Genomic DNA, 57,671 nt, shown 5'->3' with positions numbered 1-57,671 from the left:
ATTCCGGAAATTATGATGCTGGCAAAATAGCCACATCGCGCATATTGCTTTCCAGTTTCTCAACGGTGCCTATCTTCGAGGCAGCGCCAGTTTCGAGATTTACAGTGTAAATCGTGTTGTCACCGACAAGGTAAGCCATATTCTTACCTTCTGCCATTCCATGGATATCGAAAGCGTAAATCTCCGGACTTCCCTCGATTTCAAGCTTGCCGATTGTTTTCAGCGTTCCATCATTCGGCTTTGTCTGCTGCACGAGCGTTTTGTTGCCAGCATCGATATTGAACATGGCTGTCTTTTCAGGCTTACCGATTGAATTGGTGTAAGCAGCAGCCACAATTTTGCTTTCAGTGCCCTCGCCAGCATCACCCTTTTCATAGGCCAGCTTGCCATCGACCGTTACTTCACCAGTATCGGGGTGAACGCGATGATTTGTCGTGCCAGTCATGAAACGAAGCCGATCAGCCATTGGATTGAAATCAACAACGACAGCCTGCCCTCCAGCCATTGGCAACATCGTATTCATTTTGGCGATTTCTGTTGTCACTCCACTTTCGAGGTTGATTGCGACGATACGATGATCCCCCGTAACGCCGACAACAGTCTTATCGACAGGTCGAAAATCGATTCCAACCAGATTTTCAACACCATCAACTTCCAGTGTCTTCGTGATTTTGCCGTCATCTGTGTCAAACATCACAAGCGTCTTGTCACCGACCAGGCCAAGAGCAGGTGCGGCTATGCCATGAATAATCGAAACTCCAAGAATTGTGGATGTAGCCAGTGCCAGTTGAATGATACGCATCATTGTTCTCCTCTGTTTCGCTTTTCGAAGCTGCCGTTTAAGTCGTGGGTTTCAGCGCCTCTGATTATCAGACACATGGGAACGCCGGTTTGGATGCAGTGGAGAAAAATAAAATTTCCAATGCATCTGTTTGCGTGTTTCCTGCGTATATGAATTAGGGCTAATCTGTCGAACGGATGAGGAGATGCGTGGAATGGGTGGGCAAACGGATGAACTGGCAAAGGCGATTGCAGCCTGCGTGCGGCGTGATCGTTCAGGGCTCCGCGCTATATTTGATCAGGAATCAGGACGATTGCTGGCTGTTGCGCACCGCATTCTTCGCCGCCGCGAACTTGCCGAAGAGGTTTTGCAGGAAGCTCTCATTCGTATCTGGACTCATGCCCATCAATATGCGCCCGATCAGGGCTCTGCCAAAGGCTGGATTTATGCGATTGTGCGCAACCGTGCCTTGAATGCTCTGCGCGATGGTAAACGTGAGCAAACAGTTGATGATGTTGACGCTTTAAACGAAACTGAGCGTTCAAATGAAATTCTGACGGCGTGGCATCAGCTTGATCAAACAAGCCAGCTAAAGGAATGTCTCGACGCTCTCGACAAAGACAAGCGGGATGGAATCCTCATGGCATATGTCGGAGGTTACACGCATGGTGAAATCGCCGGCAGATTACAAACACCGTTGGGAACCGCAAAATCCTGGGTAAGACGAGGTCTGAGCGCATTGCGGGCATGTATGACATGATAAAATCATTCGATAATATCCCAGAAGTTGCCGACGAGTACGTGCTCGGTCTACTTAATCCAGACGAAGTCCTTCACGTCGAAGCCGAAATTATCCGCAATGAGGAGCTAAAACAGGCAATTGCCCGCAGTCGTGAACGATTTTTGGAGCTGGATACATCCATAACACCGATGACCGTTGATGAACGCGGCTGGGAAACTGTTCAAAATCAGCTTTCTGATGGTAGTATCCCTCTGATAACGCCTGCCAGAATTGCCAACGATAATAACTTTGTTGCTAATCGCTGGCGATTTGCTGCGCTCTCAGCATCTGCCGCATCTATCCTGCTTGCTGTCGGTCTCGGATGGTCGCTCACGAGAACAATTGAGCCGGTCGTCATTGCTGTTTTGCTGGATGATAATGGAGGCGTTCAGGCCATCGTTGAAGATTTTGGCAATGAAAATGCCCGCGTGCGGCTATTAAACAATGTCGAAATTCCATCAGGTAAAACCATTCAGGTCTGGACACTTCCGTCACAGGACATGGGTCCTGTCTCAATGGGTTTGCTTGAAGGTGCGCAATCCGCCGAGCTGAAGGCACCAGATCTACCGTTGCCGCGTGGCGAACAACTCTATGAACTCACGCTAGAGCCTGCTGGCGGTTCGCCCACAGGGCGGCCAACTGGACCGATTCTTTCCAAAGGATTCGCAAAAATCCCGCTATAAACGCAATCCAACTAACACTAACACGTCTCTCGCGAATTCGAATTCACGAGCATGTGTCTTCTTTTAAGGCATTTAAACTTTCGTCGAACCGGCTATCTCGTGCCATTCGGTTACATTGCTAAAATATGTTTGCAAAGGAACCCATCATAAAAGTTAAAGTCTTTTGTAGTCACCCGCACATCTGGTTCTCTGGAAAAAGATTTGAAATTCGGCAACCCGTTCAGTGTTCGGCAAATGCCAGAGTGAGGATTCGGTCTTCGGTCATCTCGCTTCGCTCAAGCATGCCGGCCAATCTGCCTTTCGAGAGGATAGCTACTCGATCACATAGCGCTAAGATTTCTGGTACTTCCGACGAGGCCATCAGCACAGTTAATCCATTCTCCGCAGCCTCAGAGATGATTGTGTAAATATCGGCTTTAGCGCCAACGTCAACGCCGTGGGTAGGCTCATCCAGAAGAAGAATACGTGGCTCCGTCAGAAGGGCTCGTGCGAAAATAACCTTCTGCTGGTTGCCACCCGACAATGTAGCAATAGGCTGTAGATCGTTCACCATACGAATACCCAGACTGCGCGTAAAGCCAGCCATTCGGGCCGCTTCGCCACGCCGGTCCGAAAATATGCTTCCTGCGAACCTGCGCATGCTCGATATTGCGGCGTTGGCACGAACGCTGTGTTGCGGGAGAATTCCGGCAGTCTTTCGGCCCTCCGGTACGAGAGCCACACCGCTTCTGACAGCGTCGCTCGAGCTTTTGGGCGAATACGTGGCCCCAGAAAGTTCGATCTTTCCGCTAACGAGAGGTTTGACGCCATGAATCAAATCAAGCAATTCGGTCCGGCCAGCTCCCACGAGTCCGAAAAGACCTACTATCTCTCCTTTGTGGACCGAAATATCAACATCTCGAACAAGGCTGCCATCGGACACTGAGTTCAAGGATATGGCGACGTGAGTTCGGTCAATCGCCCGTGGTCGATACGCATAAATCGCGGGCTTGCCCGTCATATCGGTAATAAGTTGTTCTCGTGTGGTCTTCTGCGGGATACGTTCGCTAACAATGGAGCCATTACGCAGGACAACAAGTCTGTCGCAAAGAGTCAGAGCCTCCTCAAGCCGATGCGTGATGAAAATTATGGCAGTGCCAGCTGCTCGTGCAGCGCGCACATACAAGACGAAACTCTCAACCTCATGCGGCGTAAGAGAAGACGTTGGTTCGTCAAGAATTAGAAGTCGAGGGTTTCGCGCGGCAGCTTTGGCAATTTCAACAAGCTGCTGTTCACCGGCACGCATTGATCCTGCATCCTTAGAGGGGTCGATGTGGCCAGCACCAATCCGTTCGAGAAGCGCTTGAGAAGCCGCTTTCATTGCTCGGAAGTCAACAAAGCCCCGCTTTTTTGGGAAGCGTCCAAGATGGAGGTTTTCCGCAACAGACAGGGCTCCAACCACCGATAGCTCCTGATGAACGAAGCTGATCCCCGCATCAATGCCATCGCTGACGGTCTTAAAATCAATAGCGTTTCCGGCTAGTTCGATGGATCCAGTGTCGGCGACGAGCCCTCCAGAGAGAATATGCATAAGAGTTGACTTGCCAGCGCCATTCTCACCCAGTAGCCCGACGACCTCACCAGGGTAGAGGTCAAGGTCCACCGAATGTAGGACTGGGTTCCCGGCAAAGGCCTTGGCGACCGCGCGTGCACGCACGAGCGGATCACCTTTCATGCCGGGATGAACGGATGCTGCAGGTGCGCCGATCATCGAATTGCTGCTCTCACTTCACATCTTCTGGTTTCAAGAGTTTTCCTTCAACAGGGATCACCTTAGAAGGAGGCTGAACTCCAGCGACAAGGTAGTTATAAAGCAACACGCTTGCATCGATAGCCTGCTGATACGGAGCCTGATCAAGAAGACCTACCATCTCGCCTGTCTTCAAGTAGGTAATGTTGTCGGGAGTGTGATCGAAGCCAATCACCCCAAGTTTACCGGTCAAACCAAGGTCCTTGACCGCTTTGGCTGCGCCGAACGGCCCGCCAGCCGTGACGTATACCATTGAAAGTTGAGGGTTCGAAGTGACCATGTTTTGTACGATTGAATAGGCTTCTTCAGCCTTGTCCTTGTTTTCGAACGGCCCAACGATCTTGATGTCAGGCGCATTAGCCTTAATGTAGTCGAGTGCACCATTCATTCGCTCGGTGTGCTGTGTGGCACCGAAGTAGCCAGTAATCACACCTAGCTCACCTTTGCCGCCCATCTTCTCTACAATGAATTCGCCAATCTGCTTTCCTGCGGCAGTTGCATTCTGTCCAATGAATGCGAGGCGTTGCGACGGCTTACTGCCCTCAGCCACGATGTTGAAAACGGGCACGCCCGACTCTGTTGCCTCGTCGATGATGCGGGACGTGCCGTCAAAGATCGGCACTACAACGATACCGTTGTATTCTTTTGCAAGCGCCCCTTCTATGCCCGCGACGACAGCCTCCGCAGAGAGCGTGTTGCCCAGGTCTACGAAATCAACTTTCGCATTATACTTGGAGAGATACTCGTTGGCGGCCTTGGCCCCTTGTGTGACGGGCGTCCAGAAAGGATTGTTCTGAAACGAAAGGAATGCGATCTTGATCGGACCCTTGTTATTTTCGACCGCCGCAACTGATCCACCATTCGGAGCATCCTGAGCATGGGCCGACATTGAGATTGATAGCACTGCAAGTGCCACGCCAGCGGCAGCTTTTATTGATTTCCAGTTCATTACATTCTCCTCCGTTGAACTGTGGAATTAATCGTCGTCGCTACCGCGCTGCAGGCCGTCCAGGCCAACCGCGAGGATGATTACCAGACCCTTAGTCACAACCTGCCAATAGGCCGAGATGCCGAGAAGCACGAATGCGTTGTTTAGGACCGCCATCAGAAGAGCACCGATGATGACGCCAATGATCGAGCCCCGGCCACCGCTAAGGGCTGTCCCTCCAAGAATAACCGCAGCGATGACATCGAGCTCGTAGCCAAGTCCGAGATTAGGGTCGGCGCTCGCAAGGTTACCTGATAGTATCAGCCCTCCCAGGCCGGCTAAGGTTCCGCAGAGCGTGAACACGAACAAGCGTGTGCGCTTCAAGTTGACACCGGCCAGGCGAGCAGCCTTGGGATTATCGCCGATTGCGTAAATTTCGCGGCCGATCACTGTACGCCCGGCAAAGATGTGGACGACAATGGCAAGCAGAATCATAAGAAGCAGTGATATTGGGACACCATACAGCCTTCCAGCGCCGATGAATTCTGCTAAACCTCCGACTTCGACAGGAATCCCGCCGGTCATGAGCAGTGCAATGCCCCTAGCTACAGAAAGTGTACCGAGGGTTGCTATAAACGGGTTAATTCGGAACTTCGTGTAAAGTAGCCCGTTCACCAACCCGCAAAGCAGTCCGGTCAGAATGCCAGAAATCAGGCCGATGCTTTCAACGCCAGTATCACGAGTGACCACGGCGGCAACGACTGCAGATAGGCCGATAACTGCCCCTACCGAAAGATCAATGCCCCGAGCAATGATCACGAGAGCTTGCCCGAGCGCAACGATAGCGACGACTGAAGCCTGTCGTCCTATGTTTAGGAGATTGCGCGGCGCGAGAAAGTAGTCGCTGGCAAAAGCTAGATAGACCGAAACTACGAGCAGCATCAGAAGAACTGATGCCTCGCGGTGCCTTCCAAGCTGTCTGATTAATGCTCCTCCCTGCATGCTATCACCGCCTCCGCAATAATAGTTGCCGCATTTTCTCAAGCGCAAACGGTGCAGCCTTGACGATTAAGCGATCGAGAACCCGGGTCCCAAACAAAATACCCACTGATGCCTCCCACAGTGTCTATAGTGGGCAAACAACTAATCATAAACTTGAGCAGTGTCTAGAGTGAGCGCTAACAAATTATGATGTGGATGATTTATTGACGGTACATAATGATACAAATAAGTAGTTTTAACATTCGTATTTATTGGATAAATTATTGAATTATCGCTTCAATATGTGAGATTTGGCAGGATTCATCAATTCGTCAATAACCGATGACAGTAACCTGTGATCTGGAGAGCCATTATCAAACACCTAGAAACGGTTTCTGATGACCTGGGTGATGATCTAATCTTTCTTAGTGTAGGTTAACCCAGTCGATCGACTTAAATAGTGGGGCAGTAAATTAGTGAAATCGAGCGGTCCGATTGTCGGGATCAGAACCCGTCGCTTTTGTCGAAACTATGCTGCCGGAGCGCTGGCAGGCGTCTGGCCCCCACAAAATGGGCCAGCGTCAACACCAACAGTGGCAAGTCGACCGAGCATGCACTAACAGTAAACACGGATCACCCGATGGGGCAGACCGCCCGGTCGAAGCTCTTGAAATAATCAAGGCGCCAATAAATTTTCTGGCTCAAACGCGACCTTCCACCGGTCAGCAAATGAATAACCCCATCTTGAGATAGGATTACAAAAAACGGCTCGCTCGCCAACGCTTGATTAGATGTGCGTCGATAACTGAGATTTTTTTGTAGCGTACATTTTCACTGAGTATTTGATGTTGTCGCGATTAGCTCCCAATGTGCTTGTAGTGCAAAGGTTTATTTTGTGAAAAATAGCGCTTCAATAAGATTTTTGTTGCAGAAAATCGATTTTTCCAGCAAGCTAAGTGAGCTTTTTGGGAGGAGCTATGACAAAGAATATAATTCTGGTGGATCCGTTACCGCGGACTCTGGACCTTATCATGCGTCCGGAAGTCAGGTCACGACTTGAGGCGCTGGGCGAGCTTGTGATCAGTGAAGACAAGCCGATGGATGTCGATACAATTGAGCGCTACTTGCCGGATACTGTGCTTCTGATAGGACAGACTGCCATGCCCAAAGAGCGGCTTGATCGTGCACCCAAGCTCAAAGGCATCTTCAATGTCGAAACGAATTTTCTGCCCAATATTGATTATCAGGCCTGCGTAGAGCGTGGCATATGGGTGCTGACACCTGCTTCAGCCTTTGCTGGTCCGGTTGCTGAATCAGCTCTCGCGATGGCGCTTGATCTGGCGCGCGGAATTACCATAGCCGACCGGGAAATGCGTGCTGGCATAGAGCAGTATGGTCTTGAGGGCAATGTTGATACCGTACGCTTTATGGGGGCAACGGTTGGGATTATCGGCTTTGGCGATCTTGGACGACAGTTTCGTGATCTCATTCGTCCTTTCCGCAACAAAACACTGGTTTATGATCCGTGGTTGCCGACTGAAATTATCGAGCGCGCAAATTGTACTCCGGCATCCCTTGACCAGGTCGTAAAGGAGAGCCAGTTCATTCTGGTTTTTGCAAGTGTGACCAGCGAAAATCAGGGGCTGATTGGTGCGCGCGAATTTGCAATGATGCAAAAGGGCGCAAAGTTTCTGCTAATGAGCCGGGCTGCGGTTGTGGATTTTCCGGCCATGCTGGAGGCAGTTAAATCGGGACGTATTCAGGCCGCGACCGATGTTTTCCCGGATGAACCTGTAGCATTCGGTGATCCGGTACGTTCTATCGAAGGGCTTCTGCTTTCCGCGCATCGTACGGGCGGAACGCGTGATGCATTTTACGAAATCGGTTCAATGACTGTCGCAGACGCTGAACTGATCATGAAAGGTTTGCCGCCACAATTGTGCCGCCGGGCTGATCCGGCAACGGCTGCGAAACTCCGGTCCAAGCCGGTGACGATATCATAACATAAAAACAAGTCTGCCAATATTTTCACGTTCTATGGAGGATAATGAACATGAAAGCCGGTAAAACTTTATTATTGTCAGCCGTTTTTGCGGTCGGTGCATTCATAAATGCATCTGCCGTGCAGGCAGCTGATTATGCTGTTATTCTGAAAACTCTGTCCAATCCATTCTGGCAATCGATGAAGCAGGGTGTTGAGGACAAAGCCAAGGAGCTGGGCGTCGAGGTGGATATTTTTGCCTCTCCGACCGAAGATGATACGCAGGCGCAGTTGCAGCTTTTCGAGGATGTGTTGAACCGCGATTATAAGGCAATTATGTTTGCCCCTATCTCTCCGGTTAATCTGGTCCAGCCAGCAGCTCAAGCCTATAAAAAGAACATTCCGCTGATCAATATTGATGAAAAGGTCGATCTTGCGGCTCTCAAGCAGGCGGGTGCCAATATTCAGGCTTTCATCACCACCGATAATAAGGCGGTTGGTGCAAATGGTGCTCATTTCATCATCGAAAAGCTTGGTGCTGATGGTGGTGAAGTCGCGATTATAGAAGGTAAGGCTGGCGTTGCATCGGGTGAAGATCGTAAAGCCGGTGCTACTGATGCTTTCAGCAAAGCATCCAATATCAAGCTGGTTGCAAGTCAGCCTGCCGATTGGGATCGCCTGAAGGCGCTTGATGTCGCAGCCAATATTCTGCAGTCCTCACCTAATCTGAAAGCTTTCTATTGTGCCAATGACACAATGGCGCTGGGCGTAGTGCAGGCCGTGCAGAATGCTGGCAAAACGGGAGAGGTGATTGTTGTGGGAACAGATGGTGCGCCGGAAGCGCGCGAATCTGTTCAGGCTGGACGTCTTGATGCGACGGTTGCACAGAACCCTGCCACAATCGGCGCAGATGCATTGGTTGCCGCTGTTGAAGCTGTCAAATCCGGCAAGCTGATTGCGCCGGATGCAGATGCACCTCAGGTCAATATTGAATCTGTGCTGGTGACCAAACAGTAAGAAAAATCGGGTGCGGTTAGAGCTTTTCCAGCAAAACGCGAAAAGTGAAAAGTTCTACCGTATCCTTTTCCTAACTCATCGTTGACCGGGGAGGGTTTCATGCCGAATTCTGGCCACGAATTGCCATATCCTCTTATTGAGATGCGCAATATTGCCAAATCGTTTGGTGGTATTCAGGCGTTGAAGGGCGTTGATCTCGATATTCATCCCGGTGAGGTGCATGTGCTGCTCGGCGAAAACGGCGCTGGCAAATCCACTCTCATGAAGGTTTTGTCGGGTGTGTTCGCGCCGACCAGCGGTGAAATCACCATTGATGGCCAAACACATACGCGTCTTACGCCGGGGCAAGCAGCTCAGTCTGGCATTTCGATTATCTATCAGGAACTCAGTATCATCGACGAGCTGTCAGCACTCGAAAATCTGTTTGTCGGTAATTTGCCGGTTAAACGCAGGCTTCTGTTGACGAGCATCGACTGGAAACTGATGCGTGCGCGTGCGCAAGCCATTCTTGCCCGGCTGAAGATCAATATCAATTTGGATCGTCCGGCTGGTGATCTGCCGATTGCCCATAAACAAATTCTCGAAATTGCCAAAGCTTTGATGGGGAATGTCAGAGTTCTGGTGATGGACGAGCCAACATCCTCACTGACCCGTGTTGAAATTCAGAGCCTTCTGCAACTGGTGAACCAGCTTCGTGAGGAAGGCATGGCGGTACTGTTCATCTCGCACAAGTTCGATGAAGTGCGCCAGATTGGTGACCGCTTTACGGTGCTTAAAGATGGTAGCTCCAATGGCACGGGTATGATCGCAGATTATACAAATGATGAGCTGGTTCAGATGATGGTTGGCCGTGCGCTGATACATAATTACACAAATCCGGCGCTGGATGATGCGTCGCCGGTTGTTCTGAAAGTCAGCAACGTTACTTCCGCCTCCAATGATCGCGTTCGGGACGTGAGTTTTGAAGTGCGTCATGGCGAAGTGTTTGGCTTTGCCGGTCTGATAGGTTCAGGCCGCACGGAACTGATGGAGTGCCTGTTTGGTGCAGATAAACGTGCTTCTGGTAAAATTGAACTCAATGGCCGCGATGTTACGCCCCGGTCCCCGTCTCAGGCTCTGAAAAATGGAATGGCTTTCATTACTGAGAACCGCAGAAAAACGGGTTTCTTTCAGAATTTTTCCATACTTGAAAACATAGTCCTTTCCAAGCGCGTGAAAGATGCTCCTCTGGATGGCATGGGTGCCGTTGTCAGCAAGCGCGATGACCGACGACTTGCCGAGATCGAACGTAAAAAACTCAATGTGAAAAGCTCATCCGTCGATCAGATGGTAACTGAGCTTTCTGGCGGCAACCAACAAAAGGTGATTGTCGCCAAGTGGATGGCGACCGAACCTGACTTGATCATCTTTGACGAGCCGACGCGCGGTATCGATGTCGGTGCCAAAGCGGAAATCTACGCAATCATCCGGCAACTGGCCTTGCAGGGCAAAGCAATCATCGTGGTTTCGTCAGAGCTCGCAGAAGTGCTTGGGGTCTGTGACCGCATTGCAGTTTACCGCGATGGCAGCATCGCGACCATCGTTGATGGGCACAACGCAAATGAAGAAATCCTTTTAAGCCACGCTATCGGTGGAGCAGCATCATGAAAAAGTTTCAGGAGAACTGGGACAGATACGGCACACTGTGCATTCTGGTTGTTATTCTCGTTCTGTTTAGTGTCCTTTCGCCTGAGTACTTTCTGCGTCGGCAGAATCTTGTCCAGATCATGCTGCAAAGCTCGATCACGATCTTGCTAGCGCTGGGCGAGTTTTTCCCGATCCTGATCGCGGGAATTGATCTGTCGGTCGGTTCCATTCTGGCATTGGCGGGTATTGTGACTGGCAAACTGCTGCTTGCAGGTCTTGATCCCTATAGCGCGGCGCTGATCGGTGGTGCTGGCGTTGGCTTGACGCTCGGCGCATTCAATGGCCTTCTGGTCAATTTTACCGGACTACATCCGTTTATTATCACCTTGGGAACAAACGCCATTTTCCGCGGCGTAACGCTGATTATCTCCGGTGCAAGTCCGGTTTTTGGCTTCCCCTACAGCTTCACTGAAACCTTTGCAGGCACGATCTTGTGGGTTCCTGTCCCCGTTATCGTTGCTTTTGGTATGGCCGCAATCCTTTGGTATTTAACGCAGCAGACAAGGCTTGGCCGAAATATCTATGCTATTGGCGGTAATCGTGAAGCTGCGTTTTTCTCCGGTATCAACGTTAAAAAACATACGCTGATCGTATTTATGATTTCCGGTCTTTGTGCGGGTCTTGCGGGTGTATTAAGCACGGCCCGTCTTGGTGCGGCCGAACCCGCAGCCGGTACGGGTTTTGAAACTTTCGCCATTGCGTCCGCGATTATTGGTGGAACCAGTTTCTTTGGTGGCAAGGGCCGTATTCCTTCTGTTGTGATCGGCGGGCTTATCATTGGTACGATCAGCAATGGTCTTAATCTGATGCGGGTGCCGACATTCTATCAATTGGTTGTCATGGGCGGCCTGATCATTGTAGCGGTTACCCTTGATCGTTTGATTGCCACCAGAAAGTAACAGGAGCGATTGCCTGCCAACATGACACGACAATCCCCGCCAAAGGCTAAAAAGCTGGCCCCGCCAAAGACCGCAAAGCCTGTGACTATTCAGGATGTGGCGAAATATGCAGGCGTCGCACCGAGCACTGTTTCCAATGTGCTGACCGGACGTAAATTCGTTCATCAGGATTTGCGAAAAACGGTACTCGAAGCCGTTGCTAAGATGAACTACAAACCGAACTTCGTCGCTTCCAGCCTGCGGCAGGGGCGTACGAATTCCATCGGAATTATTGTGCCGGATATAACCAATCCGTTCTTCTCGGAGTTTGTGCAGCGAGCGGGAACGGTTGCGATGCAGGATGGCATGCAGCTTCTGCTCATGAACAGCAATGAATTGTCAGTCACACAGGCAGATCTCATCGATACGCTGATTGCGCGACAGGTGGATGGCTTGATTATCTTTCTCAGTAATGAGGAAATTGCATCCGGTGGCAATTCGCTAATCCGTTCTGTGCCGACTGTTCTGGTGGATCGTGGTGCCGAACTGCCAGATTTTGATACTGTTGCCATTGATAATAGTGCCGCCACCCATGCTGGCACCGCTCATCTTATTGAAATGGGGCATAAGGATATAACATTTCTCGCAACGCGGGACAGTCTGGTTCATATGAACCAGCGCGTTGAGGGCTACAGAAAAGCGATGACCGAGGCTGGGCTCTCGAACCATGTCAAAGTGATTTATGCCGGTGTAACGATAGAAGAGTGCAGGCATTCTTTAGAGCGACAGGTTTTTAGTCAGAAGCCACCGACAGCCTTGTTTGCATCGGCGTATATTGCAACACTTGGTGCTATCAAGGCCGCAAGACAGGCGGGGCTTGAGATACCCCGCGATATATCGCTGTTAGGCTTTGACGACTCGGACTGGATGACAGTGCTCAAGCCAACTATCAGCACGGTCGCACAGCCGATTGATGCGATGGCGGATAGCGCGTGGCAGCTTCTTATGCAGCGTATCGGGGAGCCTGAGCGACCGCTCTCGCATGTGGCGCATATGACGAATATGCGCGTGCGGGAATCTGTGGCTCAACAAATCTCAAAAACCGGAACAGATTGATCGGGAGAAAATTATGCAGAAAATTCGATTGGCTATGATCGGCGGTGGAGAAGGTGCGCTGATCGGAAACGTGCATCGTATTGCAGCACGGATGGATAATGAGTTTGAACTGGTCGCCGGTGATTTCAGTTCCGATCCTGAGCGCAATTTGCGATCTGCCAATGCATTGGGTGTCTCAAATGATCGGGTTTACGATACGGTAGAAGCGCTGATTGAGGGTGAGAAAGCGCGGCCTGATGGTGCGGAGGCGGTCGCTATCGTTACGCCCAATCATTTGCATTTTGATGCCGTCAAAGCCTGCTTGCAGGCGGGATTTCACGTTATTTGCGATAAGCCTGTGACCTCTGCATTAGAGGATGCCGTCGCGCTTGTTGACACTGTACGAAATGCGCCGGGCATGTTTTTCTTGACACATAATTACACCGGGAACGCCATGGTGCGGCAGATGCGCGACATGGTGCTTTCCGGAGAACTGGGCGAGATACGCTTTGTCAATTGCGAGTATGTTCAGGACTGGCTCAGCGAACCTGTCGAACTGCAGGGGTCCAAGGCCGCTGAATGGCGGACCGATCCTCAGAGGGCGGGTGCAGGTGGGGCAATCGGTGATATTGGAACGCATGCCTATAATCTCGCATCTTACGTAACAGGGCTGACGCCGGATAAGCTTTGCGCTGATCTTACTTCGTTTATCAAAGGACGCAGGCTTGATGATAATGCTTCGATTCTGCTGCGTTATGACAATGGTGCAAAAGGGCAATTCTGGATCAGTCAGGTGGCGATCGGCAACGAAAACCGCTTGAATTGCCGCATATTTGGTACCAAAGGCTCACTTGAGTGGTCGCAGGAAGACCCGAACCGCCTTTGGTATTGCAAATCAGGGCAGCCACGCGCCATGCTGACGCGCGCAGGCGCTGGGGCGACCCACGGCAACACGCAATCAGCGCGTGTCCCTCCCGGTCATCCGGAAGGCTTTATGGAAGCCTTTGGTAACATTTATAAGTCGGCTGCCAATGCAATTCGCAGCCATCAGCAGCGCAAGAGCGATCCAAGCAATATTGCATATCCGACAATCGAAGACGGACTTAACGGACTTTATTTCATCGATGCCTGTATCCGCTCCAACGAAGCGGCAAATGGCTGGGTCGATGTCGAAACCTGTGCGAGGGAGAGCGCATAATGAACAGCTACAGCAACCAGATTGGTGTTCATGCCTTGGTATGGACCGGCGATACATCCAAGGCCTCAATTGAACTGGCTGCAAAGCGCAGCATTGAAACGGGTTATGATCTGCTTGAGCTCTCATTGCATGATCTCGATAATCTTGATGTCGATCATGCCCGTTCGGTTTTAAGCGCTTCTGACCTTTCGATTGTGTGCTCGCGTGGATTAGCATTTGATGCCGATGTTTCAAGCGATGACCTGTCTGTCGTTCGCAAAGGTGCGGAACTTCTTCATCATTCGCTGATTGCCACGCATAGCCTTGGCGGAAAACTTTTGACTGGCGCGCTCTATTCGGCGCTCGGGAAGTATGGAAAGCCCGCAAGTGCAAAAGGGCGTGATAATGCTGTTGCTGTTATCAGAGACCTTGCAAGTGAAGCCAACACGCTTGGCGTTACTTTGGGATTAGAAGTGTGCAACCGCTATGAAACCCATCTCGTTAATACGGCAAGGCAAGCCCTGTCACTGGCCGATGATATCGGGGCGGATAACACGGTAATTCACCTCGATACGTATCACATGAATATTGAGGAAGATAACCTCATTCGTCCATTGCACGAAGTGGGTGAGCGGCTCGGATATATCCATATTGGTGAGAACCATCGCGGCTATCTGGGATCAGGACATATCGACTTCACCGGCTTCTTTCATGCCCTTGCTGACATAAAGTATCACGGACCGATTACGTTTGAATCCTTCTCTTCGGCAGTCATCGCAGAAGGGCTTTCTAACGATCTCGCAATCTGGCGTGATACCTGGTCTGATGGGTTTGAACTTGCAAAGCATGCACGTTCTTTTGTCGATACTCATCTCTCGGTGGCATAACACTTCAGTGGTTGCGGCAAGCTATTCAAAACCGTTGGTTCATCTGAACACGTGACCGGACGCGGTCTTCGCTAATGCGTTTAATCGCAGCTTCTCGAAAGACCGCGCATCGTCACATTCTTGTGGAAAATGGGCAACAAGCAAATTACGCCTCCTGATGTCAGACTGTACCGCTTTCACTCTCCGGCAGACCGACTTCGGTCGTATGGTTTGCAGCATCAAGGTTACAGAGAAATCATGCCATGATAATTCGCATTTTGTAGATGAAAATTTACGGGCTCTCACCGACTTGCCTTTCCCAAGGTCATTGCACGAACGTTAGAAACTGGTCAGTCCAAAATTGGCCCCTTTTTCGACAAGTGGTGAAAAAGGCAACACAGCAAATATAGCAAAATTCACCTTTTACCATATGTTCCAACTACCATTACTCATGCTTTCTTTTTCTGTCAGGTCACGAACATAACGTAACCTACTACAACTCATCATCTGTTGATGATTAATTTATCGGCTATTTCCATGATCGACGGAACGTCATCCCCGGGACATATCCAATGGCGGTTTCACATCTTCACCGAGCGGGCAAATATACGGCGTTCTGGACGTGTGTCCGGACAATGCTTCTTTCGCCTCTTTCAACAGAAGCGGGTCGATAATCGCATTCAATCCAGTGGCAGCCATTGCCTTTGCGGCGTGAACCATCGCTTTGTGTGCAGCCGGTGACTTCCCCTGTGCAACAATCTGCCAGGTATGAAACGGGGTACCAATCGCCACTGTCGGTGCGTGAACCTGAACTGTCGGTACAACCCAACTCACATCGCCAATGTCTGTCGAACCAATAAAGGGTTTGCGATTGGTATTTTGTGGCGTGAGGAAGTTGGCGAGTGGCTCATCCGTTACAGGCATTCCGATCGCCTTATATACCGACGCTATGTCTTTCTCGGAGAACGTCTTGCGAATTTCGCCTGCAAACGCACGGTCCTGATCGTCAAAATCAGGCAATCCCAATTCATCCATCGCGCTGAAAAGCGCATTTTCCAACGGCTTATTGTCGAGAGTATTTGAAACGGCACTAACAATTTTCATCTCGACAGTTGTTTCTGTCATCATGGCAGCACCCTGAGCGATCTTGTGCACACGATGAACAAGATCGTTCATATCCTGCAACTCCATTGCGCGGATTGAATAACGAACGCGCGCATGCGCTTGAACGACATTGGGAGCGATACCACCAGTATCGAGAATTGCGGAATGAACACGCGCGTCCGATGGCATATGCTCGCGCATGTAATTGACACCGACACTCATGAGTTCAAGCCCATCAAGCGCGCTTCGCCCAAGGTGCGGAGCTGCGGCGGCATGTGCTGCGCGTCCTTTGAAGGTAAAATCAGCACGCGTATTTGCCAAAGAAAGCGCAGGAGCGACCTCCCAAAAACTGTATGGATGCCATGAGATTGCAATATCGACATCATCAAAAGCGCCAGCACGCACCATAAAGGTTTTGGCAGCACCGCCTTCTTCAGCCGGACAACCATAATAGCGCACACGGCCCGGAATGCCTTTTTCTGCCAGATAATTCTTCAAAGCAATTGCCGCGAGCATTGCACCAGAGCCGAGCAAATTGTGCCCACAGCCATGGCCATGACCGCCCGCCTCTACTGGCCGATGCTCTGAGACGCCAGCTTCCTGACTAAGCCCGGGCAACGCATCATATTCGCCCAAAAATGCAATAACCGGGCCGCCCTCTCCGGCTTCGCCAATGACCGAAGTCGGAATATCTGCAATGCCCTCAACAACCCGAAAACTCTGATGCAGAAGTTCTGCCTTATGCTCGGCCATCGAGCGAACCTCTGTATAACAGACCTCTGGCATTCCCCATACGCGATCATCAATTCGATGAGACGCTCTTTCTGCTCATCGACTTTTTTCCAGAGATATTCATGATTATTTGCATTCATTGTTTGGTCCGATCTCTATTTCTAAAGCTGGGCTACGTCGTCAAAAACAAGTTCATTCGCCGGTGGAACTCTGCCCTCAAACCAGAATGCGGCGGCGGCACGAGACATAGCTGCGCCGTCATGGCCCAGCCCGACTTCGCCCCTCGCTTCACTTGCGAATAGCGTACTTTATGCAACGGCGAAGAGTGAACTGTTGCCCAACTCACCTTCCGCTATTTTTACCGTTGCAGAAGCAATCGTTGCAACGGTTGCGGAGCAAAGACCCGACATCGTCGAGTCTTTACGAAAAATCCCTCCACCGAATATCATTCGGTGACCGCATAAACTCGTGCTATATCGCAACGAACACCGCTAAGCTTAGCTGCGGATTACCAACCTTCTTGCAGAACCGCTTCCAGTGTATCAGCAAAATAGTCAGCGCTTTTTTTGGTGAGACAAAGCGGGGGCTTGATCTTGAAAATGTTCAGATGATCACCGGTCGGCTGCATAATGATACCAAGTTCCAGCAGTCGGTCACATAGAGCCATTGTTTCTTCGGTCGCCGGTTCCAATGAGGTATGATTGCGGACAAATTCCAGCCCCATATAAAGTCCCATGCCATGAACAGCCCCGAGCAAAGGGTATTGCTGTTTAAGTGCCTCAAGCCGCCGTTTGAGATGATCACCAACATTGCGCGCATTGGCCTGAAGTTGCTCATCTTCCATAATGTCGAGAACCGTGTTTCCGACAACAGATGATACCGGACTGCCACCAGCTGATGAGAAGAAGTAACCTTCCTTTTCAAGCGCATCGGCAATTTCTTTGCGCGTTATCACTGCGCCAAGCGGATGCCCATTGCCCATACCTTTGGCGATCGTAATAACGTCTGGCACGACCTGCTGTTCTTCAAAGCCCCAGAAGTGGTGCCCTGTGCGTCCATAGCCAACCTGCACCTCATCAGCGATGCAAAGGCCACCGCGAGCGCGGATTTCCTGATAGACTTTTTTCAAATAGCCTGATGGCAACGGTATTCCGCCTGCATTTCCATAGATCGGCTCACAGATAAAACCTGCAAGCCCCTCGCCTTTCGCGTCAAGCTCCGAGAGTTTGTCTAGAACAGTTCCGATATATTGTTCGGCAGTCATATTCCCGCGATAGGTATTTGGAGAAACGACTGGATGCACCCATGAAGGGCGTGTTCCAAGTGCATTCGGGTTATCAGCCGTTGAGGTGGAAACAGCATCACTCCCGACCGTCCAGCCATGATAGGCTTCCAGCAGCGAGACAATATCGCGATGACCATTCCACGCCCAAGCCAGTCTCAACGCGAGATCATTGGCCTCAGAACCACTATTGACCAGAAAAACGGTGTCCAGCCCTTCCGGTGCCAGTGCGGCAAGCCGTTCTGAAAAATCGGCCACTTCTGAATAGTGGAAGCGTGAATTGGTATTGAGCTTCAGCCATTGCCTGTTCACATTTTCTGCAAGCCGAGGATGGCCGTGACCTATCGTGGTCACGTTGTTGACCATATCCAGATAGGCACGTCCTTCGGTATCAAACAGATGTTCTTTCCAGCCGCGCTCAATCTGAGGCGGATTTTCGTAATAATGCTTTTGCGTGCCAGCAAGGCTTCGATAACGCCGATCGAGCAAGGATGCGGATGCTTTTGAAGATGTTTCGACGGGCAAACCAAGAAATGCGGCTGGCGATGGACAAACGGCCGACCATGCAGAGGACTGCGATGGCTTTGCGAATTGTGGCAGTTCGTCAGATGCCATTTCTGACTGTTGAACGCTGATGACGCCAAAGCCATTCTGTTCATTACGGACTGTGCCGAGCACATCGCCTGGTGCTACAGAATATGCCAGCCCATCGATGATATCTACACCGCTGATGTGCAGATTGAGTTCACCATTGCGCAGAATAAGCATACCATCCGAGAAATAGGCGCGACCTTCAAACGGCGCAACAACCTCTGTTCCGGCAGGAACGCAAACCGCGATATGCAGAGAAAAGCTTTGCGGCTCGGTGCGGCTGTTAACCTGCGTGCGTGTCAGTCGATACTCACCATATCGCGTCAGGCTACTGCCAGCAGATTGAGCTGCTTTGAGCAAAATCTGCTGTTCAATGCCCCTCGTATTCCAGTTCCCAGTTACAAACTCAGGATTATCAATCGACAAATCGACCTGTCGTGCGGTCGATAGATCTATACTCGCAATAATCGACTTTGCATTGACCTGATGCTTGGCTTCAAAAACAATACCCAGCGCACAGAAAATCGCTTTTTCCATTAACTCAAATGGAACAGAAGTGGCAACATCAAAGATAATCCGCTCATGTGCTGCATTGGCAGCAGCATAGCTGTTATCCGGATCAAGCTTGAGTTGCTGATGCGATGCTGCGAGCAATACGCAAGCGCGCGCCACGATCAGCGGCCAAAGGGCGGTAAGCTCTTCCCTGTTTACCGGACAAACTGCATGAAATGCCTTCACGGCTGGCAAGATTGAGAAAGGATCTTTTTCTCCGTGATGCAGCAAAGAAGCACAGGTCGTCGCAAGTTCTGCAACCAGCCAGCTTTTGGTCATATCCCCGAAATCGATCACGGCATAGGGCAGCACAGATCCTGAGAGCTCCCGCCGACCGACAACATTATCATCAGTGATGTCGTGGTGGATCACCTGAACCCGCAAACCGTCTCTCACGGGATCAAGGCGCCGAGTGACGCGGTCCATTGCCGTGAAAATGGATGCGGCGACTGTGCTCGACGCCTCATCCTTTAACAAGAATGGCACCGCAGTTTCAGCATGCATCAGATCCCAAAGAGAACTCCTCAGCGCTCCAGTATGGGAGAAATCAGACAATGAACGTGCGACATTTCCGGCAAGTGCCCCAAGCGCTTCAATTGCGGAGCCACTCAAATAATTGCGTGTTGTCAGTGTCTCGCCTTCGATAAAACTCAACAGGCGAACATGATAGTTTTCCGAACCAACATGAGCAGCACCAATGAGACTGCCGTCGCTACATGGAATGACTTTCGGGAAAACGAAAACGTGGTCTGAGCTGTCTTCCTGCTTTAAAGCCAGATGCTGCAAGATGGCATTCTGGGCTTCAAGCTCAACGCGCGGGTACTCACTACGGCTGATTTTAAGCACATAGCTTTCGCTGCCGATACTAACTTTAAAATTCCTGTCCTGCTGACTACCAAGCTCGCGCAAATCGCCCTTCAGCCCATAAACTGAACCAAGAAGATCTGCCGCATCCTCAATGGTAAGATTGGGGCGAGACAATTCAGCTTTTGAAAAAAGGGATATTTCAGACATGCGAGTTTCCAATAGAAAATGGTAGGATAGATCAGGAGCTGTGATGCGCTTGATAGCAAGCGCATCACAATTCACTCACGGCTCAACGTGTGTTGTATCGGGCGTAGTAACGCTCAATGCGGGACTGAATGAATTCAAACGAGATGGAGAGCATCCAGTAGATCATCGAGGCCGTGATCAGCATTTCGATATGCCGGAACTCGGTCTGGCCCTGCGTTCTTGCGACATACATCAACTCCCAAACACCGATCACCGAAACAAGCGACGAGTCCTTGAGCATGGCGATGAACTGGTTGCCTGTGGGCGGGATGATAATCCGCATCGCCTGGGGCAGAATGACGAGCCACATTGTCTGCGCCGAGCCAAGACCAAGTGCTGTTGCGCCTTCGGTTTGCCCGCGCGGAATGCTCTCAATACCTGCGCGGAAAATTTCCGTCATATAGGCGCCATAGCACAAAGAAAGAGCGAGAATACCGGCAGGGATAGCGCCAATCACATAGCCAATCTGCGGCAGACCGAGATAGATAATGTAAATCTGCATCAGCAGCGGCAGGCCGCGAAAAAGCGACGTGTAAAACGTCGAAAGCCCGTAAATAACGCCGTTTTTGGATAGCTTCGCAATCGCGCCAATAAGCGCGATGACTGTAGCGATCACGATAGAAATCGCAGAGATATAAAGTGTCGTGACGGTTCCCTGTGTGATCAGGAAGCCAATTTTACGAGCGATAAACGAAAATGACAGATCAAACGAATAAAAGAACAGCATCAAAAGCGTAAACAGCTCAACCCAAACCGCTACAATTTGCTGCTTTCTCGAAAGTTTCTTAAGGAGCTTCCAGTTCACAAAAAGGATCAGCGAAATAGCAAATGCTGAAGCGATCTTCGCTGTTGCTGGATTTTCTTTCACCCAGTCTGCGAGTGGGGGAACCACGGAACCCAGCCAGTGTGCACTGATGCCAATTGAATAAAGCGCCACCATAGTAATTGCGAACAAGACAAGGCCGCCAAGCCTGCGCGCTGTATCGGGATAGTTGAGAATGAATCGTCCAAGCATGAACGGTCTCCTTCAATTCGGTGTGCACCCTGTACCGATCGGCTCAATGGATGTCTTTTTGTTCTGGGGGATTAAAGTTGGCAGTAAGAAGAAAAGAGCTTATCCGGCAGACCGTTCGCGCCACTTATCCTGCGCTTGCAGTTTCCAATAGGTGAGTTGCGCAACCGCAAGACCGGCATAGCCGCCTGCCCAGGGAAGACCAAAAGGCTCGAACAGCTTGTAACGATCCGTTTTGCCAAGGATTGCTTCGGAGACCACCTTGCCGCCAATTGCCGTGGTGTTCAGCCCATGACCACCAAATGCGGTGCAATACCAAACGCCATCCGGCATTTTGCCAATCTGGGGCATCAAATGACGCGCATAAGCCATCAAGCCAGACCATGCGAGTTCGGTCTTGAGTTCAGAAAGCTGCGGATAGGTGCTTGTCATTTCACTGCGCAATTCGCGTACGAGACCTCCCGTAGACGCAGCCCGCGTTGTTATGCGGCCACCCCACAAAATACGTCTTCCGCCTTCAATCAGCCGATAGTAATCGCCAGCCCTGCGGCTATCGCCAATCGCTGCCGGTGTTTTAATCGCTTCGCTGATCAGATCGGGGGCTACTTCAGAAACCATTACATAGGTGGCGATTGGCAAATAGGACCGCTGAAGCTTCTTGTTTAACCCACCCGTATAGCCACCGGTCGTAATCACCAGATTTTTGGCGCGGACGGAACCCCGGCTTGTGCGAACAACTTTTTGAGAACCAGAAACATCCATCGCTTGTGCTGCAGAGTTTTCATAAATCCTGCCGCCAAGAAGTTCGATTCCCGCCGCTAGACCGCGTGCATAGTTTAGTGGATGGATGTGAAACGCTTTAGCATCGCGAACGGCCTGATAATAACGGTCAGACTTCAATACGGATTGAACTTCATCACGCGACATATATTCAAGGTCGTAGTTGAAATCTCTTTTTGTTTCCGCGACCTCCGCCTGTAAAGCTGCTGCATCTTCATAGCGCTGAACACTGATCAACCCATGCTTGGGATCAGCAGAGGTAATGTTCAGATCGCGGATTGTTTGGCCTACAAAATCCATACCCTCGACCGAGAGCATGTGAAGCTTTCGAGCGTTAGTTTCACCAGTCGTTGCTGCGATCTTGTCATGACCCGTTGCATATCCGGGGCTGACAAAGCCGCCATTACGACCGGACGCGCCAAAGCCGACATTTTGCGCCTCAAGAATAATAACAGAATGTCCCTGCTTCGCCAGTTCCAGCGCTGTCGTCAGACCTGCAAGTCCCGCGCCAATGATGAGGGTTTCACACTCCTCATTACCAACGAGCGCGGCACGTTCCTTGGTATCGGCCATGGTTCTGAAATAATGCGTATCAGGATAGGACATTTTGTTACCAGCTTCGTTTTATTTCTTTATTTCCGCCTTCATTTCAAATCCCGACCTGCCCCATACGACAAGGCCGGGATTGAAATTATCGGGAACGGCTACGTTCAGTCTTTGCTGTAATCAGCGCCGTACCACTTGGTCGTCAGCGTTGCGAGCGTGCCATCATCCTTCATCTGTTTGATGATTTCACCGATCTTTGCAGTCCATTCCGGATCGTTCTTTTCAGCGATCACAACAAGCGGCTCACGGAATGCATAGCCACCTTCGAGAATACGAACCGGATAACCATTTTTAATGGCTGTCTCTGCGGTCTGTTCCGGTGCGATAACAGCATTGAGACGCACGCCATCTCCAAGACGAAGATCGTCAAACGGCATCATGGAATCTTCAAATGTGCGGACTTCACCCGGTGTCACTTTGTATTCAAACGCCGGAAGATCAGGCGCATCGATTTCAAGACGACGGTTGATGAAATCTTCCGACGTGGTTCCGGTTTCAACGCCAATAATCTTGCCGTTCAGATCATCCGTAGAATGCGCTGGGCTATCCTTATGAACCACATAGACATATGGGCTGTAGTAATAGATGCCAGCAAAATCGATTGCCTGTGCGCGCGCCTTGGTTGGCGTTACCGAGCCAACGCCCACATCGTAACGTCCCTGCCAATGACCACCGGTCAGCGTTGGCCATTCTGGTGTTTCAAAACGGACTTTGACGCCAAGGCGCTTGCCAATTTCATTGGCTACATCAATGTCAAAACCAACGAGTTCATTGTTGTCATCAAGGAAGCCCTGTGGAGGCCAACCGACATTGGTGGCAACAACCATTTCCTTCTTTTCATTGACGCGGTCGAGTGTTGGACCTGCATGTGCCATTCCTGAAACCAGAAACAGCGATGCTGATGCGAGTGCGAAAAATTTGTTCAAGTTACCCTCCGTTGGTGCGGTTATAGTTTTGATAGATCAATGTAGAATTTGGCTGAGGAACAGTTTGGTGCGTTCATGCTGCGGGTTGTCGAAGAACTCGGCTGGCGCATTTTCTTCGACGATCTGCCCCTGATCCATGAAGATCACGCGGTTTGCAACCTGACGGGCAAAGCCCATTTCGTGCGTCACGCAGATCATGGTCATGCCTTCATCAGCGAGGCTCACCATCGTATCAAGCACTTCCTTGACCATTTCCGGATCAAGTGCCGAAGTCGGCTCATCAAACAGCATGACTTTCGGGCTCATGCAGAGCGCACGTGCAATTGCCACACGCTGCTGCTGGCCGCCTGAAAGCTGGCCTGGATATTTATTAGCCTGTTCTGGAATTTTCACGCGCTTCAGATAATGCATGGCGACTTCTTCCGCCTGCTTCTTTGGCATCTTGCGCACCCAGATCGGGGCCAGCGTGCAGTTTTCCAGAATCGTCAAATGCGGGAACAGGTTGAAGTGTTGGAAAACCATGCCAACTTCGCGACGCACTTCATCGATCTTTTTGAGATCATTGGTGAGTTCGATGCCATCAACAATGATCTGGCCCTCCTGATGTTCTTCCAGACGGTTGACGCAACGGATCATGGTTGATTTGCCTGAACCCGATGGTCCGGCCACAACGATGCGTTCGCCACGCATGACTTTCAGATTGATGTCACGCAGCACATGGAACTCACCATACCACTTGTGCATATTCTTGATCTCGATGGCCACTTCGGTCTTCGAGACTTCCAGTTTTGGCCCATCAATTTGAACTTGGGGAGCGGTATTTGTCATCATGTCACCCGTGAGCAATCATGACGTGACGCACGGTGGTGTAATCCTCAAGCGCGTAGATGGACATGTCTTTGCCATAGCCGGACTGCTTCAAGCCACCATGCGGCATCTCATTGGTCAGCATGAAATGCGTATTAATCCATGTGCAGCCATATTGCAGATGCGCGGCAGCCTTGAGACCCTTGCTGATGTCCTTGGTCCAAACTGATGATGCCAAACCATAATCGCTGTCATTGGCCCACGAGATAGCCTGTTCTTCTTCGCTAAAGCGTGTGACAGAGACAACTGGACCGAAGACTTCGCGGCGAACGATTTCGTCCTCCTGCAAAGCTCCGGCAACCACCGTCGGCTCAAAGAAAAAGCCCTTATCACCCGATGGATTGCCACCAGCGGTTATCTCGATATGTGCATTCTCACGCGCGCGCGCCACGAAACTCTCAACCCGATCACGCTGGCGACGCGATATAAGAGGCCCCATTTCATTCTGCGCATCATCTTCCAGATTGAAACGAATGCTGGAAACCGCACCCGATAAATCCGCGACAAGGCGATCATAAATGCGCGCATCAGCATAAATGCGACAAGCAGCGGTGCAGTCCTGACCGGCATTGTAAAATCCGAATGTCTTAATGCCCTGAACGACTGCATCAATATCGGCGTCTGCCATCACGATGACTGGTGCTTTACCACCCAACTCAAGGTGCGTTCGCTTCACCGATTTAGCCGCAGCCTGCAAAACCTTCTTGCCCGTCGCAACATCGCCTGTGATCGAAACCATGTTTATCGAGGGATGATTGATGAGCGCATTACCGACAGTTTCACCGCGGCCAAGAACGACATTCACAACACCCGACGGTAGAATATCGGCCATAACCTTTGCCATTTTCAGTGCGGTCAGAGGCGTCTGTTCCGATGGTTTGAAAACAACCGTGTTGCCACCAGCAATTGCAGGTGCAAGCTTCCAGGCCATCATCATCAACGGATAGTTCCACGGCGCAATCGATCCAACGATGCCAACAGGATCGCGACGGATCATCGATGTGTGACCGGGGATATATTCAGCAGCAAGCGGTCCCTGCATATTGCGGACAGCACCTGCAAAGTAACGGTAGCAATCAACAACTGCGGGAATTTCGTCGTTAAGAACCGCGTGATACGGCTTGCCGCAATTGAGCGCTTCCAGCGCCGCGAAACCTTCCGCATCTTTTTCAACAGCATCAGCGATTTTGAGCAGATATCCGGAGCGCTCGGCAGGCGTTGTTCGGGACCATGATTGAAATGCTTTTTCAGCAGCTTCAACAGCCTTATCGACCTGCCCCAACGAAGCTTCTGGCAAATTCAGAACGACATCTCCGGTTTTCGGATTGAGAACAAGTTCTTCATTCTCTGTTCCCAGCTCAAACTGCGAGCCGATAAGCATTTCAGAATTCATTACAGTCTCCGGCAGAAATTATGTCTGCTTTCGTTGCTCATTCATGACAAAAAAAGTCGTAGAGGCTAAGAAAAGCAAAACAGATGTTGGGCTAGATACAAAACCGCACAGAACACCAGCTGCTTCATCTGTTAAAAGCGAAGCATGAAGTCAGAGTAGGTTTTGGCATTATCAAAAAGCGCGTCTGAGCAGCGATGAAGACGCCTAGTTGCAACTCACAAAATTAGCTGAGCCGCACATAGAAAACATGATCGCATTCTTCTCTCCCTTTGGCCGTTTTCGGCTTTTCGTTCCTTGAAGATGAAGTTATCCGAATGACCAACATTCGCAAATTCATTTATTAGAAAGCAGGTATCGGTTTTTCCGATTGGTTCGAGCAATCAGCAACTCACAACGTACAGTTCGTTAAATTATTTTTTAGAAACAAAGACTTGAGTAAATGCGATTTTTCTTAAAACGGGTTTAACGCTGCCTACCAGACCGCGCAGCTTCTGCAATTCCGATGAAATCACGTGCTGACTGTGGAAGACTCGAGCCTTTTCGCCAAACCATACCTATCTGTACGATTGGCAAAGACCCCGACACATCCCGGCTTTCAATCCGGTCACCTTCAAGCGACCACGGGCGATAGACAAGATCAGGAAGAAGCGCGACGCCAGCACCCGTCGCCACAAGGCTGCGCACCGCTTCGACAGAACGGGTTCTGAAGGCCACATGCGGTCTCGCGCCGAGTGCAGCAAGAAGCTTGCCTGTGTTCTCCTCAATTTCATCGACCGTGAGCATAATCAACGGCTCTTTGGCGACGTCATCAATTGAAATTCCGTCAACGGAAATAAGCGAATGCCCCAAAGGCAGCCACAACCGATAAGGCGACGTTTCGAGAATTTCGGCATGAAGTGCCATACGGTCGCGCAAGCTGGAAATCACCACTACAGCCACATCAAGCTCGCCACCAATGAGCAGATGCTCCAGATAAGAGCCGTTGTCTTCAATGGCGCTGACTTCCACATCAGGAAAAGCACGACGATAGCGTGCCAGCAAATCGGACAGCACATAGCCCGCAACAAGTGATGTAACGCCAATATTCAGCGTCCGCTTTTCCGTCACCTGCTTACTTAAAATCGAACGCCTTGCATCAGAAACATCCGCCAAGATTTTTGTCGCATGGCGCATAAACTGATGGCCGCTATGGGTAACAATCAACCCACGCGGATGCCGCTCGAACAATGTCACATTGAGATCGGCTTCAAGCTCTTTGATCGCCTCAGTAATTGACGACTGCGAAATTGACAGAGTTTGCGCAGCACGTGTAACCGAACCCTGCTCAGCGCATGCGATAAAATAACGTAATTGTCTGAGCGTGAACATGGGCGAAGACCGGCATTCTGGAAGCGGCGCGACAGTCGGGCCAATTCATCTATGAACTTCAACTCTTAACGCCAATACTGAAAAGTGCAAATGGCTCAAGCCATCTTTTGCTCCTTCTCGAGTGGACGTACGTTTTGAAGAGCCGGTTAAAGATACACTTCACTGGCCTTAAATAAGCTGCCAAGTGCTCATCCTTTGTGAAGCTGTCTCAGCGCAAACGATCAACGAGCACCACGCACAAAGCTTTCGCCCAAAGACTATGGAAGACTAAGCTCAGGATCCATTTAATTCAGGATGATGATCTCATTAAGCTTCGTCTTAGGAGACTGATCGATGAGTAATTTTTACTGGCTGAGCGAAGGACAATTGTCACGCTTTCGCCCATTCTTTCCCAAGAGTCATGGACGTCCACGCGTTGATGTCAAGCGGGTTTAAGTGGCGTTATATTAGTTCTTCGCAATGGGTTACAGTGGTGTGATGCCCCTCCGAATACGGCCCCTTTAAAACGCCCTATAATCGCTGGAACCGTTAATGTCACAAGGGAATATCGACTCAGATCTTGAAGAGCCAGTCTCCAAATCGCCGGTCGTGAAGACTGTCATGATGGAATCAACCTACTCACAATGGCGATAACGCTGTTGGCGAGGTACCATTGCTCGCTTCCGGGTCAATCTGGCTCAATTAAACATTGTTCACACTTATCGAACCGAACATTCAAAATGACATAACATCGTTTCCGATCAGTTCCCCTACCAGCGATATCTGCTAAAAATGAGAAACAAATACAATCGCGCAGGGCACGGGACTATAAAGTGAAGCCAATCGTCAAAAGCGAAAAAATAAAAACAAGACGAGCAACACTATCTGGGTGCTCTCAGTCGTTTCCTTTATCTATATCGGGATTGTCATCCTTCTGATCAAAGAAACCGGGGCTGCCACGAAATGGCTATCCCGGCAAATGCATTTAAGGGTTTCTGGGATGAGTACCTCGGATGCCGCTCGATAAACGAACTCGGTGACACTTTGGCAGGCGCATTCGCCCCGGTTGTATTCCTGTGGCTTATGGGAGCGGAACCCGAAAGGAAACGGAGAGTTGGTGGCGGAAGTCTCCTCGTGGCTCTCCTGATTACGGAGGACGGCGGCTGACGGGTGGTGCCGGGCATAACGCCGTCCTTTAATGTTTTATGCAGCTGGAACAAAACCGCTTCGATCTCGTTTTCTTATTGATAAACAAGGAGATCATTATGCTCACAGCTGGTGTTATGTGGCTTTTCGGTGTGCCGCTCATCGTAGTCGTCCTCATTTATTTCTTCATTCTTAGAAGACGCTGATTTTCGCAACCACCGGCCCACAAAGCCGGTGGCGCTTTTGTCTCCGCGTGCTTGCTACTTCGCTCTGGTGAGACGCGAAATCTATGGCGATCCCGGCAGGGCTCGAACCTACGACAACCGGCTTAGAAGGCCGGTGCTCTATCCAGCTGAGCTAAGGGACCGAAACTGTCATAGCCTTCGTGGGTTGCCATAGAAAATGATAGCTATTGCAGAGCATGAGCCGACCACGCCGCAAACGCATCCGATGATGAGATGTTACGTCCATTAATCTGACCCCACTGGTGGTTGCGCTTTCACAACCTGATCCTTACGGGCCACGCGCTGCTTAAGCGTTTTGAGATACAACGGCTCATTCGTCGACGGCTTCGGATTGTCCCGCCGGTTCCTCTTATATCCCGTACTCACGTTGCAACGTCCTCAGACAGCTCTTTCTGCCATGCGGCGAGTGCGCGCTTTAAGCTGGCATGGATGCGTGGAAGAAAATCGAGCCGGAACGAGGTTTATCGCGAGTTTGCTGACACTTGAACAAGCTGCCGAAGCACTCTCGGTCTCGGTGCGCCACCTTCTTCATCTGAAAACCGACGGCGAAATTCCTTTCGTAAATGCCGGTCGCGGACTGCGCATGATCTGCCGATACGAACCGGCAGACATTCAGGCTTTCATCGAAAGCCGCAAGGTTACACACCCCACGCGAAGCGACGGTATCAGTCCGCTTACCTAAGCGTCAAAAAGAAGAGCTGTATAAGCCAATCGATTTCCGGGCACTCTTAAGCGGACGTTGAGCCAATCGGCGAAATAATAAGAGCCGATTGACGTTTCAGCTATGCTCTGCCAGCTTGCGGAAAACAAGAGGTTGATATGGGTCTTTTCATAAAAATCATTGGGATACTAGCATTAATTCCCGGATTGACGATTGCTGTTTTCGGGATTGCAACAATAGGCTCTGACAGGCTTGTTCTCCTGTCCTGCGGGATCAGCTTATGTTTTTCTGGTATGATGATAATCTGCCTTGGCTTAATTATTGAGCATATCCACGACATGAAAGAAACTCATCAACGCCTCCTTAAGCTTCTGGACGAACGTTATTCGACGGAGAAGGAATAAGTTCAGGCACGGGCGCATCGGTATTTCGGGGAGAGAGTGGAAGCGGTCAGACTGAAATCTGTACGTTAGCGAATGGCCAAATGGCAGCGCGAGTCCACTCACAGGAAATCATATCAAATCGGGTATTAAATTATTGTTTTAGATATTATTTTCTTTTGCGAGTCCGCTTCAATTTCGGTCATAAAATAGTACCAATTCCGGCCCGCTTCGGCGGGGTTTTTCATGTGCCGAGCAAATCTGGCTTTGTCCCAATAGCGATTAAAAATACGGGGTTTCGTCAGCGAGTATATCACCCCTTGTCAGTCCCTCAGCTCCAGCGATCGGGGCGTCGTTAGAAACAGTCTTAAAGTAATCAAACTGAATTCCGCTCGTAGGCGCAGCGCTTCTTCAAGGGCTTTCCTCTGGTGGCGGTCGTGACAAACACAGATATACGGATGGCGTGTGTATCTGCTTTTTAATGGAGCGGTAAAATGAATGCGGTTACGCAAGAAAATGAATATGACAATGAAAATTGACCTCGACCCTGCCTATCACAAGGGCAATGTGCGAGCTGCCATTGAAGCGCTTTTGAAAGACCGCGACTCTCTCGTCAAAGAGATCGAATACGCCAACCTTGCTATGTCGATGGGCTTTGCTCGTGGCTGGAAGCCGACAGTGTTTGTAAAATGAGTAGATCACGCAGCGAACCGCCAAAGACGCTCATTAACAAGGAATATCCATTTCAAGTCGTGCTTTTTTGACCGACTGGCACAGGACAAATCTTATCCAAATGCTGAATAACCGCACGCGTCTAGGTTGATATCACCCTTGGGGTGGCGCACGGCATGATATCAAATATTTCGAAATAGCTATGTTCAAAACGGAAGAGGGCCAGCACGAGTTCATCAGGCTTTATGGCGGCGTTACACACGACCCTCGGGATAAAAAATCCAAGCCGTGGGACACATATTTTGAAAAATGCGATCGAAACCCCGTCACTTAGAAGCAATGCCGCCTGAAACGCGTATCTGGGGTACGGTGTCTCGGTATGAATTGCACGGATACTATTTTCCGTGTGGGCATATTGGACCAATTCAACACAAGATCATTCTGCGCAAGTCTGGCACGCACACTTTCTTCATCGACAAACGAATGCGTTGCCCAGTTTGCAAATCAAAGGGTGACAGTCAGTTTGGTGTTAGAAAAATTCCTCGCTAGAACTATTCGCAATCGGGCAGAGTAGCTGGGCAGCATCAATTGGCGCCCTATTCTCTTATTTGCAGGAGGATCGCATGTGCAATCTGTACAACATAACGACAAGTCACGAGGCAATGCGCCGTCTGTTTGCAAAATTTGGCGACGTGACAAACCGCGTCGATCCTCAATTGGACGTATACCCAGATTATCCGGCCCCGGTTCTTCGAAGTCTCACTGACGGAGAGCATGAGTTGGCATATCTTCGCTGGGGAATGCCGACGCCACCCATATACGTGAAGAGCGAAGCAGATACGGGCGTCACCAACATTCGCAACCTAACCTCTCCTCATTGGCGGCGATGGCAAGGCGTTAAAAGCCGGTGCATTGTTCCCGCCACCTCATTCTCTGAATACGGTCAAACGCCAGATCCAAAAACAAAGCGCAAGCCGCTGCACTGGTTCGCTTTGAATGAGGAAAAGCCGCTGTTTGCGTTCGCTGGCATCTGGACGACATGGCAAGGCGTGCGGAAGAAAAAGGATGGGCCGGTCGAAGTCGATATATTCGGCTTTCTAACTACTGAGCCTAACGCAGTCGTTAAGCCGGTCCATCCCAAAGCAATGCCGGTAATTCTTCGCACGACAGAGGAAATTGAAACCTGGCTTCGCGCTCCATGGGATGAGGCAAAGGAAATGCAGAGGCCATTGCCAGACACCGACTTGATCGATTTGACGCCCAGAAATGACAATAAGTAAGAGCAAAAAGGCTTATTTTAAGTTTTGATAGGTGAACCTCTTATAGCAGGAATAGAGGGGCTTCCATTTCCTGAGTATAGATTTCATCACTAAGTCTACTATAGTTTGAACATTGGCATAAAGTGCGAATATCAAGCTTTAATGAAACTTGTTCCACCAAATATCATCAATAGGTTGCGGCCATATATTTAGCCCATTAAAAAATGATACCTATAACTGCAAAAAATGGAGAAATATATGCGCCGTCTAATTATTGCAGCAGCAATTACCGGAACAACATTGACTTCCGCATTTGCTCAACAGCCAACGCCTGAACAGATGGAAATGGCTTACAATGCCGCGCGCAATCAGCTTGGCGTGCTCTCATACTGCCAGGAAAAGGGCTTTATTGACGGCAGCGCAATTGAAATTCAGGCAAAGTTGATGACGCTAGTTCCAACTCCTGCTGACGTATCTAAAGGCGATGCAGCTGAAGCCCTCGGTAAAGAAGGAAAAGTTTCAGCTATGGGCATGGAGCAGGACATTCAAATGTCAGCGAAGGCTCAGGGTACCGATGAAGCTAAGCTTTGCGAAATGATGGCAAGTACCATTAAACAAGCAGCAGCCAACTTGCCAAATTAAAAAAACAGCCCCGCTCGTATTCAGCGCAGTAGGGCTTTTTCTCGTCCTACGCCAGCACTACAAGAACTTGATCAATGCGCTTGTTGAAAACCGCCATAGCAATTCTCATATAGGGCACGGAAAAGATCATCTGGTTTAGTTAATTGGCGGAGGCTGGCGGTACTTGCTCGGAGGAAGCAGGCGGGACAGACTGCTCGCTGTTAGCTGGAGTTTCCGGTTCAATGACATTGCCAAATATCTCTATCCCCATCCAAACGACTGCCGCCGCAGCAAGACTGACCAACAATATAATGAGAACTGGTTTGCCTTCTTTGCCCTGCCGCGCCTCGGTGGCGTTTAACTTTTTCACGAGATACCTCCTGTCAGAACAAAGCTAACTAAAAGGCCAACCGTCGAAGCGCGAATAAGTTCCGTTCTGGCGCTAGCGTCTCCTATTTCTTATCCTGCGCCAGCAGAAAAGAGAGCAAGCACACAACAATCCATTTTCTAAGATTTAGTGTCCTCCTCCCGATTACAAATAATTAAACCCGCCGAAGCGGGTTTAAGTCATCGTTCAAATAATTCCAGTAATCACCTAATTTCCATCGAGCAACTGATAGCTGAATGTATGACATTCATCGAACTTACATTGTACGCCAACAGATGCGAAATTCACCACTCCAATTACGACCACGTAGACGCTTAAAATACCGGCTAGTGTTTTCAGGATCGGAAATTCAGAAACAGGTCTGTCACGCCACTGAGTATTTCCACCCCAGACAACCAGTTGTGCAGCCAATGCGATGATTAAGCATGTCGCTATCAACACCGACCATACCGGCATGTGCATCCCAAAAACCGCACTGCCCACATATTCATGTCCAGGTCGAGGGTAAATGTCGAGCAAGGTCTGACGTACGGCAATAACGAGCAAGAGAACTGAAAAACCGAGACTAATACCTGTGTTGCGATAGGAATAGCCATGTCGGAACTGCTGCATGATTCCAAAACAGACACCGAACATTGCTGCACGTTGCAATAAGCATAACGGGCACGGCAGTTCACCGCTAACGTACTGCAATGTCATTGCGGCCGTCAGAATTGACGCAACGACAGCCATCATGCCGAGCATGTAGAAGTAAAGAAACCCCGCCAGTGTGCCTCTGTCTTTATAAGCTTGCGTATCCATAATAACCATGTCAGCTATCTCCTCAAGCAAGCTTTGTTGACTGAATTGGCATCAGTTCTGTTTGTATCCATGGCATTCTGTAGCCATAATCAGGACTATAAATTTCCCAGAGGAATTGATGGACCGCCAAAACAAAGAAAATAGCTAAAAGCAATAGTGCAACGCACCTACGCCCATACCAGCCGACGACAAGCGTAGCAGCCAGAAACCCAAAAACAACGAACATCATTTATAATAACTCCAAGCCCATTTATAAGATGCTTATTGTAATTTATTGCAAATAAATAGATTTAATTAGCTATTTAATTTACTACATTACTTTATGATTAACTTCATATTTTACAGTGACTTCAAACCACCCCCGATCACAAAAGCCAGGAACGCCATTATCAAGCCACTGATAACCAGCCACCTGGTTTTGGACAGGATGCTGCTCACCTTCTCGATCTTGTTGTCGAGGTCGTCGTCAAATCGCGCGTCCACGTTCTTCCATTTCTCGTCGGTTCGTGCGCCTGCAATCTCCGACTGACACTGCCAAAGCTTGGTGACGCGAGGCACAATCCCGGTCAGATTGTGTTCCATGACGCTCATGCGCGCTCACCGCGCGTCAGATCGCATTATGCGCCCTTGGTTGCGGCCACTACCGGAAACGATGCCCACTCCTGCGAAAGACGCTTGCACAACTCAGTGCAGCTGATTTTGCCAGCGATGAACTCGTTACACCCGCGACAAATGAGCAAGTGAAAGCCGAGGCGATCTTGCAAATCCGGGTCGAAGAACTGGGTACCGCGTAAGCCAAGCTCCTGAGCCAAACGTTGCAAGTGGCTTTCATGAACCGGTATCGACCGGATGCCGACGATTTGAAGCCCTTCGAAAATGAAGCCTGTGGGTCGATAAATTTGCCAAGCGTCAAGCTTGTGATCTGCTTGGGTAGCTTCCCTGATTGTGGCCGTAGATTACGTCATAAGATGCGCGGACTATGCTTCCGACTTCCGTATGTGCGATGATGTCAAGCAAAAGCGCAGCGCCAGCAGGCACGGTTCTATCCATTGCATTTTCGTTTCTTGTGACACTGTGTTGGGGCCGTATGGCTTGAAGGTCGTTTTTCCCTGTCGCGACCCGGTTGTTATGGCGTGCTCTAATCACAGCCTGGATAAGCGCCAAATATCATTCCACACAAACACATCGCGAAGCGTGACAGCTTGTACGCTGACTCATACGCGTTCTGCGAATTGGACTGGTGGGATTAAGTTGCCATTCGTACAATCAATTCGTAATAGGCTATCTTCATAGCGTTTGAGGTTTCCGTGTCAGACAAATTTGAATGGGTCGATTTCCCGCAGGGACAAGCACAGTTTTGCGGTAGCATACGGGGGACCGACGAACTCGGTCACAATACGTTTGCTATTCGTTTTCCTGGGAAGACCTTCTATGGAGAATTCGAGTATTCTCAGTGTCTGAATGTGTCGGCAAGCACAATAACCATTAAAATGTTCGGTTATAGTGACAAGACTAATCTCGGCAACACGTCCAAAGGTTCGCGCCTTCATTTTAACCAAAGTGATGTGAATGTAGTTTCCGACATGATAATACAATTAATCTTGCATAAGAGTAGCAAGCCTTTCCCATTACACAAAGTAGTGGATTTTACAGGAAGCATTATCTTTGCGGATAACTGGATCCAAACTACTTCACTTTAGCCAGTATTTTTCTGACTTTTAATCGGCACATCAACCAGGAGGAGGGTATCGCCAAGGTGCAATTTCATTGTGTTTTCCTATTTTTGTGAGATGATTAGTATGCGCTCTAAAAGCCCCCGCTTTCAGTAGAGCGCAGCCCCGGTAGCGCCCGCATGCACCGGGGCTTTCTTTTTTTATGGATCAAAATCTATAGCACGACGTTAACAGTTCATTAGGAACTTGGGAGAACGTCATGCTGGTAGAGTTTTGGGCGTCAGTCGCTACTGTTAGTGTTATCGTGACTATTTTTTGTGCATTGATGTGGCGTTGCAGAGAGAAAGATCCTCGCAGAGAGTGGTCTCATTAGTTTAATCGGCGTACGCGACGGTCAGCGCTAATTCCGTTGTAAGCCTAGACACCTTTGCTTTCATTTTTCAGCAAAGGCCGTGAACCTTTTCCCCATCAAGTAGTTTATTTGGCGAAGAGGATAAATGATGGGCATTTTCATCACCACTATATCAACGGCGTGGGTTGTTCTGATCGTATTAAATGCGTGGATAGAGCGTAACGATTAGTGATAATCCATATTTGATGTAAATAAGTTCGCAAAGCTACACATGCATCATCCATTCTTACCAGACGCAGACGGCGTAATTTACGCAGGTTTATTCATTGCCATTATTGCTCTCCTGGTCATGAGCTTCACCGCAAAAGGTAGTCTGTAATCCGGCGCCGTATGCGTAAGCCGTTCGGCTCATACGCACTGGTTTCACGCTATATTATGGATGTTAGCAATTTTGAGAGACACGGCCGGAACTCAGGTGGGCTAGCCACGTTCTTGCCAACGGTGGGCGTACAAAAGAACGGATAGTTGCCATGTACAAAATGTCAGCATTTGCAGCAGTGTTCATGTCGGTTGTTGCTTTAACCGCTCCAGCAAACTCTCAGAGTATTGAAATCGGCCCGAATGGCATTCAGGTCATTCCTGATGGTAACAATCGAATGGACCGCAACCGCCGAGTCATTCGCGGTGATATCAGTGAGCGTCAAGCAGCACGCATTGCGCGAGCCGAGGGTATGGATGAAGTTGAAAGCGTCTCCAGCCGTCGCAACAGCTTCGTCGTTCGCGGAATAGACCGCCGAGACAACGACATGCTCGTTGTCGTTGATCGACGTACTGGTGAAGTTCTCGAGGTTCGCTGAAGATAGATTGAGTCCCGCACAGCCACTAGTCGTCCGTGGCTTTTCTTTCCAGGACACTGGGCTAGATTGCAGAGGCGCCAGACATGTGACAGTCCTTGTCCACGCGCAGCCTTGTCATGGTGGGGGCTATGGCAAGGCTTTCTTTTTCTTGGGCCACACTAGTTTTTCGGGAGCGCGGGTACGTTGTGCGAATGTTTTCACGGAGCCTCGGATGTGACACCGCTCCATCCGGGGCTTTCCATTTTTGGTCCGTTCGGTAAATAGATCTGACGCATTCAAAGTCATACAAACAAATGCTTTGGTGTAGCCCTAGCTTGATACCTCTCGCTTGGATTTCCTTTTTTAGCATGTTCTGTAATACATACGACGCACTCAAGGCTGCCCGTCATAGTAACCTTGTGTAAGGCCCCGGATTTGAACTACCGTCTGCTGGTTTTTTCTTTCACATGTTGATTTACCGCACGATTTTGGGCAACATTTTCATTTCGATGGGATCGATCAGCACCAAGACAGGATACTTTTCGTCAACATCACAATCGTAGTTATATGGTATACTGCTATATGAAAAAGTGAGTCAAAGTCGGCTAAAACTCAACAGCCTTTCCAAAAAAGTAGGTTGGTCATGTCACCATTTTACCTTAAATCCAACTTGCCCTTTAATCATATAGCTATCTGCAAAGCTGTTGAAGCTTGTGTTGTAAACACCTTCACCATAGATCGAAAACTTATCATCATTCCAGTTGTATGTTCCTCCCAAACCCACGCCAGCCCAGAATCGATCTTTTGCATTGGCTAAGCTTGTTTGTTCCATTGAGGAATTCATAATAAAGATTCGTCAGCCCATAAATATGGGTGCGGTTTGTCATGCCCTGGCTGTTTTGCCATGCATTCTCATGAGCCAATGCAAGTCCAAAACGTGAATGAAGACTATCGCCGCGTTCCAGTTTAGCTCTGGAGCCAAAGCTATCAGTGAAATCATCAAAACTAATGGCCGAATATATCAGTTGTGCTTGTGGGGTAAAAGACCATGACGGATCATCCAGCGCAATGCGCTTTCCACCTTCTATAGAGAAGGCATACCCAATACCATGATTGTCCCGGGCAAGATCTGCGACAATCATATTCGACTTCAGGTTACTGCGATACCAACTGAACTGTGCCTGTGCATCGGCATAATAACCCTCATCATGATACCATGTAAGCGATGTTCCAACACGATAACCTTCCGTGTTGATCGTTCCATCGCCAGAGGCAGAATAAACTCTGGTTTCAGCGGATGTATATTGGAAGTTTAAGCCGCCAATGAGCTTGCCTGTATTGTTTTGTTGCAACATGCCGTCAATACCAATCTGAACTTTATAGATGTTCTGGTTGAAATTGACTTCACTTCCGGAGACATGCGGTTTGATATGATTGTGCGCGCCTTCAATGCGTCCCCAGATACCATTGCCCTCGGTATGATTGCCAGCTTCCTCAATGGCGGCATAGGCACTATCAACACTGTCTGCACCTTGTATGATGGTTCGATTGCCATTCCCTGCCCATACACCATTGCCGTTACGCTCTTGTAGAGTGGAGAAGCTGTTTAAAGCCAGGAGTGATTGCCCATAGGCTTCATAAACAGGAGCACCTGCTTGATAGAGAGGCTGAGGATTAGGATCATCACGCAGAGAACGCAAATACCAATCACCATCAGAAGCGTCGCTGACGCCATTTTTGTGAAGCTTATAGGCATAAGCACCAATCACAACAGCCTGTTCGCCTTCATGTTCATAATTGCCCTGTAACCTGAAAACGCCATTAGAGTTCTGCTTGACATCAACAATCTTGATCCCCTCCACAGTATAGGTTCCAGTGCCGCCAGCATTTTCAACTGCCAGAGTGGTGAAACCTTCACTGTTGCCATTGATGACCAGTTTGTCGGTAATGGAATTGTCGTCGCTCAAGACAGTGCGGATCCGGATGATACCATTATTACCAATATAATTGCCGTTAATGGTTAAAGTGGTTCCCGGCGTCACACCCATGTCAGTCAGCCCGCCATTGGTAAGTGAAGACAAGGTCTGGTCGTAATTCTGTAGGGCGAGCGCACCACCGTCTTCAATCGTAAAGGCGGAAGCCTGGCTGAGGAGGTTTTCACCCGTAACTGTCACTGTGCCACTACGTATGATGGTCTCACCGGAATAATTACCTTCAGCTGCGATTTTCAACGTGCCAAGCCCGCGCTTGACGAAACCGCCCGTGCCTGTAAAGGATGTAAGGGTTGTCAGCGTATCGTTTTCTTCTACTGCAATGGCACCATTACCATCATCGAAAATGACGCGTCGGTTCAAATCCATATCAGTCGTAGCCAGTAACGTGCCGCCGTCAAAACGTAATGTGGCGGAAGCAGCGCCCAGGTTGGAATCCCTTGATACAGACAGTACACCGCCAAGCAATTGCGTCTGACCTGTATAAGTATTGTCATTGGTCAGGATGACTTTACCGCTGCCGATAATCTTCAGTGTATCAGAAGCGCCATCGACAATCCTGGAGCTTATGGTTGTGCCGACGCTCGTTGCTATATTCAGTGTACTGCCGCTTACACCTTTAAGCGCAAGTTCACCGTCAACAATCTGATACCCATCGGTGATAAAGTTTAATGTATCAAACGTTTGCGTTCCCTCTACGCTGACAGTTCCTTTCTGGCCCGCGAAAACACCAACAGATTCTCCCCAGACGTCATGCGTTGTAATAACAAAATCATCCACCCAATTGGTATTGGCTGCATTCCATATGCCATCGCCGCCCTCTGCATTGCCTGAACCTGACATTTTCGTCCCATCCCAGAACTGCATAGTTTGGCCCGCACCAAGAACCTTTAGGTAAATCGACTGTGGTATGTCGTAACCAACTGATGCAGAGCCTATGTCAAAATCCGGGTTTGTAGAGACGACGGTCTCATCAGAGAACTGCGTGCCGTGGGAAGGGGAGTTGTAAAGAAACAGAATATAAATGCCAGCGCCGGCAACTCTTGTCTCAAGACTGGCACCGTCGATGTTAAGCTGATCTACAAAAACCGCCGTGTCTTGTGCATTATCATCGGGATCGAGCGATCCCATGTTATTAAAATCAAAAATAGCTTTGGAGGTCGCCTTGAGATTAAGCTGGTCCAGAGATACAAGACTACCGCCATTGTCACCTATACTTAATGTACCGTCGACATCGACGGTACCTGAGAACGCGCCATAGCCTCCCAATGTTCCGCCTGACAGAACATTAACCTTGCCACCTAATATGTTGAGAAAATCAGTGTTTCCGACTTCGTTGCCAAGATAAAGCTTGCCGTCATAGATGTTAGTCGTACCGTTAAATTGGGAATTGTCAGCGGTAAATGTGGTATTGCCCGCATAATGGTTGATTGTATGGGTGCCAGCGCCCCCATCCCCGAGCTTCGCTTTAAGCTTAAACTGACCTTTATGATTAAAATTTATAGAGTTATCACCATAACCCAGCTTGATCTCTTTGGCAGATAAGAAACCTGGGTTTGCAGGACTTTGTCCGTGTGCAGAACCAAAATTAAGTTGTGAGCTTGAGCCGGCTGTGGGAATGGTTTGAGCGCCTAAATTGATAATTCCGTCACCATCGCTAACCTTGACAATAGCGCCGTCTGAAAGCGTCAAGGATGCCGTCCCTTTTTGGCCAATGTGTATATTACCGGCTACAAGTATTGTTCCGGGATCTGTTAATCGGACTGCACCAATACTTCCAGAACCTTCAGCAATATAGAGTGAATTTCTAGCAATTAATGACCCGGAGTCACTTACATTTATTGCTGCACGTCCGTTTAATCCGACAACAGTATCACCGATATAATTTGTTAAGTTGGATTTCATTCCAGATATATAAACGGTACCCTCACCTGTTGAGCGATCGCCGATTATAATACGATGTCTACCATCGATAGATTCACTTGCATAATCGGACGCGCTTCCACCTTTTGATATATTAAGAGTACCGTTTCCTTCTTTTCCGATAATAAATAAATCTGAAAACTCTATAAAAGACTCTGTATCTTCAACATTAACAATCCCGTTTGATCCGGCATTCTCACCTAAAATTATATATCCGGACGCATATGCGTTTTTATTGTTGATGACATTGAAAATACCCGTATTGGACTTTCCAACAATTATATTATCCTCATCACAACGAGGCCGATCCCGGCTTGCACTGCATGATGCATACTCAGTCCTATTATCAATTATAAGCGACCGATTAACGGGAATAGGCTTCGGAAGCTCGTCATCGTCAAAATCGTCATCGTCAAAATCGTCATCGTCAAAATCGTCATCGTCAAAATCGTCATCGTCCAAACTTACTTTGGTGAAGTAATCATTGTAATTATCATTCAAATTCTGCGCATTAGCTATATTTTGATTGTATAGCAGCGCAAACAATATGATAGGTATGTATCTCATTAGCGCCATATCCCCCACATTTTATATATAAGATGGCTAATTAAACGATACTTTTGGTAATACTGTTATAAGATACGTTATTTCATAATCTTGTCTGAAGCAGAAATTATACCATATAGCATTGATATAGATAGTGTTTATTTAATTACTTGATTAACAGATTTTCCGCACTCATGGGTGATCGCGGATTATTGTTAGAACGTAACCTGATAAGCCGATGCCCTGGATACGGAATGTGTTTATTACTGGTGTGATCCAGGATGGTGTGGCGTTGACTATACAACGCTGACGACGGCAGATGAAGGACACGATGATCGGCGCAAACCTCGCATGACGCCATTCGGACACGCCCGGTTTCACAATGACGTGATCGACATAAGCACAGTGGCGAGCGGAACTCATATGATGTCCAGGCGGTCCCTGCCAAGATCATCTTTTTCACAATCAAATAGGAAATTGTCAGGCAAAAACAATTGTTCACGATTTCCAATTCCGTGAGGCGCTTCACCTGGTCGCTCTGCAGTCCACCGATTTCTGCGAGGCAGCGGCATTATTTGAATTCTGTTATGCCTCTTGATCCGATCGCCGAAGCAATACAATTTCCCTGCGCTTTCAGGACGTCTGGCTGACAATGCAAGGTGATGATCCCTTCCGTCTTGTTTCTTTTCGCTGCCAATTAAGTGTCCCTCTTGAGCTCATAAGTCATACTTCAAAAGGAAACTGTCATCAGTGAGGACAGTCTCACAGTTGATTGATTGTACGAAAATAATCTTCTATCTTTTGGTACGCATATGCTGTTATCTCAACAATTTGTCGCCGCTTATCTCCTGCATCTTGTCTTTTTGTAACCAAACGAGCTTTCTCCATCTCGCTTAAGCGTCTTGATGCTGTTGCGATAGGAGAGTTTGAAGAAAAATATAACGATGATGCTGCGACTTCTTTATTTTCAAGATGATTTTGCATCAAATCCAGCAGCATATTCCAGGCAGGGTCATTAAAAAAATCATCTGTAAAGTACTTTTTTTTTAACTTCATTTGAACGGATAAGCGACAAAAGCCTCTCTTTTGTTAAAGATTGTTTTTGCTGCGGCTCACCTAAATTCGCCGAATTGTCAGGAAGAGGAGCAACCTCAGAATCACGAATTAGAAGCGATTTTAAAGTTTGCAACTCTTCTGCTAAGCGTCCAATGTGATCTGAACCGTGCATACGAAATTCAACGTCACGCTTAATTAAAGACGCTTTATTTAATGCTACCCTTACGACTTTGAGTAAAAGTTCACGGCGAACTGGTTTATATAAAAAGTCACACGCTGCCAAACGCAGAGCGTCAACTGAATTCTCAAGCGTCGCGTAAGCAGTAATAAAAATGACCTGGAGCCATATACGTTCACTGTATTGATCCCGTATGTGGCGCAACAGCGTGATGCCGTCCATGTGGGGCATACGGATATCACTTATGACCAATTCAATAGTGTCATTAGTAGACAAAATTGAAAGTGCTTGTGCGGCCGAGGTGGCTTTCGCACAATACAATCCTTCGCTCTCAAGTGCACTTGATAAGGCATTTAACAAAGCTGGTTCATCATCTATCAAAAGCACCGATATTGTTCTGTCAGTACCGTTTTCCGACAAGTTACCCTCCAATGGCGTTCGTAACATAAATTGGCAAACTGAGAACGAATATAGTGCCTTCATCTGGCTTTATGATTTCAATCTTGCCGTTCATATCTTTGGCCATACCAAGACAAAGCGCCAAGCCTAATCCCATACCATGCCCTTCTGGCTTGGTAGTATAAAACGGTTCGAAGAGTTTACCTTCTACATCCGTTTCAATTCCAGAGCCATTATCTTCGACGGAAAAATTTACGAAGCCATCATTCTTGCTTTCTACTTTAATAGTAATTCTAGCATCATGTATGGCAATTCCACCACCTTTAATCAAAATAGCATCCCTCGAATTAACTATAAAATTAAGCAATATTTGTTCGACAAGGATGTGATTGCCCTTAACTTCCGGCAAAAAATCCGGAAATATATGTTCTATATTTATATTTTCAGATCTAATTTGCTCCTCGCAAACGACCATGACGCTTTCTACAATTTTAACCGGCTGTAGTGATTCCATTGAGCCATTTGTTTTATGTCCATATATCCGCATATGCCGGGCAATTTTTGAAGCTCGCTCAACCTGGGCGCTCATTTCAGTTATTTGCTCTAAGCAACTTTCCACATCATATGTTTTCTTCCTGATTGAATGTTCCAGATTATCAAGTACCATAGCCAGCGTTGCTAAAGGTTGACTGAGCTCATGCGCGATACCTGTCGCCATTTGCCCGAGTGTCACCAATTTTGCAGACTGGTAAATAGCGAGCTCGGCTTCACGACGATCTGTTATATCCAGCCCTAAAATTACAAAATTTCGAACTTCATAATTTTCCTCAGCGCGAATAATTGATACGACCCAATTGATTTCTCTTTTTTTATTACCGGAAGTATTGATCCTGTGAGTGCCTTGCCAGGATGGTTTAATATTTAGAATATTAACATCAATGCCGAGAACTGATTTAAAAGATAATTGACCATTAGGATCAATATCAGTGAATACGCTTTGAAAGTTTGCATTTGTGACAATGATTTTTCCAAGAGAATCCGTCACAACCATTAATAAATCACTTGCCCTTGCTATATTATGAAATATCTCTAATTCTTTGCTTGATTTAATATCTTCTGTGTCTCGAAATATTAACTTTTTTTGATTAATAACGTAATTTTTCAAAAGCACTCCGCAAGCAATCAATATTGCAAATAATGTAACAATCATTAGTACTGCAACAATACTGCCTTTGAACCATGCGGAACGTATAGGAGAGGTCGGAAACCCAGCGTAAGCCCATAATGGGATTGAAGACGATTTATAATAAGCTAAAATCAATTCTTGATGCACAATGGGTGAATATCTAATTTGTATACCTTCTCCTACGGCAAGCTCTTTCTCAATATGGCTGCGAATATTAAGTCCGATGGCGAGGCTATTATTTGAAGCCCGGATCACTCCATCTTCTCCTACGAGGCCTAAAACTATATCCGTTTCCGTTTTAAATCGCTCGTAAGAATTGTATAGATAATGTTCATTAACAAGTATCAATACAAGTCCGTTAAATTTACCTTGCTCATCTATTAACGCACGTGAATAACTCATCGTTTGACCAATACAAATCTCGGAGAGATCAATTTCCCGCACCGATGGATGATTAATGAATATTACTGGCGATCCTGGTTGAGAAAGTTCCTTGTACTCTTCAGATTTTGATAGATCCATATCGATTGGTATTGCGCTAATATCACTAGCGTACACGTGGCCCGAGCGATCAACAACAGCGATACCAATCACTGCATCTGTTTCAGCTTGCGTCCTTCGTTTTAATACTTCAGAAAGGAACTCGTCTGGTACCATTTTATCAACAACATCACGTTTTACGGCTCGACTTAAATAATCAAGAGAATCCACAACCTGCGTCGTCTGCTCGGCTAGCGCTTGTGCAAACATCATGGCTTTTTGTCCGGCGTCATGAGAACGGTTCAAGTAATCTTTATATATTGAATAGGTTGCCGCAGCTGAGCATACAGCGATAATTGCCATCGCCAACACCCAATACAATTTCATAATTTTCTCAATGTTCAGGCGGGATTGTGGCATTGTTTGATAACTCTCGTCGTTAAATTATCAATTAGATTTATATTATAATAACTCTATAAGTTTATTAAACACCTAGCTTAATAAGCTGATTATAATCAGCGAGCTTACAGATTATCAAGACCAATTGGCTTTGTCGCGAAAATTCAGCAGATTCAAAGGGACTGTGTTTGACACCGCCAAACCTCTTGCTCGGCCAGTAGTTAGATTTGATAGCTCAATGGATTATACTGGTCAAAACCGAAGCGACTGATTAGTGTTTTGTTTCTATCCAGCAATGGGTCGATGCCAATTGTACATATGCGCTCATTTTGGCAGATAGGCTTTGCGTATTCTGATGACCTATACGCTTCAGGCGACTATACCGCTCGAACTCGAAATGGAACTAGTCATCAGGCTCGGTATATTGGTAACAGTTGACGGGTTCGGCTGGGTCTGAATCTTTTATACACAAGAGCAGCGCACAACCGAAAACCCAGCTTTAAGCAGCCGGAGACGCGCCTGTCTTTGTCGTCAATTGCTCACCGGTAAGGCGCTGTCAGCGTAGATAGAGGTTAGGAAAGAATAGGTTCCTATATTTTAATCAGCCGATATTCAGCATGGGATTCCAAGTCCGACATAATAGCCCGATTAAGACGATTTAGCGCAAACGCTCTATAATGGAAACTGCTGATACCGGCTCCCCGAAATACCACCCTTGTGCCAGGACAGGCAGGGGTTCGGATGCACACTCTACGCGGAAATAGGCCGCCTGCATCTCCGTTTCAATGCCTTCCGCCACCACGTGTAGATGATGCTTTCGTGCCATTGTTAGTATTTGTGGTATAATTGAAACAGCATTATCCAGCGTTAAAGCTCGTGTGAACGCTTTGTCGATTTTGATGGCATCGACGCTCAACTCGCCAAGATAAGCAAGACTGGAATAGCCAGTCCCAAAGTCATCTATATAGACAAGGTGACCTTTGTCACGTAAAAGTTGAATAACTTCTGAACCGGTAACACAGTCAACAGCGGTGCGCTCGGTTAGCTCCAATCCTATCTGATAAGGTTCAATTTGAGCTTGCAGTAGACGCGCCTCCAGCTTAGGCGCAAATTCATCATCGTGCAGATCACGAGCGCTTACATTAATATTAATTCGCAGGTCACGTTTTCTACGCAAGAGCTCTGCCATCTCATTAATCACTGCGTCGATAACATAAAATGTTATATGATGAATAAGCTCACTCTTTTCCGCCCGCTTGATGAAGACATCTGGGGGAACAAAATCTCCTGGGTGAATTTCCCAACGGATTAATGCTTCGAAGCCAACGATTTCTCCACTAATAACGTTGACCATCGGCTGATACACAATATCCAATTCTTTCTTCGTCAACGCTCTCGACAAAAGCATCATTAGTGAACGGTCACGCTTGTTATAAGCGCGCCAGGTAAGGTTAAGACAGCTTACAGTAAGAATACCAAGCACAATCGCGAGAATTGATTGTAATCGAGCAAGAAGACTGGTGCGATCGACACTAGCTTTTAATGCTATACAAATGCCCTTCTCCGGCTGACAGTCATAGGCATGAATTTGATTATTCCATTCAGAAATCTGCCTCTTGCGACCCTCTGGAAGAGGTTTTAGACCGGTATTAGCAGGGTATTCGTAAAGCTGCGCAAAATTAATCCAATCAGAGTCGCTGACGAATATAGCAAATGAATATTCTGGCTTATGCAGGAGGTCGAAAGCTCCGGGGCTCAGAACAACATTTGAGTTACCTTTGCCCATAACAGGCCCGTTAGGTCCAGGAGTGACCAATGGGCGTTCGGAGTAAACATATGTCCCATCCGATAGTAGAACATCCGCCGTTGAACGGCTCTTTTGCCCTGTGACGTCACCCAATAGCGTTGAACAGAACAACCTGTCTTCAACTAGTCGACCTATATCTTTAACTTGATAGGCTGAGAACAAGAGCCTGCGTAAATAGATGTGATCTTCCGTTGAGCAAATTTGATAGGGTGAATGCTCCGCCAGATCCAGAGTACTGCGCGCTGAGTCTATCAGTCTATCACCATGAGATAGCAATGATTCTAAGTAAGCGTTTATTTTCTGCTCATCACTCATCCTCCGTAGATTTTCACCAATAAAATAACCCGCCGCTGCTCCGCATATGACTAAAAGAAGAAACATAATGGTTGCGAGATTGTAAAATCCACTTCCTTTGCTCAAGTTTCGCAACATCGTCCTTTGACCCCACAAGCCATATCTCACTAGAAATCATTTCGTTATTCTTAACAACCATAGTCACCAGATATATTTGTAACATTATAATACATTATAATATTGGTACATAAGACTATGGGGTTAACACTCATATTTCAAAAGACATATAGCGCCCTCAAATCGGCCCGTACTTTTATGCTGCGACAGCTCTTTAGATCATTAAATGGATATGTAATGCCGTAATAAACACTTCATAAAATCAAAATCTGTGTGTATTATTCGATAATAACAATATCTTTAATAATTTCATATGTTTATCACACCGAAGCGGCTTTCAGGCCGTCTGGAAGACCGGTGATCGTGTAGTTATAAGGCGCTGTACCACCACTCGCAGTCACCTTATGCGAGCCATAAGGCAGACCTGTTAGATTTAAGTTGATAACATATGCATTTTTGATCTCAATATACCCAGCCTCTTCAAACGACCCGCCTCCATACCGCGCTCCTGCATAGACCGTAATAGTTTGATAATAGCGGCCCGCCTTAGTGGGAGTTCCAGAAATTATCAAACCATCTAATACATATTTCAATGTTAACTCGGGAGGAAATCCACTATAGTTGCACTTAATATTTTCACCACTCCTCAAGCTATATAGTTGATGACCACCATAATCCTTTCCGACATATCCGATCGATGGCGGTGTATGAATACCTCCATCAACACCTTGACTATAGGCGAAATGAGAGAACGAAATCAGGCAACTACATACAAAAAGAAAAAAACGCGCGAAGGATTTCATAAGCCCTATCATTCCCAAAGTTGTCTGAACGATGATCGAATACAGGTGTGCATATGGTGGTAACAGAGTATATCGTTTCCGATATGGAAATGGTTTTAAACTTTACAAAATTGTCGCGCTAAACTACGGATATAATTGAGAAATTTATTTCCAATATGGAAACGAATATATCGCGCCAAATAGCTAAGCTGTTTCCAAGTCTGAATTTAATTATTGACCCACCCTAAACCTGGCAGGACTCCCCGTTGCAACCAGAAATGCACGTTGCGCTCGACTTTGCTTGAATAAAAATCAGTATCTCATCGTATATGGTGAGCTGTTGGCAACCGTATACGTCACTCTTCTAAAATGACGCGTGCTGATCATGCACGAGCACATCCGGATTGGCATCGTATCGTACCAGCAACCACATGCTTTATATAAATTTTACATATCGGCAGGAATGACAAATAGCACTTTAATGTAATGATTGTAGCTTTATAACTGTGTACGTGAAATTGTTGTGATGGAACCATAAAGCAAGAACAGTCGCACCGTCAAAAGCCAATCATCGCTTAAGATACGATAATAATTTCCGTCAACCCACAAATGCTACTCGAGAAGCAATATCTGGTGTCGTACTTTCACTAAACTTCGGACGATGTCACCGAGGATATTATCAATACTTTCCTGAGTAACCACCCCGACATCGATAAAGACAACACTTTTCGCATCATAGGAAATGTTTAATTGAGCTTATAATAGCCTCAGCCGTAGCCCGGTTGGTACTTGGCGCCATTCCTTGTTGCTCCGACTTCAAGCTAGATTATATTCAGTTTAATGTAAAATCTATTCGACTGTCGTGGCTCGAGAGAGCGATCCAGAATAAACAGATAAAGGCCAACAAGTTATTTTCGTATCATTATTCAAACTAGTAAATCAAACCGCGGCGAGCTATTTTGACGCCGCTCACCGCATTTAGGAAGCAACTTTTCGAATAAAAAATTAGATGCCAAGTACTCCCTTTTTGGCATCAATGTAGCGTTCGTTGATCTTGGCCCAATTGATTACATCCCACCATGCTTCGAGGTAATCGTTGCGGCGATTTTGATAGCGTAGATAGTAGGCATGTTCCCACACGTCATTGCCAAAAAGTACACGTTTATTATCCATTAACGGGGTATCCTGATTGGAGCGTGTTTCAATCGCAAGCTTGCCATCTTGTGTAACGGTGACAAACACCCAACCAGATCCGAAGATGCGGCTGCCAGCCATATCGAAGTCAGTTTTAAGCTTATCCAAACCGCCAAGATCGCGGTTAATCGCTGCTAACACTTCGCCATGAGCGTTGCCGCTATCCCCGCTCATAATCTGCCAGAACATGGAGTGATTGGCATGGCCGCCCAGATTGTTTCGTACGGTAGCACGCACGCTTTCAGGGACGTTATTAAGATTGGCAAGTAGATACTCAATCGGATATTTCAATATTTGCGGTGCAGCATTCGCCGCTTTGTTGAGATTGTTCACATAAGTTGCATGATGGAAATCATGATGAAGCGTCATGGTCTGAGTGTCGATTGATCGCTCTAGCGCGTTTTTAGAGTATGGGAGTGGTGGCAAAACAAACAAGGCACTAGTATCTGCAGATGTCGCATTGATAATAGACTTACTCATGCCTGCCTTAGTGGCCGCGGCAAAAGCAGTAACACCTGCAGTAATAGTGAGAAAGTTACGTCTGTTAAGCGTGTTCATAATTATTCCTCCGTACCATTTATCAATGATGTCAAAACTCTATCAATTGTATAAAGCACACCAACAATAGATGACGTTGACGCGTTACAAATTAAGCTGAAAAGACCCGTCGTCTCATCGAATCACTAAGTATGACATTCATCCCTGATCCTATCGGCAAGATAGAAACTCTGTCTTATACCCTATTCCATCTCGTCATCAGCACAAAATTGACCTCCCTAAGAAGTCGTATAGCAAGATAGTATTGAGTTATTAAAGCCAAGTCCGGACAAATGCATTATGTTCCTCTGGTCACAGATCGACTCGACTTAATTGTTGTTTATGCAGCATTCAATTCAGTGGCGCACGGTCCCAAGGCTTCGTTTCATCGCTGAACATTTAATAGCCATTACAATGTTGGGCCAATTAATATCGTTTCTTACTCACATCCTTAACAATCCCATCTTAAGTTAACAGAGACGGACGCAAAACACAGCACTACGACGTCGAGCTGCGCTTAGAGTTTCCCTTAACTGCTTTGGCAAGAACCGTTCCGATTGGAAATCTACGCAATGTAACCATGTGCTTTTCATGAATAGCTCCTAAAACCATTTTAACTGATCGTCTTTGAAGTGAACCCGTTCGCCGTATCAATTACCTTCAGTCGGTTTTGATAGCTTTAAGAAGATCCATATTAAATTTATCAGGGTCTTGTATTTGCGGTGCATGTCCATAATTCGCATAAGTAATCAGCCTCGAGTTTGGAATCTGCTCCGCAGCATTCTTCGCAAGTTGAGGATAGTTACCCAGTGTGCGCGCAAGTTCGATATCCGCTCGTTCTTTGCCAATGGCAGTATTGTCTTTTAAGCCGATCATCAGCACAGTGGGAACATGAATGTTACTGATCTCATGAATGACAGGTTGATTAAAAATCATGTCGTATGTTTGCGCTTGATTCCACGATACTATTTCATTTCCTAAGCCTTCATACATAGATTCCAGCATATTAACCCAACGATCATACCGAGGCTTCCATGTGTTATTGTAGTATGTCGCGCGCTGGTAAGATTTGATGCTTTCTTTTGTTGTTTTTAGTTCCTTCGTGTACAGTTCATCAATTGTCGCATTGGGAACTCCTTTCGCGCGCCAATCTTCCAATCCTATAGGATTAACCAGGACAAGCCTTTCTAACGACGTGGGATATTGCAGTGCGTAACGCATTGCCAACATGCCGCCCATAGAATGGCCGATCATAATGGGGTTGGTCACCTTAAGCTCAGTTAACAGAGCATGCGTATTGGCCGCCAGGGTATTTATACCATATTGATAAACCATTGGCTTCGACGACTTACAAAAGCCCACCTGATCTGGTGCAATAACCCTATATCCTGCATCTGATAAAGACTTGATAGTGGTTTCCCACGTGCCCGCACAGAAATTTTTCCCGTGAAGGAGAACCGCCGTGTGGCCATTTGCTTGTTTCGGTTTCACGTCAATATAGGCCATGCGTAGCGCTTGTTTCTGACTAATAATGGTCTGAAAATTGACAGCCCATCCATAGTCGAAACCGGCTAAAAAAGGGTCCGCTAAAGCGGGTGTAGTTATCAGCAAAGCGCAAGTTGTTGCGATTCGTGTTAGAGAAAGTACCATAATAAGCATTCCAATCTATATTCATCTGTAATATAAAACCATTTATTAGCGTAAGTCGGCATTAAGCTTGTAATTAATCAAATCTCAATAATATTGATTATCAGTGCCTGATACCTAATATCTATATGCCGCCATACCAGTCGTATCCTTGATCTTCCCAGTAACCGCCTCGACCGCCCTGGATATTTGCAAAACTGGAAACAAACTCTATCGATTTTACATACTTACTCATTTTATAGCCAAGCTGTCTTTCTACGCGCAACCTCAGTGGCGCTCCGTATTCAACAGGCAGAGAGGCGTCATTGAGCGCATAGGCTAAAATAGTTTGTGGATGTCGGGCATCTATTAGATCTATACTACCATAAAACAGGTCGGGACCGTTAGATGTTTCGATAGGGTCAAAGCAGTGCAATATTATGTAACGCGCTGTAGATGCAGGATGAGCTTGATCAATTATATAACTAAGTGGAACCCCCGTCCATTTCGCAATCGTACTCCAACCTTCAACACAATCATGTCGTGTCACTTGAGAACGTTGAGGCATATTTCGTAATTCATCAAGCGTGAAACTGATAGGCTTCGTTATGAGGCCATGAAGCCGTAACCTGTAATTAGCAAAAGCCGCTTTATAGTGTGCCAGGTATTCCTCTGTTGCAGGATTTTTTGCACCATTAGGTTTTTGTCCCTGGCGAATTTCGCTCTGACTGTACTCACGTGCCAGCGTAACAGGCCCTTGCAAGCTCCGTTGGGCAACATAACTCAGGCTATTCGCCTTTTGCAAGGTTTGGCGGACCATATTTGTGTCACTGCCAATGAAATCAAAGGCATCACACCCGCTAAGCACAGAGGTTGATGTAGCGATTCCTGCTAAAGTTAAAAATTTTCGACGGCTAAGATTAAGCTTAATCATGATCTTGTCCTATCTGATCGGTGTTTACATCCACCTTGAACCAGCCTGAAACAATCGAGCGCAATTGGTTAACCGGCCCTGCTACTAACACCATAACTATATGCAGTACAAAAAAGCCTACAATCAGCAGACAGGCTGCAAAATGCAATGTCCGTGCGGTCTGGCGCCCACCCAACCAATGTGTCAGAGGTAGTATTGAATCTGCTCCTGGTGACATTGCAAGACCTGTAACAATGATGATCGGAAAGAGTCCAAACATAACACCAAAATACATAAGCTTTTGCGAGGGATTATATTGCTTTCTGTGATGAAAACGTAATCTCAGGTGCGCAATAAAATCAGTCGGCAAACGCCGCAGATCGGTTTTCGACGGTAGTATATCGTGTTGAATATGCTTGTTTGCGAAGCCGCCAAAAAGCCAAAAGAAGAAGTTGACCACGAAAAGCCAGGCAAAAAAGAAATGAACAATTCGCCCACTAGCTAAGTCTCGGTATGAGGGAATAGTCAAGGTTGATGGAAAACCTTGATAGCTTGGATTATCCGGATTGCCTGAAACGCCAAAGACACCTGTCGTATTTATTTCCTCTCCGAATATTCTGACGCGCCCTTCTGGGCCGTCGTCTCCCGTCACTGCATACGCAGAAAGAACGGCATTATCATAGTTAAATCCAGATTCATTTCCCAGATAAAGCGTGGGATGCGCATTGAATATCTGGGTCCCAGAAAAAAATAGGAAGAAAATACATATAGCCCACAACCAGTGTGTTAGTCGTGTCAGTAAACGCTGACGGTAAACGAGCTGTTTCATGGTGTACCGATCAATAAAATGCCCGCTAATTTTGTATGATTAGCGGGCGAATTCGCTCATGTTATTTTTTCATACCGTCCTGCTGCATTGCATCACCATGCATGCTATCTTTTTTCATGTTATCGGTTGAATCTTTGTGCATAGCATCGGTTTTCATGCCATCCTGCTGCATTGCATCACCATGCATACTATCTGTTTTCATGGCGTCATTCGCAAATGAAGCCGGAACGAATGAAAGACCAGCAAACAAAATAAATGTAGGAATGACCGTTAGGGTCTTTTTAATGTTCATAATGAAACTCCTTTAGGTTTGCGCAAGCTGCGCTTAACAAAACCATATTCGGCAATTTTGTGTGAAAGGTTACAGCAAACACAATTATGTGATTACTTCACGGTGGGAAAAACCGTACTCAATTCAAAAATTAAGACATGAAGTGGAGCAACATCTGACCTATTCTAACGAGGAAAGATTGAAGTCTCTGATGCTCAAGGCACTGGACGGAAATGCTACGGCTTACCGAGACCTGTTGAATGAACTTGCTCGCGTGTTAGAGGCCTATTTTAAGCGTCGTTTACATGAACGGTGGGTGATGGACGCGCAGGATTTAGTGCAGGACACCCTGCTGGCAATACACACTCGACGCATAACGTATAACCGTGATATGGCTTTACTGCCTTGGGTTAAAGGCATCGCCAATTATAAGCTTGTTGATTTTTTGCGACAGCGCAGACACAAAATGATGACACTTATGGAGGAAGATTTACCTACAGTGGATGTATCCAGTACTATTAATGCTCGTCTTGATGTTGACCGTATACTAAGCGAAATACCAGAGCCAACTTCTACTCTGATCCGCAGCGTAAGAGTAGAGGGTCTCTCGATTGAAGACGCCGCACATTTAAGCGGTTTGAGTCAAAGTGCTGTAAAAGTTGCTATCCATCGTGGCTTGTCGAAGCTTATAAGGCGGTTCGGAGGGAAATAGCTTGCTCACTGACGTTATTAATCAACTCGTAGACGACATGAAGCCAGTTTCTCGTCAGGCGATGCAAAAATTATTTTTAAAACATGCAATCTTTGGCCTCGTGATGGCTGCGTCCATTATGATTGTGCTGCTTGGCGTACGCCATGATCTTACAACTGCAATGTTTACGCCCACACTATGGGTTAAGTTCGGATATGCCGCATCGCTGCTTGCTATAATGTTACCGCCCTTACTGGCATTGTCTCGTCCCGTACGCTCTACTTTTCCTTGGAAAAAGTTTTTGTTGTTAATTATTTGCCTTACATTTTTAGCAGTATTAGACATGTTCAGTGTTCTACCTAACCAAAAAAAGGCGCTTGTAATTGGCAACTCTGCCTGGGTTTGCTCGGGACTAATAATGGTGCTCGCATTTCCGATATTATTAGCTCTCTTAAGTGCTATACGAAAACTCGCCCCCTACAGTTCGACGATGGCCGGTTTAGCTGCGGGCATTGTGTCAGGCGGAATAAGTGTCTTCATCTATTCATTTCACTGTCCAGAACCAGGGATCCCTTTTGTCGCCATTTGGTACACCGGCGGCGTCGTAGGTACTGGCGTCATCGGAGCGATTAGCGGACGATACTTTCTTCGTTGGTGACTTCTAAGATAACCATTTTAAATGCGATAAAATCATCAATAGAGCTAAATCGTTCACTTGCAGAACTGTTGGTCAGAAAGCGGATATATGAAATATAATTCCAGCATTAAAACAAAGCGAATGGTTTGATTTCTGGCCTTTTCCAAAAAATGAACTGAATGTTTACAGTGAGTTATGATTCAATCCACATGCAGACATGCGATAAGCTATTTGTATCTCCTGTGAACGTACATGCCTCCTCGACCCCGGAAAATCCGATCCAGGTGCATTGCGCCTCCGGAAAGGCTGCCTTGTCATGTCACTTTCTGCAAAAACCTTGGCGAGGGTCTTCTATCCAGGACATTCGCGAAGGGGCAGCATTGAGAATACAAGCGAGCGTAATAAATTGCAGCTAGTTGATCGGCGTCGTGTCGCTGTTGCCGCGTAAAAAGCTCACGAATTGTTCGTGAATGGTCTCTATAGTATCTTCTTTCCCAAATGAATTAGGATCGTAAAATCAGCTTCTTGTCCCTATTTCAGCCTCCGATGCTCGGCACGCCCTAAACAGAAGCGTTCGGCCGTTGCTTCCAAAAAATCACGATAAGGAACGTAATTGCGAATATGTAAAAATTCGGCATAGCGGAAAATGCCCTAGGTTAAAGGCCGCCCATAAAAACAACCGTTATTTCTTTTCTACCTAACCCAACATCCGCAACAGCCTATGAACCACGTTTTGCTTTTAACATGGCCAACTGCCTCAAACAGCCGATTGTGAGCTCCCGTCCAGTCATCAAGGCAACACATCTCTATAAACTGTACAGCACGCTAAAACTCGTGGATGCTTTTTAAAAATTAGGTCGCTTCCTTTCTGGCCGGTGTGAATTTAAGGGGTCGGGACGCAAAGCCCGCACGTCTATTTGCTTAAAAGTATATGAACCACATTCTGACGGTTTAAGTTTTCATACATACCCTACCAGATCACTTGTGGGAGGAAGAGAACAGCCGGCAACCATTGGAAGTCAATCCAAGTCCCAATGCCCTCTCCTTCAAAAATGCAAGCTTCTCTGTCATATTATAAATAGGCTATGAGAGTACGATATTCACGGCCTTTCGATTTAAGATAACTGAAATGTAGATAAGAGCATACAAACCAATGACGATAAGCCCCACCCATTCAATGCTGAATGGAGTAAACTGGTAAGCAACGACAAGTGATATTTGTAAGCCAAAGTTCCATATGTAGTATCGTGCAGGCCCCAATTTAGTCTTAGTCCAAGAGAGGTTCAAGCAATAAAGCCTTATCAAAGAATCAAGCGAGTTAACGACAAAAACCAGTCCAACGAAAATCATGAATATCTGCAACCAGCCAGGAATCCTAAACTCGCTTTCATAGAAAAAATATAGTGTCGTGAACCATATTGCGATTGGTATTGTCGGTAATATCACCATAGCGGCCGCTAATCGCCAAGCCTTCATGCCTCCCACGAATACTGAAACAAACTGTCCAATCATAATACTCCAGGCAAACCACCAATACAAATAAAACTCATGATACTGACTGATAGGTTCAAGAAACCGATAAAGGTTGGAAAAATATCCGTTTAATAGTTCCAAATCATGGACATATTTCACCGTAGCTGCGGATCCGAACGTGATAAATATAAGCAACAAACAGGATATAAGCAGCAAGCTGAATAGCCAGGTAGAGCCCACAGCTAACCATTTCATAAAGTGAAGATTCCCGCTCGAGTAGACAGAACAAGCGACCACTAGCAATACAATGAAACTCTGAGAAGCAAACCCCGTGCCTGGAAGATAACCAGGCAGTGCATTAGCAAACAGAAAACAGCTAAATGCACAGGTTGCTATAATTGTCATATTATATAGCACTTTAATGACAGGTCGTTCAAATATACGGAGCCGTGGTTCCAGAACTACAAAGTAAAATGTTGAGAGGAAATACATCAGCCAAACGAGTGGCCCCCACATGCCAAATTCAATTGCGAGTGGATTCGTAAATGCATAAGAACGATCATTCGCGAAAAGATTGAAATCTGACAACGGCAGCATGATGAGACCCATGTCAAGGCCAGCGGTAAATAGCAATGCAATGAATGTAAATGTTTTTGTCGGCATTTTACCCTGACATTGCACCTGGCCGAACCGAACTATAATTACTAGTGCCGTTACAAATACCACGAAGTAAGCAATACCAATTATATATCCCAAGAACCAACCTCCCAACATGCCCTCTCCCATCATATGGTATGTTATCAAGGAAGGTAGGGAATAGTCAGTTTGCGGCAGTCTTTTATTACAACACGACAACCGAAGGGCGCGCTATCTAACATAGTTTTTTATGGGGACCAGATCACGCGACGAAGAAGAGCTCCCGTTGCTCAAAAGTCCCTACAAGATCCGACTTCCGGGACAAGGGTCGTTTAGACGCGGCTCGTCGATGCGCGACATCAAGGCAGATAATGATCGTAACCAAGCCTGAAGCTTAGAGACTTCGCATGACGGCCTATTTACAGTTTGTGGGAGCTGCCAATCATTGTTTATCGCCCAGCTATCCTATCATGCTGAGCGATCCAACTATCTAAGCGGGAATTCTAGACCAGGCGAAACATCGTGCTCCAACGCCAACCTGCCGATCTTGGCGTGAAGCATTTGGATATCAACGATTGGAACTACCTCTGCAGCCTCGGCTTCATTACCGATAATGCGTGTTGCCCTCTCGAAGAACAGGTTTTTCTACTATTTGAGCTGATTAGCGTACTCATCAAATTGATAGGGTAATTCGACCATTCTCTGCTCAATTCTAATCATGGCAGGTACCACCGAGCCCGACGAGGCTCCAGCGGGGTCGTCTCATTATGGTATCGTCAGTTCCTGGCATTTATGCCGAACTCAGACAAAAATTCTGTTTATCCTGGCTGTACAGATTTCCCGCGCCATCTCTTCGGATCGATCACTGTAAACCATTGACCGCGAAGGCATGTGTTTTCACAGGGGCTGTATTCGTATTAACAGCACGAAGCCATGAAAAGAATGGTATGTCGATGATGGTACGGTTGACTTCGTGGAGGCTTCACACGGATAAACGACGCAATGGTTTGTCCAGGAGGCCATCCGGTCAATATTCGCCAAACGCGCGGTAAAGTTGCTGATTGCCCAAAAACTGAAACGCCCATAGCAGTGCAACAAAGAGGCGGTACATTGGTTGCTCTCGGAACTGACATCAATATCAATGAGAAGCAGAGCTGAAAACGTGAGCTGATATTCCACCCAAGTCCTACCGCAAAGGCATCTTCGTGTTTTCACGGCAGGTAATTCGACACAGAAATATGGGCAAGCACTCCGTTAAAGGGTTCAGCTATGCTGTGCGCAAAACAGCCTTCCTCTTAACAATTTGAAAACTTGGGAATGGGCTAATGTGGACGGTGAATGACCTTGACCTCCTGGAAATCTTCAATACCTAGTTTTCCCCCTTCTCTGCCATTACCTGATTGCTTATAGCCTCCGAACGGACTACCGTATCGATGCTGAGCACCATTAATGTGCACCATCCCAGCGCGAAGCTGTTTAGCCACCCTTTCCGCGCGCACCAAATCGTCGGTCTGGATATACGCTGCCAGACCAAAAGGCGTATTATTGGCTATTTCGATTGCTTCATCTTCAGTGTCGAATGGAATAATGGCAAGAACCGGGCCAAAAACCTCTTCACGAGCAATACGCATCGTACTGTCAACATCGACAAAAACCGTTGGTCGGACGAAGTAACCTTCCTTCAGACCATTGGGTTTGCCGAGCCCACCAACCAGCAATCTGGCGCCATCGACGATAGCAGTATTAATCGACGCCTGAACACGTTCGTACTGAATATCACTAAC

47 protein-coding genes, 1 tRNA gene and 2 pseudogenes (1 of these 50 running past the window's edge) are annotated in these 57,671 nt (G+C 47.5%); 18 read left to right on the top strand and 32 right to left on the bottom strand.

Annotated elements, in window-relative coordinates:
* Window positions 1-10: 10 nt before the first annotated feature.
* A complete protein-coding gene (locus tag WH356_RS11560; RefSeq protein WP_339511189.1) occupies window positions 11-802 on the bottom strand; it encodes a DUF4394 domain-containing protein in 792 nt (263 codons plus the stop codon).
* A gap of 193 nt (window positions 803-995) precedes the next feature.
* Between WH356_RS11560 and WH356_RS11555 the strand changes: the two genes are divergently transcribed.
* Window positions 996-1,541, top strand: coding sequence for a sigma-70 family RNA polymerase sigma factor (locus WH356_RS11555; RefSeq protein ID WP_339510872.1), 546 nt, complete (start codon window positions 996-998; stop codon window positions 1,539-1,541).
* Window positions 1,529-2,245, top strand: coding sequence for an anti-sigma factor (locus WH356_RS11550; protein ID WP_445253661.1), 717 nt, complete (start codon window positions 1,529-1,531; stop codon window positions 2,243-2,245). The genes WH356_RS11555 and WH356_RS11550 overlap by 13 nt, the downstream gene beginning before the upstream one ends.
* A gap of 220 nt (window positions 2,246-2,465) precedes the next feature.
* On the opposite strand, the gene WH356_RS11545 is transcribed toward WH356_RS11550, so the two are convergent.
* Genes WH356_RS11545 through WH356_RS11535 form a run of 3 tightly spaced genes read right to left on the bottom strand, consistent with a single transcriptional unit; the run spans window position 2,466 to window position 5,964 of the window.
* Window positions 2,466-3,995, bottom strand: coding sequence for a sugar ABC transporter ATP-binding protein (locus tag WH356_RS11545; protein WP_339510868.1), 1,530 nt, complete (start codon window positions 3,993-3,995; stop codon window positions 2,466-2,468).
* A 13-nt stretch (window positions 3,996-4,008) separates the two neighbouring features.
* Window positions 4,009-4,983 (bottom strand): sugar ABC transporter substrate-binding protein, encoded by a 975-nt coding sequence (locus WH356_RS11540; protein ID WP_339510866.1) that lies wholly within the window; start codon window positions 4,981-4,983, stop codon window positions 4,009-4,011.
* Between the two features lie 27 nt (window positions 4,984-5,010).
* On the bottom strand, window positions 5,011-5,964 hold the full coding sequence (locus WH356_RS11535) for an ABC transporter permease (RefSeq protein ID WP_339510864.1): 954 nt from the start codon (window positions 5,962-5,964) through the stop codon (window positions 5,011-5,013).
* 956 nt (window positions 5,965-6,920) lie between these two features.
* On the opposite strand from WH356_RS11535, the gene WH356_RS11530 reads away from it, so the two are divergent.
* The 7 genes from WH356_RS11530 (at window position 6,921) to WH356_RS11500 (ending at window position 14,664) form a co-directional block, all read left to right on the top strand.
* Window positions 6,921-7,946, top strand: coding sequence for a hydroxyacid dehydrogenase (locus WH356_RS11530; protein WP_339510862.1), 1,026 nt, complete (start codon window positions 6,921-6,923; stop codon window positions 7,944-7,946).
* 50 nt (window positions 7,947-7,996) lie between these two features.
* Complete coding sequence (gene alsB, locus WH356_RS11525; protein WP_339510860.1) at window positions 7,997-8,941, top strand: D-allose transporter substrate-binding protein; 945 nt, start codon at window positions 7,997-7,999, stop codon at window positions 8,939-8,941.
* Between the two features lie 99 nt (window positions 8,942-9,040).
* Entirely contained in the window at window positions 9,041-10,588 is a 1,548-nt protein-coding gene (locus tag WH356_RS11520) for a sugar ABC transporter ATP-binding protein (protein WP_339510858.1), read from the top strand.
* Complete coding sequence (gene alsC, locus WH356_RS11515) at window positions 10,585-11,526, top strand: D-allose ABC transporter permease (RefSeq protein ID WP_339510856.1); 942 nt, start codon at window positions 10,585-10,587, stop codon at window positions 11,524-11,526. Before WH356_RS11520 ends, alsC begins: the two co-directional genes overlap by 4 nt.
* Before the next feature lie 21 nt (window positions 11,527-11,547).
* Window positions 11,548-12,621 (top strand): LacI family DNA-binding transcriptional regulator, encoded by a 1,074-nt coding sequence (locus tag WH356_RS11510; protein ID WP_339510855.1) that lies wholly within the window; start codon window positions 11,548-11,550, stop codon window positions 12,619-12,621.
* Window positions 12,622-12,634: 13 nt separating this feature from the next.
* Window positions 12,635-13,798: a Gfo/Idh/MocA family protein gene (locus WH356_RS11505; protein ID WP_339510854.1), complete on the top strand. Its 1,164-nt coding sequence runs from the start codon at window positions 12,635-12,637 to the stop codon at window positions 13,796-13,798.
* The gene (locus WH356_RS11500; protein ID WP_339510853.1) at window positions 13,798-14,664 is read left to right on the top strand and encodes a sugar phosphate isomerase/epimerase family protein; all 867 of its coding nucleotides are present in this window, start codon (window positions 13,798-13,800) and stop codon (window positions 14,662-14,664) included. The genes WH356_RS11505 and WH356_RS11500 overlap by 1 nt, the downstream gene beginning before the upstream one ends.
* Before the next feature lie 531 nt (window positions 14,665-15,195).
* Here WH356_RS11500 and WH356_RS11495 read toward each other — a convergent pair.
* From WH356_RS11495 to WH356_RS11460, 8 genes and pseudogenes are all read right to left on the bottom strand, one after another.
* Window positions 15,196-16,619: pseudogene (locus WH356_RS11495) on the bottom strand (M20 family metallopeptidase).
* Between the two features lie 368 nt (window positions 16,620-16,987).
* Window positions 16,988-19,918, bottom strand: coding sequence for an aminotransferase (locus WH356_RS11490; RefSeq protein WP_339510852.1), 2,931 nt, complete (start codon window positions 19,916-19,918; stop codon window positions 16,988-16,990).
* An 82-nt stretch (window positions 19,919-20,000) separates the two neighbouring features.
* Window positions 20,001-20,972, bottom strand: coding sequence for an amino acid ABC transporter permease (locus tag WH356_RS11485; protein WP_339510851.1), 972 nt, complete (start codon window positions 20,970-20,972; stop codon window positions 20,001-20,003).
* A 99-nt stretch (window positions 20,973-21,071) separates the two neighbouring features.
* Window positions 21,072-22,355, bottom strand: coding sequence for an NAD(P)/FAD-dependent oxidoreductase (locus tag WH356_RS11480; protein WP_339510850.1), 1,284 nt, complete (start codon window positions 22,353-22,355; stop codon window positions 21,072-21,074).
* Window positions 22,356-22,459: 104 nt separating this feature from the next.
* The gene (locus tag WH356_RS11475) at window positions 22,460-23,230 is read right to left on the bottom strand and encodes a transporter substrate-binding domain-containing protein (RefSeq protein ID WP_339511187.1); all 771 of its coding nucleotides are present in this window, start codon (window positions 23,228-23,230) and stop codon (window positions 22,460-22,462) included.
* Between the two features lie 87 nt (window positions 23,231-23,317).
* Window positions 23,318-24,109: an amino acid ABC transporter ATP-binding protein gene (locus tag WH356_RS11470; protein ID WP_339510849.1), complete on the bottom strand. Its 792-nt coding sequence runs from the start codon at window positions 24,107-24,109 to the stop codon at window positions 23,318-23,320.
* Between the two features lie 4 nt (window positions 24,110-24,113).
* On the bottom strand, window positions 24,114-25,541 hold the full coding sequence (locus tag WH356_RS11465) for a gamma-aminobutyraldehyde dehydrogenase (protein ID WP_339510848.1): 1,428 nt from the start codon (window positions 25,539-25,541) through the stop codon (window positions 24,114-24,116).
* A 462-nt stretch (window positions 25,542-26,003) separates the two neighbouring features.
* On the bottom strand, window positions 26,004-26,909 hold the full coding sequence (locus tag WH356_RS11460) for a LysR family transcriptional regulator (RefSeq protein ID WP_339510847.1): 906 nt from the start codon (window positions 26,907-26,909) through the stop codon (window positions 26,004-26,006).
* A 333-nt stretch (window positions 26,910-27,242) separates the two neighbouring features.
* Here WH356_RS11460 and WH356_RS11455 point away from each other — a divergent pair.
* A pseudogene (locus WH356_RS11455) lies at window positions 27,243-27,438 on the top strand (transposase); the annotation flags it as partial.
* An 886-nt stretch (window positions 27,439-28,324) separates the two neighbouring features.
* On the opposite strand, the gene WH356_RS11450 reads toward WH356_RS11455, so the two are convergent.
* A tRNA-Arg gene (locus tag WH356_RS11450) sits at window positions 28,325-28,401 on the bottom strand.
* Between the two features lie 311 nt (window positions 28,402-28,712).
* Here WH356_RS11450 and WH356_RS11445 point away from each other — a divergent pair.
* From WH356_RS11445 to WH356_RS11425, 5 genes are all read left to right on the top strand, one after another.
* Entirely contained in the window at window positions 28,713-28,961 is a 249-nt protein-coding gene (locus WH356_RS11445; RefSeq protein WP_339510845.1) for a helix-turn-helix domain-containing protein, read from the top strand.
* Window positions 28,962-29,098: 137 nt separating this feature from the next.
* Window positions 29,099-29,344, top strand: a complete 246-nt coding sequence (locus WH356_RS11440; RefSeq protein ID WP_339510843.1) for a hypothetical protein — start codon at window positions 29,099-29,101, stop codon at window positions 29,342-29,344.
* 498 nt (window positions 29,345-29,842) lie between these two features.
* Window positions 29,843-30,013 carry a hypothetical protein gene (locus WH356_RS11435; RefSeq protein WP_339510841.1) on the top strand — a complete coding sequence of 57 codons (171 nt, stop codon included), beginning with the start codon at window positions 29,843-29,845 and terminating at the stop codon, window positions 30,011-30,013.
* Window positions 30,014-30,615: 602 nt separating this feature from the next.
* Entirely contained in the window at window positions 30,616-31,272 is a 657-nt protein-coding gene (locus tag WH356_RS11430; protein WP_339511185.1) for an SOS response-associated peptidase, read from the top strand.
* Window positions 31,273-31,497: 225 nt separating this feature from the next.
* On the top strand, window positions 31,498-31,893 hold the full coding sequence (locus WH356_RS11425) for a pore-forming ESAT-6 family protein (RefSeq protein WP_339510839.1): 396 nt from the start codon (window positions 31,498-31,500) through the stop codon (window positions 31,891-31,893).
* 139 nt (window positions 31,894-32,032) lie between these two features.
* Here the strand turns inward: WH356_RS11425 and WH356_RS11420 are convergent, their stop codons facing one another.
* The 6 genes from WH356_RS11420 to WH356_RS11395 all read right to left on the bottom strand — a co-directional run bounded on the left by WH356_RS11420 (window position 32,033) and on the right by WH356_RS11395 (window position 34,111).
* Window positions 32,033-32,242: a hypothetical protein gene (locus tag WH356_RS11420; RefSeq protein ID WP_339510838.1), complete on the bottom strand. Its 210-nt coding sequence runs from the start codon at window positions 32,240-32,242 to the stop codon at window positions 32,033-32,035.
* 225 nt (window positions 32,243-32,467) lie between these two features.
* Complete coding sequence (locus tag WH356_RS11415; RefSeq protein ID WP_339510836.1) at window positions 32,468-33,070, bottom strand: disulfide bond formation protein B; 603 nt, start codon at window positions 33,068-33,070, stop codon at window positions 32,468-32,470.
* Window positions 33,071-33,083: 13 nt separating this feature from the next.
* The gene (locus tag WH356_RS11410; protein WP_339510834.1) at window positions 33,084-33,290 is read right to left on the bottom strand and encodes a hypothetical protein; all 207 of its coding nucleotides are present in this window, start codon (window positions 33,288-33,290) and stop codon (window positions 33,084-33,086) included.
* Between the two features lie 110 nt (window positions 33,291-33,400).
* Window positions 33,401-33,652: a hypothetical protein gene (locus WH356_RS11405; RefSeq protein ID WP_339510832.1), complete on the bottom strand. Its 252-nt coding sequence runs from the start codon at window positions 33,650-33,652 to the stop codon at window positions 33,401-33,403.
* A 26-nt stretch (window positions 33,653-33,678) separates the two neighbouring features.
* Window positions 33,679-33,882, bottom strand: coding sequence for a hypothetical protein (locus WH356_RS11400; protein ID WP_339510830.1), 204 nt, complete (start codon window positions 33,880-33,882; stop codon window positions 33,679-33,681).
* 88 nt (window positions 33,883-33,970) lie between these two features.
* Window positions 33,971-34,111, bottom strand: coding sequence for a hypothetical protein (locus WH356_RS11395; RefSeq protein WP_339510828.1), 141 nt, complete (start codon window positions 34,109-34,111; stop codon window positions 33,971-33,973).
* A 1,505-nt stretch (window positions 34,112-35,616) separates the two neighbouring features.
* Here WH356_RS11395 and WH356_RS11390 point away from each other — a divergent pair.
* Window positions 35,617-35,943 (top strand): PepSY domain-containing protein, encoded by a 327-nt coding sequence (locus WH356_RS11390; RefSeq protein WP_339510826.1) that lies wholly within the window; start codon window positions 35,617-35,619, stop codon window positions 35,941-35,943.
* 731 nt (window positions 35,944-36,674) lie between these two features.
* On the opposite strand, the gene WH356_RS11385 is transcribed toward WH356_RS11390, so the two are convergent.
* From WH356_RS11385 to WH356_RS11335, 11 genes are all read right to left on the bottom strand, one after another.
* Window positions 36,675-40,403: an autotransporter family protein gene (locus WH356_RS11385; RefSeq protein ID WP_339510824.1), complete on the bottom strand. Its 3,729-nt coding sequence runs from the start codon at window positions 40,401-40,403 to the stop codon at window positions 36,675-36,677.
* 741 nt (window positions 40,404-41,144) lie between these two features.
* Entirely contained in the window at window positions 41,145-41,438 is a 294-nt protein-coding gene (locus WH356_RS11380) for a helix-turn-helix domain-containing protein (protein ID WP_339510822.1), read from the bottom strand.
* A complete protein-coding gene (locus WH356_RS11375; protein ID WP_339510820.1) occupies window positions 41,407-42,036 on the bottom strand; it encodes a response regulator in 630 nt (209 codons plus the stop codon). The genes WH356_RS11380 and WH356_RS11375 overlap by 32 nt, the downstream gene beginning before the upstream one ends.
* A 1-nt stretch (window position 42,037) precedes the next feature.
* On the bottom strand, window positions 42,038-44,101 hold the full coding sequence (locus WH356_RS11370; RefSeq protein ID WP_339510818.1) for an ATP-binding protein: 2,064 nt from the start codon (window positions 44,099-44,101) through the stop codon (window positions 42,038-42,040).
* 637 nt (window positions 44,102-44,738) lie between these two features.
* The gene (locus WH356_RS11365) at window positions 44,739-46,319 is read right to left on the bottom strand and encodes an EAL domain-containing protein (protein ID WP_339510816.1); all 1,581 of its coding nucleotides are present in this window, start codon (window positions 46,317-46,319) and stop codon (window positions 44,739-44,741) included.
* Window positions 46,320-46,618: 299 nt separating this feature from the next.
* A complete protein-coding gene (locus WH356_RS11360) occupies window positions 46,619-47,101 on the bottom strand; it encodes a hypothetical protein (RefSeq protein ID WP_339510814.1) in 483 nt (160 codons plus the stop codon).
* A 984-nt stretch (window positions 47,102-48,085) separates the two neighbouring features.
* The gene (locus WH356_RS11355) at window positions 48,086-48,832 is read right to left on the bottom strand and encodes a superoxide dismutase (RefSeq protein WP_339510812.1); all 747 of its coding nucleotides are present in this window, start codon (window positions 48,830-48,832) and stop codon (window positions 48,086-48,088) included.
* Window positions 48,833-49,471: 639 nt separating this feature from the next.
* Window positions 49,472-50,461: an alpha/beta fold hydrolase gene (locus WH356_RS11350; RefSeq protein WP_339510810.1), complete on the bottom strand. Its 990-nt coding sequence runs from the start codon at window positions 50,459-50,461 to the stop codon at window positions 49,472-49,474.
* Between the two features lie 121 nt (window positions 50,462-50,582).
* Window positions 50,583-51,371, bottom strand: coding sequence for a molybdopterin-dependent oxidoreductase (locus WH356_RS11345; RefSeq protein WP_339510808.1), 789 nt, complete (start codon window positions 51,369-51,371; stop codon window positions 50,583-50,585).
* Window positions 51,364-52,179 (bottom strand): cytochrome b/b6 domain-containing protein, encoded by an 816-nt coding sequence (locus WH356_RS11340; RefSeq protein WP_339510806.1) that lies wholly within the window; start codon window positions 52,177-52,179, stop codon window positions 51,364-51,366. Before WH356_RS11340 ends, WH356_RS11345 begins: the two co-directional genes overlap by 8 nt.
* Before the next feature lie 61 nt (window positions 52,180-52,240).
* Complete coding sequence (locus tag WH356_RS11335) at window positions 52,241-52,471, bottom strand: pentapeptide MXKDX repeat protein (RefSeq protein WP_339510804.1); 231 nt, start codon at window positions 52,469-52,471, stop codon at window positions 52,241-52,243.
* A gap of 190 nt (window positions 52,472-52,661) precedes the next feature.
* Here WH356_RS11335 and WH356_RS11330 point away from each other — a divergent pair, with 190 nt between their 5' ends.
* Together WH356_RS11330 and WH356_RS11325 are read left to right on the top strand one after the other, a co-directional pair.
* Window positions 52,662-53,162, top strand: a complete 501-nt coding sequence (locus tag WH356_RS11330; protein ID WP_339511183.1) for a sigma-70 family RNA polymerase sigma factor — start codon at window positions 52,662-52,664, stop codon at window positions 53,160-53,162.
* A gap of 1 nt (window position 53,163) precedes the next feature.
* Entirely contained in the window at window positions 53,164-53,799 is a 636-nt protein-coding gene (locus WH356_RS11325) for a DUF1109 domain-containing protein (protein WP_339510802.1), read from the top strand.
* Between the two features lie 1,062 nt (window positions 53,800-54,861).
* Here the strand turns inward: WH356_RS11325 and WH356_RS11320 are convergent.
* Window positions 54,862-56,025: a BCCT family transporter gene (locus WH356_RS11320; protein WP_339510800.1), complete on the bottom strand. Its 1,164-nt coding sequence runs from the start codon at window positions 56,023-56,025 to the stop codon at window positions 54,862-54,864.
* Between the two features lie 1,184 nt (window positions 56,026-57,209).
* On the bottom strand, window positions 57,210-57,671 hold the 3' end of the coding sequence (locus WH356_RS11315) for an aldehyde dehydrogenase family protein (protein ID WP_339510798.1). The gene runs 966 nt beyond the window's last position; only the last 462 of its 1,428 coding nucleotides appear in the window; its start codon lies beyond the right edge, outside the window — the gene reads right to left on this strand; its stop codon occupies window positions 57,210-57,212.

This window comes from Ochrobactrum sp. MYb379 (assembly GCF_037479515.1).
Classification (GTDB): domain Bacteria; phylum Pseudomonadota; class Alphaproteobacteria; order Rhizobiales; family Rhizobiaceae; genus Brucella.
Note: the sequence above shows the minus strand (reverse complement) of the source record. Positions and strands in the feature narration are given on the sequence as shown.

Excerpts from the sequence above, each read along its gene's own strand:
- alsB (WP_339510860.1), top strand. The coding sequence starts at position 7,997 with ATGAAAGCCGGTAAAACTTTATTATTGTCAGCCGTTTTTGCGGTCGGT.
- WH356_RS11405 (WP_339510832.1), bottom strand. The coding sequence starts at position 33,652 with ATGAGCGTCATGGAACACAATCTGACCGGGATTGTGCCTCGCGTCACC.
- WH356_RS11555 (WP_339510872.1), top strand. The coding sequence starts at position 996 with ATGGGTGGGCAAACGGATGAACTGGCAAAGGCGATTGCAGCCTGCGTG.
- WH356_RS11410 (WP_339510834.1), bottom strand. The coding sequence starts at position 33,290 with ATGATGTTCGTTGTTTTTGGGTTTCTGGCTGCTACGCTTGTCGTCGGC.
- WH356_RS11480 (WP_339510850.1), bottom strand. The coding sequence starts at position 22,355 with ATGTCCTATCCTGATACGCATTATTTCAGAACCATGGCCGATACCAAG.
- WH356_RS11395 (WP_339510828.1), bottom strand. The coding sequence starts at position 34,111 with ATGGATAGAACCGTGCCTGCTGGCGCTGCGCTTTTGCTTGACATCATC.
- WH356_RS11540 (WP_339510866.1), bottom strand. The coding sequence starts at position 4,983 with ATGAACTGGAAATCAATAAAAGCTGCCGCTGGCGTGGCACTTGCAGTG.
- WH356_RS11520 (WP_339510858.1), top strand. The coding sequence starts at position 9,041 with ATGCCGAATTCTGGCCACGAATTGCCATATCCTCTTATTGAGATGCGC.
- WH356_RS11550 (WP_445253661.1), top strand. The coding sequence starts at position 1,529 with ATGTATGACATGATAAAATCATTCGATAATATCCCAGAAGTTGCCGAC.
- WH356_RS11425 (WP_339510839.1), top strand. The coding sequence starts at position 31,498 with ATGGAGAAATATATGCGCCGTCTAATTATTGCAGCAGCAATTACCGGA.
- WH356_RS11415 (WP_339510836.1), bottom strand. The coding sequence starts at position 33,070 with ATGGTTATTATGGATACGCAAGCTTATAAAGACAGAGGCACACTGGCG.
- WH356_RS11530 (WP_339510862.1), top strand. The coding sequence starts at position 6,921 with ATGACAAAGAATATAATTCTGGTGGATCCGTTACCGCGGACTCTGGAC.
- WH356_RS11545 (WP_339510868.1), bottom strand. The coding sequence starts at position 3,995 with ATGATCGGCGCACCTGCAGCATCCGTTCATCCCGGCATGAAAGGTGAT.
- WH356_RS11435 (WP_339510841.1), top strand. The coding sequence starts at position 29,843 with ATGACAATGAAAATTGACCTCGACCCTGCCTATCACAAGGGCAATGTG.
- WH356_RS11385 (WP_339510824.1), bottom strand. The coding sequence starts at position 40,403 with ATGAGATACATACCTATCATATTGTTTGCGCTGCTATACAATCAAAAT.
- WH356_RS11430 (WP_339511185.1), top strand. The coding sequence starts at position 30,616 with ATGTGCAATCTGTACAACATAACGACAAGTCACGAGGCAATGCGCCGT.
- WH356_RS11465 (WP_339510848.1), bottom strand. The coding sequence starts at position 25,541 with ATGAATTCTGAAATGCTTATCGGCTCGCAGTTTGAGCTGGGAACAGAG.
- WH356_RS11510 (WP_339510855.1), top strand. The coding sequence starts at position 11,548 with ATGACACGACAATCCCCGCCAAAGGCTAAAAAGCTGGCCCCGCCAAAG.
- alsC (WP_339510856.1), top strand. The coding sequence starts at position 10,585 with ATGAAAAAGTTTCAGGAGAACTGGGACAGATACGGCACACTGTGCATT.
- WH356_RS11330 (WP_339511183.1), top strand. The coding sequence starts at position 52,662 with ATGCTCAAGGCACTGGACGGAAATGCTACGGCTTACCGAGACCTGTTG.
- WH356_RS11475 (WP_339511187.1), bottom strand. The coding sequence starts at position 23,230 with ATGGCACATGCAGGTCCAACACTCGACCGCGTCAATGAAAAGAAGGAA.
- WH356_RS11320 (WP_339510800.1), bottom strand. The coding sequence starts at position 56,025 with ATGTTGGGAGGTTGGTTCTTGGGATATATAATTGGTATTGCTTACTTC.
- WH356_RS11350 (WP_339510810.1), bottom strand. The coding sequence starts at position 50,461 with ATGGTACTTTCTCTAACACGAATCGCAACAACTTGCGCTTTGCTGATA.
- WH356_RS11470 (WP_339510849.1), bottom strand. The coding sequence starts at position 24,109 with ATGACAAATACCGCTCCCCAAGTTCAAATTGATGGGCCAAAACTGGAA.
- WH356_RS11390 (WP_339510826.1), top strand. The coding sequence starts at position 35,617 with ATGTACAAAATGTCAGCATTTGCAGCAGTGTTCATGTCGGTTGTTGCT.
- WH356_RS11505 (WP_339510854.1), top strand. The coding sequence starts at position 12,635 with ATGCAGAAAATTCGATTGGCTATGATCGGCGGTGGAGAAGGTGCGCTG.
- WH356_RS11340 (WP_339510806.1), bottom strand. The coding sequence starts at position 52,179 with ATGAAACAGCTCGTTTACCGTCAGCGTTTACTGACACGACTAACACAC.
- WH356_RS11535 (WP_339510864.1), bottom strand. The coding sequence starts at position 5,964 with ATGCAGGGAGGAGCATTAATCAGACAGCTTGGAAGGCACCGCGAGGCA.
- WH356_RS11345 (WP_339510808.1), bottom strand. The coding sequence starts at position 51,371 with ATGATTAAGCTTAATCTTAGCCGTCGAAAATTTTTAACTTTAGCAGGA.
- WH356_RS11460 (WP_339510847.1), bottom strand. The coding sequence starts at position 26,909 with ATGTTCACGCTCAGACAATTACGTTATTTTATCGCATGCGCTGAGCAG.
- WH356_RS11365 (WP_339510816.1), bottom strand. The coding sequence starts at position 46,319 with ATGTTGCGAAACTTGAGCAAAGGAAGTGGATTTTACAATCTCGCAACC.
- WH356_RS11355 (WP_339510812.1), bottom strand. The coding sequence starts at position 48,832 with ATGAACACGCTTAACAGACGTAACTTTCTCACTATTACTGCAGGTGTT.
- WH356_RS11485 (WP_339510851.1), bottom strand. The coding sequence starts at position 20,972 with ATGCTTGGACGATTCATTCTCAACTATCCCGATACAGCGCGCAGGCTT.
- WH356_RS11500 (WP_339510853.1), top strand. The coding sequence starts at position 13,798 with ATGAACAGCTACAGCAACCAGATTGGTGTTCATGCCTTGGTATGGACC.
- WH356_RS11440 (WP_339510843.1), top strand. The coding sequence starts at position 29,099 with ATGGGTCTTTTCATAAAAATCATTGGGATACTAGCATTAATTCCCGGA.
- WH356_RS11380 (WP_339510822.1), bottom strand. The coding sequence starts at position 41,438 with ATGAAGTTAAAAAAAAAGTACTTTACAGATGATTTTTTTAATGACCCT.
- WH356_RS11560 (WP_339511189.1), bottom strand. The coding sequence starts at position 802 with ATGCGTATCATTCAACTGGCACTGGCTACATCCACAATTCTTGGAGTT.
- WH356_RS11370 (WP_339510818.1), bottom strand. The coding sequence starts at position 44,101 with ATGCCACAATCCCGCCTGAACATTGAGAAAATTATGAAATTGTATTGG.
- WH356_RS11360 (WP_339510814.1), bottom strand. The coding sequence starts at position 47,101 with ATGAAATCCTTCGCGCGTTTTTTTCTTTTTGTATGTAGTTGCCTGATT.
- WH356_RS11490 (WP_339510852.1), bottom strand. The coding sequence starts at position 19,918 with ATGTCTGAAATATCCCTTTTTTCAAAAGCTGAATTGTCTCGCCCCAAT.
- WH356_RS11335 (WP_339510804.1), bottom strand. The coding sequence starts at position 52,471 with ATGAACATTAAAAAGACCCTAACGGTCATTCCTACATTTATTTTGTTT.